This is a genomic window from Bradyrhizobium sp. CCGB01 (genome assembly GCF_024199795.1).
Taxonomy (GTDB): Bacteria; Pseudomonadota; Alphaproteobacteria; order Rhizobiales; family Xanthobacteraceae; genus Bradyrhizobium.
The window spans coordinates 4,777,611-4,835,094 of record NZ_JANADK010000001.1 but is presented as its reverse complement, the minus strand read 5'-3'; the positions used below and the strand labels follow the sequence as shown (position 1 = coordinate 4,835,094).

Sequence of the window (57,484 nt, the reverse complement as noted above, 5' to 3'; positions counted from 1 at the left end):
CTTCGACGTCGATTCATGGTCGCCCAAGCCGTGGCCGTGGCTCTATGGCGATGCCATGAACATCCCGCCGGCGCCGACGCCACGGCAATATGCTGCTCTGACCGATCTCCAATTGTCGATGCTGATGCAATGGGCGGGCGGCGATTTCGATGCGGATTTCGACCCGGCGCACCAGCCCCCGCAACGGATAGAAGACGCACCCTTGAAAGATCAGGGCGACTTGCTGACGCGCGGCGCGCTGGAGTTCTGCCTTGCCGATGCATTTCACCCGGGATGCGAGATGACGTGGCCGATGCGCAGCGCGACACTTTACATGGCTGCGTTCCGGATCGCGCACGCTCCGCCCGGCTGGATCGCGCCGGACCTCGGACCGATCCTCAATCTGGACGGCGCGCAAATTCCCCACGGGCCGCTGGCCGGACAACAGGCCGGGGACATCACCCGTTGGATGGCCGTTCCCTGGCAGACCGATACCGCCAGTTGCCGCAATGGCTACGACAAGACCTACGATCCCTATGCGCCGACCTTCTGGCCCGCACGCGTGCCGAATGAAGTGCTGACGGTCGAGAACTATGACATCGTGATGGACCCCAAACAGCCGATGGAAAGTCGCAAGGCGGCGTTCGCGGCCCGGGCCCGCTGGATCGCGCCGCTCGGCAGGACCAGCTACACCGACCAGATCAACAACATGATCGCGGGTTTCGACCACCTTGGCGTGGTCGAGGCGCGACCGGGGCCCAAGGATACGGATCAATTTCCGTCCGTGATCGAGGTCGAGGATCAGCACAAGCCGATTCCGGATGTCATCCCCGCGACCGGAGCGGTGCGCGCTCAGCTCGCCGCCGCCGGCCTGTCGCGCGCAGACGTCGACATTTCCGGCATCGAGAAGGTCCGCCGCTATCCCGGCGGACTCCCCGTTCACCTCAAATAGCGTGGACGCTGAGGCGATCATCATCGGTGCCGGTCCGGCGGGTGCGACCGTCGCGCTCAACCTCGCGCCGTTCCGGAAAGTCCTGCTGGTCGATCCGGCCCCTGCCCCTGAACAGCGCATCGGAGAATCCATTCCGGGCGCGGCGCGTCGCCTCCTTGCCGACATGGGTCTGCTGGACCAATTCCTGGCGGACAGTCACACACCGCGACACGCGCTTCGGAGTGCCTGGGGAGACCCGACGCCGGTGGTTCGCGACAGCATCGCCGATCCCGATGGGCACGGGTGGCAAATTGACCGGCGACTGTTCGAGGATCGTCTTCGCGCAGCCGCCCGCGCGCGCGGCGCGTCCGCAGTCACCGCGCGCGCCATCGCGGTGCGACGGGAGAGCGAAGGCTTCGCCGTCACGCTCGATCGGCCCAAGGGGGTGGACGTCAGGGCCCGCCTGATCATCGACGCATCGGGACGGCGCTCGCGTCTCGGGACGGCGACGCGAACGCGACGGGGGAAACTGAGCTGCGCTTGGCTGCGTGCGTCCGGCGTTACGCTGCCCGCCGGCGTCGTCCAGATCGAAGCCGAGGCTGAAGGCTGGTGGTATTGCTCGGCGTTGCCGGCTGGAGAGGGACTGCTTGCCTTTCATACCGACTCCGACCTGCCCGCAGCCAAAACCGCAGCGACGCCGCGCGCACTGCTTCGCAGGGCCCGCGCTCTGCCGATGCTGGGTGCTTTGCTCGGCGACGCGGCGTGGAACGCGCCGGAAACGGGCTATTGCGCCGCTCATTCAGCCTGGCCGGAGTCTCCGGTCCGCGAGGGCTGGATCGCAACAGGAGACGCTGCGCTTGCCTGCGACCCGCTGTCCGCCCAGGGGCTCTTCAACGCGCTCTATTTTGGCCTATCGGCCGCGGAGGCCGCCAACCGCTGGCTCGATGGCGAGGCAAGCGCACTCGACGATTACGCCCGTGACGTTGCCTCCGTGCGCAGCCATTTTCTGAGAGCCGAGAGCGCCTGGTACGCGCTCGAACGTCGGTGGGCGGACGCACCGTTCTGGAAACGCCGTCACACAGTCTGACCGATCCGTGAATAAATGCAGCTTCGCCGCTATCGCCGCGCGAGGTTGCAGCCGCTCGATAGCTGACGCGTCGATCCGGTCGAGCCGTCGTTCGACTGCGAGGGGAATTCGTCGAACGGCGAGTTCTGCTTGCCGGTGTTGAACTCGAAGATCTTGCGGAACAGACCCGGCGCCATCGCCGAGATCGGATTGACGCGCATCACGGGCGCGGCCGGCGTACCGACGACCTCGTAGGTCACGCCGATCAATCCTTCATTGTTGCCGCCGCCGAGGAAGATGCCGAACAGCGGGATCTGGCCGAAGATGTTGTTGACGCCATACATCGGCACGAAGGTGCCGCTCATGCACACCTGGTTGCCGGGATAGTCGATCGAGCCTTCGATGGTGGCGCCGATCATCGGGCCCTTCACGACGCCGTCGCGGATCGTCAGCGCGCCGTTCTGGCGCGTGAACTCGGCGCGCAGCGCGCTGAAGGAGACGCCGTTGCCGGTGCCGTTCGGCGCGCCGGCGGCAACGCGCTCGAGCTGCGCCTCGCCCTTCACGGTGAAATCGCGGACGTTGATGAGGCCCTCGCGCGAGGTGTTCGGCTCCGACGTCGGCGGCTCCATCGCCACTACCATCTGGCCGCCGACTGCCTTGGTGTAGGTGTCGGTGAAGCGCAGCAGCGCGCCGGCATCGTTGGTCTGGAGGTAGATCACCTCGCGGTTGCCCTGGGCGCGGCCGCCACGCAAATCGGCTGCCACCGGCGTGTCGCGGCCGATCTTGCCGTTCAGCGTAAAGGCTTTGACCGTGCCGTTCCGCCGCGACATTTTGGCATCGACGCTGCGCATCGCCTCGCCGTTGAAGCCAGCGACGGCACCGAGCTTCACGTCGATGTCGAAATCGACGTTCTTCATCTTGTTCTTGCCGTCGTCCTTGGAATTGCCCGAGATCGCCGACTTCAGGAAACCGCGGCCGTCGAACACGTCCCCGCGCATCGTTCCCCGCACCACGCCGTCCTGACCACGCTCCACCTTCAAGGTGGTCTTGTCGCCGTCGGACGGCGCATAGACCGGGAAGTTCGCGTTCATGAGATCGCCGCTCGGATCGACTTCCAGCGAGCCCTTGATCGAGGCGCCACCGCCTTCGATGACGATGTCCTCCAGACGCGTCGATTGTGCCGTCGGCACCACCTTGAAGCTGGCCTTGCCCGATTTGCCCGGCAGCTTGACCCAGCCGGGCAGGATGTTGTCGAGCTTGACCGAGGTCAGGTCGGCCTCGACACCGAGCTTGGTCGTCTGGTCGGGGCCGCTGGCGATCTTGCCCGACAGCTTGATCGGCAGCGATCCGCTGACAGCGGGGCTCAGATCGAAGCCGAGGCGCGCACGGCTCGCATCGTCCAGCGTCGCCTGCAATCTGACGTCAGCATCGCCCTCGGTGGGCTTGCGATAGTCGAGCGAGGCCGCCTGCCCATTGATCTTGACGTCGCCCTTGACCTGATAGCCCTGGTTGTTGGCGACGATCTTGAGGTTGTTGGCCTCGAGCTTCTGGTTCATCACCAGCTTGTCGGCGGCAAAGCCGTTGAGATCGGCGGTCACAGCGTAGGTGGTGTCGGCCTTGGTCAGCTCGCCCTTGACCGGCAGGCCGAGCTGGATGTTGGCCGTGAACGTCCCCTTGCTGGTGTTGGGATCGACGACGGTCGACGACAGGTCGCTCAGGCGATCATTGGAGAGCATTTCGGCCGCAGCCGGCACCGGACCGTCGACGCGGAACCTGGTTCGCGACGGCGAGGGCTTGGGCGCCATGTCCGGCACCTCGAAGACGAAGTCGGAGATCGTGACCTTGCGGCCCGCCGGCGTATCGGCAATGCCCTGCCCGATATTCACGGTCGCGGTGCGCCCGGTCACCCGCGCCCTCAAATCGGCATCGTGCACCACCGGCATGCCGTCCACGGGGCGAACCGCAACGCCGCTCGCCACGATGTTGACCGACAGGCCGTCGTCGGGAATCGGCGGGCCCTTGCGCGGAAGGTTCCTGGTCGGCGAATTGACACCGATCTCGATGCGCTGGAGCGTGCCGCGCTCGATCCGCTCGATCACCCATTCGCGCAACTCGGGCACGACAAGCGTCGGCCACATCCGCTTGAGCGCGGAGGCCGACATCGGCGTTCCCGCAAAGCCCAGCGTCAGCCGCGGCTCGCCCGAATAGTCGATGGCACCGGTGCCGGCGACGCCGATCTCGCCATTGCTGATATCGGCCTGCGTCAGCAGCATGCGCTTGTGGTCGGTGTCGAAGCGGAAGCCGATCGCGATCCGGTTGAAGACCAGCGGCGGTTCGTTGTCGATGCCGCCGAGCAGGATCGAGCCGCCACTGAAACCGAGCTGCCAGTCGTTGACGGTGCCGTTGGGCGGCTCGAGATGGGCCAGAAGGGTCAGCCGGTTCGCGCCCGAGAGGATCTTGAACGGAGCGACCAGCACGCGCCGATTGGCGTCCCACTCGATGTTGATCTCGGCGGAGTCGATCGCCATCGGATAGTCAGGCGTGTCGGTGTCGATGATGTTGCCCGAGCCGACTGCGATCTTGCCGCGGAAGAAGGTCGGCACGCCGTCGCGGCCGAGCTCGCCCTTGAGCTCGCCGGTCAGCGGCAGGTCGGCGGTATAGGTGAGGTCCTTGACCCGCAGCGCCAGCAGGATGTTGGCGGTTGAGACCTTGTCGGCGCGGATGTCGACCGAGCGCACGCCGTTCTCGGCAGGGCCGATCGTGGCACGCAGCGACCACGGGCGCGCGCCCTCCTCGCCGAGGCTGAGCGCGACGCCGCCGTGGCTCGGCCGGCGCAGGCTGAGCGTGATGTTCTCAAACGTCCATTTGCTGCCGCGCTGCTGATCGTCGACGATCAGATTGCCGTTCTTCAGACCGATCTCGTTGAGGTTCTGGCCGTCGAGGCCGGTCATGCTCAGGCTGTCGAGCCAGTCGAGGCCCTGAAGAATGCCGCTCTGCGCGGTTGCCGGCGGTGCGGCTTGCGACGCGGCTTGGGATGAGTCCTGGCCCGCAGGCGCCGTGGCAAAGGGCGGCGGCGGAACACCGTTGCGCGGGAATGTCGGTGGCAGGCCCGCGTCCTTCTTGGATGCGACACCGGTGGCCAGCGGCTTTGCGGTGTCGCCGGCCGACACGGTGACGGTGCCGTCCGGCGCGATCCGGATCGCGAGCTCGGCATCGACGAGGTTGAGGCTTTCCGCGCGCAAATGCCCCATCAGGAGACCTGCACCCGACAGCTTCACCTCGGCCTTCGGCGCGGTGGCGACGATGACGTGGTCGTGGTCGCGCACGATGATGTCTCGGATGCGCACGGCGATGCGGACTCGCCCGGCCCGCTCGATCTGGGTGCCGCCGACCTCCACGGTGTTGCCGTGGCCGATATTGTCCTCGATGGCGGCGGCGAGCCACGGCGTCGCGATGTCGAGATTGATGGGACCTGCGCCAAGCCGCCACCACAGCGCGCCGAAGCAGCCGACGAAGATGACGGCGAGAGCCCCGACCACGATGGCCAGCCGCTTCAGCCAGCGGCCGCCGCCCAGCCAGCGGCGCAACGCCCCAAACCCGTCACCGAAGCGATGGAAGCCTGAACTGGAACGCGACAACAGCCGGCGCGCCCGATGGCCCGCCGCCGCTTCCTGATCCGGATCCCAGTCGGCATCGTCCCATTCCTGCGGCTCTTGTTGGCCGCCGCGCCGATCGAAATCCCGATTGTAGTCCTGGGGCGACGTATTCCTTGCCATTGCCTCTCGATACAGGCGCCCGTCGTAGGATTGAGCGCCGCCGGGACCGCAGCCATCCACGGGAAGCGAAGCTCCCCGCGCCGGCATTGCCGCCATACCTCGAATATTCCTGCTGTTGGTCATTTCGCCCCGGAAGCGCGTTCAACGAGCAGTGGGGTGGTGCGTGTAATTCCTTGTAACCATACTCCGGCGTCGTCAGACTTGCCCAGCCGAGGGCGCGATTCCGGCACACCGGACGAGAGCTGCAATACCGCTTTGGTTGACCCGCCGAAAGCGTCGAAAGGAAGGCGTATGTCCAAGAAATCCCGAAAGAAATCGTCCAAAACGCCCTCCGGCATTGCAACGGCTAAAAAGAAGGCTCCGACCAAGCGGGCAACGACTCAAACAAAGTCCGCGAAAACACAGCGGACGCCGGCGAGCAAATCAACCGGGACCTTAGCAAAAGCAGGATCACATAAGGCCGCATCGAAACAGTTAAATTCCTCCAAATCAGCCGCCGCGCCCGGAGGCGCGAAGGCGGTCCTGATCGAGGGCCAGAAGGCGCCCGCCTTCCGCCTGCCCCGCGATGGCGGCGACGTGGTCACGCTGTCGGATTATGCCGGCCGGAAGCTCGTCCTGTTTTTCTATCCCCGTGCCGACACGCCCGGCTGCACCAGGGAGGCCATCGACTTCACCCGGCTGGCGGACGCTTTCGCCACGGCCGGCACGGCGGTGCTCGGCGTGTCCGCCGATCCGTTAAAGGCCCAGGAGAAGTTCCGCGACAAGCACGGTCTCGGCGTTCCCCTCATCTCGGATGAGAAGCACGAGATGCTGGAGGCGTTCGGGGCCTGGGGCGAAAAGTCCATGTATGGCAAGAGCTTCCTCGGAATTCTTCGCACCACGATACTGATCGGGACCGACGGCAAGGTGGCCAAGGTCTGGCGCAATGTCCGCGTCGACGGCCACGCCGACGCGGTGCTGGAAGCGGCAAGAAGCCTTTAACCAATCCCTTAAGTTCGAGCGGTTCCGTTTCCGGAAAATTAACCATGACCGGCCCAGATTGCTGCGGCAATTAGGCCGTACGGACTCATCCGACCGGCGCGGGAGTGCCGATGTCGAAAAGTTCTGCCCAATATTCGCAGTACCCCCAACATCATGCGCACGACCACGGACGGGCCTTCCAGCGCCGGCCCGCCGCCGCGGTGGCAGCCGCGATTCCCCTGCCCGCAACCGACGCCGATGACGCCTATACCATCGTCCATCATGGCAAGCAGGTTCGCCTGGGGCCTGTGGTGTTCTGGATCGTGGTCGGCACCGTCGTGCTGCTCGGGCTCTGGTCGGCCGCGACCGCCACCTATTTCGCCTTCCGCGACGACGTCCTGACCCGGCTGATCGCGCGCCAGGCCGAGATGCAGTACGCCTATGAGGACCGCATCGCCGAGCTGCGCGCCAAGGTCGACCGCACCACCAGCCGGCAGCTGCTCGACCAGGAGCAGTTCGACCAGAAGCTCGACCAGATCATGAAGCGCCAGACGGCGCTGGAGTCCCGGGCCACGGCGCTCGGGGCCATGCCTGACGTGACCGGATCAATTCCCCGCTCGGCCCCGCAGCGCGGCGATTCGAGCCAGGGCACCACGCAGGGTACGCCGAAGCCGTCGCCGATCAGCGACACCGTGATCTTCGTGGCACCCCCCGATCGCGAAGCGCGGCTCGAGTCGCGCGCCCCGGCCGTCGCGGCGCCGCCGACCAGCCAATTCGCCAAGAACCAGGGTTTCGACAACGTCCTGGTCCGGCTCACGACCTCGCTTGACCAGGTCGAGCGTCGCCAGATGGCGGCGCTCAGCGCCGTCGAGGAAAGCATGGATTCACGCATGCGCCGGATGCGCGGTGTCGTCAGCGATCTCGGCCTCAATCTCGCCAGCCTCGAAGCCGCCGTGCCGCGCTCCGCGATGGGCGGTCCTTTCGTGCCCGTCAAGCTGACGGCCAATGCAGGTCCGTTCGAGAAGCAGCTCAACCGCATCAACACCACGCGCGCCGAGATGGATCGTCTCAACCGCACGCTGGCGCTGGTGCCCTACCGCAAGCCCGTCATCGGCGAGGTCGAATTCACCTCCGGCTTCGGCGTGCGCAGCGATCCGTTCCTCGGTCGTCCCGCGATGCATACCGGGCTCGACTTCCGCGCCGCCACCGGCGATCCCGCACGCGTCACCGCCAACGGCAAGGTGGTCTCGGCCGGCTGGTCCGGTGGTTACGGCCGCATGGTCGAAGTCGATCACGGCAACGGGCTCTCCACCCGCTACGGCCATCTCTCCGAGATCAACGTCAAGGTCGGCGAGATCGTAAAGCTCGGTCAGGTCATCGGTCTCGTCGGTTCGACCGGCCGCTCCACCGGCCCGCATCTGCACTACGAGACCCGCATCGACGGCGAAGCGGTTGATCCGCAGAAATTCCTGCGCGCCGGCGTGCGGCTCAGCGCAGGCTAGGCCCGCGCTCGTTTCTTTTGAGCCTGTCCGGCCTCTAGCGCCGGCCGCCCATCCCGCCTCCGGGACCACCGAAGCCACCACCGCCCATCCCACCACCCATTCCGCCGCCGGGTCCCATGGGCCCGCCGGGCGAACCGAGTCCGCCGGGACCCGACGGGCCGGCGGGTCCTGACGGCGCCGAGCCGGGACCGCCAGCGGGGCTCGATCCCGGCGCGGGCGCACCTGGCGCACCCGGCTGATTGCCGCCCGGACTCGGCGTGCTGCGATTCGGATGCAGGATCGAACCGCCGGGCGAGCGATTGGGATTGCCGCCGCCGGACGGAGGCGCTCCCGGCCCCTGACCGATGGCCTGAGCCGAATCCACCTGGAAGCCGCGCGAGCGATCGAACGCGCCATTGACCACCATGCGGGCTTCACCGGCCGCGGGGCCAAATCGCGAGCTGTCATGCGCGACCAGCCCGGAGCCGAACTGGAGATTCGATCCCACCCGCTGCACATAGGCCTCGATCGACAGGCGGCTCGCGCCGACCAGATCCGAGAAATCGTCGATCCGCGTGCGCGCCGCCTGCATCGCGCCCTGGCTCGAACTGCCTTCGATCTGGACGCGCTGACCGACCAGCAGCGGATCGACGCCGCGCAGCTTCAGCCCGCCAATATGCAAGCCGTCCGGCCCGCGCTCGACCAGACCGGTAACACGCTCGGTTGCCTCGCGCCGCGGCTCGACCAGGCTGGCGACGATCACGCCGTCGGTCCGGCGCAGGCCGTAGACGGCCACCTGCGTTCCCGCGCGAAGCTTGCTCTCCTTGTCGGTTGCGACGATCTTCTGGCCGAGCACCGTCAGCTCGTTGCCCTTCACGGCTTCGATCGGACCGGCGACCTCGCTCGCGATCGTGATATTGCGCGTCACGAGCGTGCCGTCGGCCTGACGGGTTGCGACCACGCGTGCGAGCTGGCCGATGCGCAGAGCCCTCGGGCTCGCCGCCTCGCCGTCGATCCTGACCGGCACGTCGCTCGCGTAAGTGACGCGCTCGCCGTTGACGTAGATGCTGCCAAAACGCTGGATCACGCCGACGATGCCGGTACCGCCGATGCCGTGGTCGTCACCGCGTCTGATTCCGGTACCGCCGATGCCCTGATCGCTGCCGCGCTTGACCTGCGCATGGGCGATCGCCGTGCCGGCGAGCCAAAATCCTGTCAGCAGCAGACGGCGGGAGATCAGCGGCGGCCGGCTCATGAAGAACCACCCTCCTTGCCGACGTCCTTGCCGCTTTCCCTGGTCTCACCCTCATCGGCGTCTTCGCTGTAGATGTAGATGCCGAAATTCCAGCGGGCCTCACCGCCCTTGTCCTTGGCGAGCGCACGGTTGGCCTCGCGGTTGGCGGTCTTCAGCGCGTCCATCGCGAGCTCGCGCGAGCGCGCCTCGAGCCGCCGCGCCAGCTTCGGCGAGATGTTGTTGTAGTGCACCGCGCGTTCGAGGAAGCGCGGCGCTGCGCCTGAGACGTTCTGCGCGGCGGCCGCGATGTGGTCGTGCAGATTGCGGCCGAGATAGTGCCATTTGCCGTCGTCCTCGCCGCTCGGGACGAAGGCCGCCTCGACCAGCTCGATCTCGTCGGCGTCGTTGATGGTGACGAGCTTGCGGTCGACCCATTCGTCAAGCACCGCGCGCGGCCGCACGTCCTTGGTGACGGAGGCGACGAGCTGCTCGAACGACGGCGAATCGCCTTCGGCCGTGCGCGGCAGCGCCAGCGGCTCGCCCTTCGCATCGGTGAATTCGGGCGCGGCGAGCCAGCGTGCGATCACGGCGCTCGTCAGCGACACCGCGGCGGGCGCCTCGTGCACCGGCGCGCCCGCCCCACGCAACCGCGCCACCTCCTTGCGATGGATGCCGGTGAGCAGGCTGACCCGGCTGTCGGTCTGCTCTTTCCCCTCCAGCGCGAAATCGTGCTCGGCGACGTTGACGAAGAGCTCGCGAAGCAGTTGCGCCAGCGCCGGGAAGGTCATGCCGCTGCGGATGCAGAGCCGCACGAGCGGGCGCAGCAGCCGCGCCAGCGGCGCGTGCAGCTTCGCGGCGGCATTCGGCTGCGGAGCCGCTGCTTTGGACCCGGACTTGGCATTCATGTCTGGAGTGTAACGGCGCTCGGCGTGGGACACAATCCCACTTTTTCCCACTTGACGATTGACGTGGTAAATTTTCCCACATATACGAGACGCCACTGAGGGCGACGTAAAGGGATTCTCACCCATGGCTGACCGCTTGGTCCGCAATTCCAGCTCACTGCACGCCGTGCCGATTGCCTTGCAGGGTCACGGCCTCACGATCGAGCCGATGCTGCCGGCGCTGCTGCGCGGCGTGATCTTCATCTCGGTGCTGGCCGCACCGTTCGTCGCAGCTCTTCTCGCAGGCTGACGCCATCATGCATCACATCAGCGAAACCCCGCGCCGTCCGTCGGTGCTGCACATCTTCAAGATCTACTATCCCGACCTGTTCGGCGGCACGCTCACGGTGATCCGCGACATCTGCGCCAGCCTGAAGGACACGTTCGCCTCCGCCGTGCTGACCTGCTCCCAATCGGCCGAGCGCGAGATCATCGTCGATGACGTGCCGGTCGAGCGCGTCCGCTCGTTCGGCAATCTCTTGTCGCTTCCCGCCGCCCCCACCTATCCCTGGCGGCTGTGGCGCAAGATGGCCGAGCACGATCTGCTCGCGCTCCACGCCCCCTTCCCGCTCGCCGACCTCGTTTTCGCCTTCGGGTTTGGCGCCAAACGGCCGCTGGTGGTGCACTGGCACGCCGACATCGTCAGCCATGCCGGCCTGCGCTGGTTCATCGAGCCCTTGATGCGGCGGACGCTGCGCCGGGCGACGGCAATCATCGTCTCGGACCACGTGCTGGTCGAGAACACGCCGTTGCTGCGGGAATTCGAACACAAGTGCCACGTCGTACCGTTCGGCATCGATACTTCGGGCTACGACTGGCCGAAGATCGAGCCGCACCACGTCAACGATCGCGGCCGGCTCGTGCTCGCCTGCGGCCGGCTCGTGCCCTACAAGGGCTTCGACGTGCTGATCCGCGCGGCGGCCGCATACGATTTCGAGGTCTGGATCATCGGCGAAGGTACCGAGCGGCCGCGGCTCGAGCAGTTGATCCGCGAGCTCGGCCTCGGTGACCGCGTCCGCCTGCTCGGTTCGGTGAACGACAGCGAGCGCATCAAGCTGATGTGCCTGTCCGACGTCTTCGTGATGCCATCGGTGACCAATGCCGAGACCTTCGGCCTGGTCCAGCTCGAGGCCATGGCCGCCGGCCGACCCGTCGTGAACACGGCGCTCGATACGGCGGTGCCGCGCATCGCCCGTCACGGCATGGAGGCAATCACGGTGCCGCCCGGCGATGCCGAAAAGCTGGGCGAGGCCATCGACACCCTGATCCGCGATCCCGAGCGCCGCCGCCGCATGGGCCTTTCGGCCCGGACGCGTGCCCTCACCCGCTATTCCGCCACAGCCTTCAAGGAAGGCATGGAAACCGTCTATCGCGATGCTGTCACCGTGTCCTGCACCGCGTCGAGCAAGGAACCCGCAACCGCCGCTGAACCGCTGCAGGCGACCGGCTGGCTGGACAGCGTCCGGATCGCGGCGGCCCTGGCATGGTCCGACATGCGGCACCGTTACGTCCGCTCGCTGCTCGGCCCGTTCTGGATGTCGCTCCAGATGGCGATCGTGGTCGCGGTGCTGGGCTCCGTGATCGGCCACGTCTCGAACGCCGACATGCTATCGCGCCTGCCGATGCTGGCGCTGTCGATGACGGCCTGGACATTCCTCAACAGCGTCGTGCTCGATGCGACCACGGCGCTCCAGAATTCCGCAAGCCTGATCCGCGACCGGGCGCTGCCGCCGGTGATCTTCCTCCTGCAATGCACCTTCCGCCAGGCGCTGTTCGCGCTGCATAACGCCTGCGTGCCGCTGGTGCTCTGGCTGATCCTGTCGCCGCACGACCTCTCTCACGCGCTCGAGGCGCTGCCGGGCCTCCTGCTCTTCATCGCCTGCACCTTCGCCTTGAGTCTCGTCCTCGGCGCGACGGCAACGCGCTATCGCGACCTCAAGCCGATCATCGAATCCACGCTGATGCTCGCCTTCCTCGCCTCGCCCGTGATCTGGTCCGCCGAGATGATCAATCAGCGCTCGACGGTGATGCGGCTCAACCCGCTGACCCATCTGTTCGCGGTGTGGCGCGAGCCGCTCGCCGGCGGCCATATCGATCCCACCAGCATCGTCTACGTCCTCATCACGCTGGCGCTGCTGATCTTTGCGAGCGTGCTGACGCTGGTCCACCTGCGCAAAGCCGCATTCTGGATTTGACCCATGGTCTCGATCAGCCTGCGCAACGTCTGTCTCGACTACCCGCTCTACGGCGCCTACGACTTCTCGCTGAAGCGCCGGCTGCTCGGCCATCTCATCCGCGAGCCGGGCGAGATGCGGATCATTCGCGCCGTCGACAATGTCACGATCGAGGCCGAAGCCGGCGCCCGTATCGGGCTTGCCGGACCCAACGGCTCCGGCAAATCAACGCTGCTGCGCCTGATCGCCGGCGTCTATCCGCCGAGCAGCGGCCACGTCGCGATCAGGGGCAACGTCGTGCCTCTGCTCGGCCTGAACGCCGGGGTCAATCTGGACTTCGTGGCGGAGGACAACATCGCACTGCTGCTGCGGATCAGCGGCCGCAAGCCGACCCGCAGCGTGATCGACGAGATCTGGGCCTTCACCGAGCTCGAAGCTCGCATGCAGCGGCTGCCCTTGCGGATGTTCTCCTCGGGCATGCTGATGCGCGTGCTGTTCGCGACCGCCACCGCCTTCCCGGCCGACATCCTGCTGCTCGACGAATGGCTCAGCGTCGTCGACGATCATTTTGCGGAGAAGGCCGAGCGGCGGCTGCAACACCTGGTATCGCAGGCGGCGATCGTGATCATCGCCTCGCACGACCAACCGCTGCTGCGGCGCACCTGCTCCAGCATCATCAACCTCGATCACGGCCGCATCGCCTCGACCATCGCGGTCGAGCCGCCGGTCACGCACGCCTTCGAGTTCCGCGAGAAACGCGCATGAAACAGAACATCCTTTTCGTCTCCGAGTCGCTCGGACAACCCAATCACAAGCGCGGTATCTTCCACTTTACCCGGGAATTGGTACGTTCGCTCGCCGCGGAGGGCCATGAACTCACGCTACTCGTGGAGACCTCGAAGCGCTACCGCAAGCTGTGCCGGCGCGAGCGACGCACAAAGCTGTTTGCGGCACAGTCGCGCAATATCGAGCTGCTTGCTCTTTATCGCTTCCTGGACGAAGTCAACATGAGCGGGCCGGTAACGCTCAGCGGCACGCGCCGCAAGTTCGACTGGCTCCGCCACAGAGCCGGCATGATGCTGTCGCGTGACAACATCCTCTGCCTCCTGCGCGCCATCGGCCTGCGTGGCTTGCACGCGCGGATGATCGAGAACCGGACGGAAGCGCTCGAATACATTCCGCCGGATCTGAGTCATCTCGAACTGTTCGGCGACTTTCAGCTCGAGCCCGGATTCTTCAACTATCAGGACTCCTCGGCGTTCTTCCTGCTGCCGCCGCCGCGGATCGACGCGCGCGACTACGACGTCATCGTCGTGGACACCCCGACCCGGGTGGCGATCAAGCGCAGGCCCGACGCAAAGGTGATCTGCGTGGTCCACGACCTGTTGCCGCTCACCGACCTCAAGCTCAGCGACATCGCGACGCGGCAGTTCCTGGCGCGAATTCGCACCAGCCTGCAGCAGGCTGACGAGCTCGCCTTCGTTTCAAACTACAGCATGATGCGGTTCAGGGAACTGTTGCCGCAATTTGCGCACCTGCCGGCGCGGGTCGTGTATCCCCGCACCCGGTTCGACGCCCCGGATGTCCTGCACCTCCCAGCCCCGTCGGGGCGTCCGGGGCGGCCGAGCTTTGTCGTCATCGTCTCGAACGAACCGCGCAAGAACGTCGCCACCGTCATCCGCGCCTTCCGCGGCGTGCCACAGGCCGATCTCGTCGTGATTGGCTATGCCGGCGAGATCAGCCGGATGCGTAATCTGCCGTCAAACGTCCGCTTCGCCGGCTATGTCGACGAGCACGAGAAGGCGGCCCTGATCACCGAGGCGCACGGGCTGATCATGCCGAGCCTTGCGGAAGGTTTTGGCGTGCCGATCATCGAGGCGCTGGCGGCGAACACGCCGGTGCTGTGCTCTGACATCACGGTGTTTCGCGAGGTCGCGGGCGAGCTCGCCGACTATTTCGACCCGTTCTCGACCGACGCGATCGCAACCTCCGTTGCCCGCGTGCTGACGCGGCAGGAGGAGTGGCGCGGCAGGATCCGCGCGCGACGGCATGAGCTCGCCGAACGCTTCGGCTACGAGACCCAGGCGCGCGACTTCCTTGGGCGTGAGAGGCCCCGGGAACGCCTCGCCGCCGCGCAATAGGCATCGCTGCGCATGAGCGCTGAACCCGCGGTATGGCCCGGTCCGGCCGGACCACAAGCCTTGCGCGCCCGTTGGCAAGCCATGGGCAAATCGCCCGCGCTGATCCGGGCCGCCGACGTGCTGGCCGCCCTGATCGCGGCGTCGCTGCCCTGGTCGACCACGGCGCCTTCGATCCTGGTCGGGCTCTGGCTGCTCGTGGTGACGCCGACCATCGACTGGCGCGACTATTCGCGCCAGCTCGCACGGCCTGCCTTCGCCCTGCCCTTTGTCTTCCTGCTGCTTGCGCTGGTCGGCGTGCTGTGGTCGGACGGCGCGTGGGCGGACCGGCTGCATGCGATCAAGCCGGTCGCAAAGCTCGTGCTGATCCCGGCGCTACTCTATCATTTCAGCCGATCCGAGCACGGCTTCCGGGTTTGCCTCGCCTTTCTCGCCTCCTGCGCGATGCTGGCGGTCTACTCCTGGATCGTTCTGCTCGATCCCGCCTGGAAGATCACCGCGACGGCGTCGGCCGGCGTTCCCGTCAAGAACTACATCGACCAGAGCCAGGAATTCACGCTCTGCGCCTTTGCGCTTGCCCTGCCCGCGCTGACTTTCTGGCGCGGCGGACGCGTGGCCGCGACAGCGGTCTGCGCGGCACTGATCTTGCTGTTCGCCACCAACATGGTGTTCGTTGCCTCGGCCCGGACGGCGCTGCTCTGCATCGCGGTGCTGCTCGCCCTCTTCGCCTGGAGGCATTTGAGCGGGCGCGCGGCGCTGGTCCTGCTCGCGGGCACGATCGCCGCGAGCGCATTGGCCTGGACGGCATCGCCCTATCTACGCCAGCGCATCACCGACGTCGCCGTCGAATACCGTCATGGCCACGAGAACATCAGTCGCGCCTCGACCGCGCAGCGGCTGACCTATTGGCGCAAGGCGCTTCACGCTTTCACCGAGGCACCTCTGATCGGCCACGGCACCGGATCGATCAAACGCCAGTTCGAGCGCGCGGCCACCGGCGGGAGCAGCCTCGACGCCGAGATCGTCAGCAATCCGCACAATCAGACCCTCAATGTCGCCATGCAGTGGGGCCTGTTGGGCGTCATCCTGCTCTACGCAATGTGGATCGCCCATCTCCGCCTGTTCCTGGGCGAGGGTCTCGCGGCGTGGATCGGCCTTGCCGCCGTCGTCCAGAACATCGCGAGCTCGCTGCTGAACTCGCATTTGTTCGATTTCCACGAGGGCTGGATGTATGTGCTGGCCGTCGGCGTCGCCGGCGGCATGGCGCTGAAAGCCAAAAGAGGAGACACGGCCGGCAGCCGGCCCTGACTACTGGCTGCGCTCGTGGCCGACCTCACCGGTGATGACGTCGCCGAACAGCTCCCAGGCCTGTCCATTGAAGCGCATCAACTGCATCTGCTCGATCGGGAAGTAGTCGTCCGGCGAGGTGTTGACCATGATGCCGGGCAGCATGAGGTCGGTGTGGAAATCCTTCAGGCTGGTGGCCTGCTTCATCGCATTCTCTCGCGAGAGGTTGTCGCCGCACTGCTTCAGAACCTGCGCCATCGCCTCGGCTTGCACATAGCCATAGAGATTGTTGGCGTTGGCCTTGTCGCCGTCGGGGTAATATTTGTCCATGAACTCGCGCCATTTGATCACAGCCGGATCCTTGTCCCAGGTCGGATCGGTCGGGTCCTTCAGATACGCGGTCGAGATGATGTCCTTGGCATAGTCGAGGCCGGCGGGCTTCAACACCGACGCGATCGACGTTGCTGTGTTTGCAAGGAAGAATTTCGGCTTCCAGCCAAGCTCTCCCACTTTACGGATCGCCTGCGCCGAGCCCTTCGGCGCAGCCCAGGAGAAGAAGATGTCGGCGCCTGAATCGTGCAGCGCCACGATCTGCGAGTCGATCGAGGGATCGCTGACCTCGTAGGATTTGTCGGCGATGATCATGTTCGCCTTGTCGCCAAGCCCGTCCTTCAGGCCCTTGAACTGGTCCTTGCCGGCGTCGTCGTTCTGCCAGAGCACCGCAATCTTGCTGTTTGGAAACTTGTCGCGGATGTATTTTGCGTAGATGCGCCCCTCGCTCTGGTAGTTCGGCTGGAAGCCCATGGTCCACGGAAAATTCTTGGGATCGCCGAACTTGGTGCCGCCGGAGGCGACGAACAGCTGCGGCACCTTCTTGGCGTTCATGTATTTCATGATCGCCGAGTTGGAGGGCGTGCCGAGCGGCTGGAAGATCAGCAGCACCTCGTCGCTCTCGACCAGCTTGCGCGCCTGCTCGATCGCCTTCGGCGGCGAATAGGCGTCGTCATAGCTGATGAAGTTGATCTTGCGGCCGTTGATCCCGCCCTGGTCGTTGATCATCCTGAAATAGGCGGCCTCGGTCTTGCCGATCACGCCATAGGACGACGCCGGCCCGCTATAGGGCATGATGTTGCCGATCCTGACTTCGGTATCGGTGGCTCCGGGATCGTATTTCTTCTGCGCCAAAGCCGGTGTCGTGACGAGCACGCCGGCAGCAAGAATGGCGAGGGCAGCAAGGTTTTCGCGACGACCCGGCATCGTTCTCTCCCCTGTGTTTTGTAGTCTTGTTTTGTGGAGAGTGTCGCAAGGAGACTCGCGGCTGGCAAGCGCCACGATTTTCCGCACGGTGAAACGGCGAAGCTGGAACTTACGCGCCGCGCCGCAGCACATTTAGAACGCGCCCGTCGATCACGAGCAGCGCGCTGCCGATGACGACGGCGCCCGCGATCTCGCGCACGGAGATCGGCTCGCCCAGCACCAGCCATCCCAGAAGAATGGCGGTGACGGGGATGAGCAGCGTCACCAGCATCACATTGGTCGCGCCCGAGCGCCGTATGATCTGAAAGAAGACGATGTAGGCGAGCGCCGTCGACAGGCCGGCAAGGCCGAGCACGGCAAGCCAGGTCGCGAGGCCTGGTATTGGAAGACGCCACGGCTGCTCCACCGCACCGGCGACGACTGCCATCATCGCCGTGGATGCCATCAGTTGAAACGTGGCGGTGCCGAGCGGGGCCGAGTCCTTCAACAGCCGCCGCGCCGCGAGTGCTGCAAAGCCGTAGCTGAGCGCGCCGCCGAGGCAAAGCAGGATGCCGAGCCCCTGCCCGGTCCGCGTCTCGATCCCCCATCCGCGCAGGATGATCACACCGAGAAGGCCAAGCGCCACGCCGGCCACGCGCCGCATCTGCAGGGCCTCTTCTCTCGCGGCAGCCATCACCATCACCGTGAACAGCGGTGTGGTCGCATTCAGGATCGACGCCAGTCCACTCGGGATGAAAGTCTGCCCGATCACGATCAGCGAGAACGGGATGACGTTGTTGAGCAGCCCGATCGCGACGAACGGCTTCCAGCCGACCACCCCCCTGGGGAAGCCGATCCCCTGCACGCGCAGGAGCGGGAGGAGGATGACCGCGCCAAGCGCGACGCGAAGGAGCACCAGCGTCAGCGGCGGCAATTCCCGCAAAGCCGCGCCGTTGAAGAAGAACGAGCCGCCCCAGAGAACCGAGAGCACAGCGAGCAGCGACCAGTCTCGCGCGTCGATCCGGTTGTCGTTCGGGGGCATGGGTTTCATCTCGATGGCAGAACCTGCCGCCTAGGACAGTGCGGCCGATCTTGCCACCCGTTTTCCGATGAAGCAGAGGTTTACAAAACCGCTGCTCGGAATGAATGGAGCGAACGAGGCTGCCCCATGTGATGCGACCTGACTAAAGCGGCTTCTTCGGCCGCGACACCAGCTCGATCATCTTGCCTTCATCGTCATCAGGCATCGCGGCCTTGGCTTGGGCGTAGGACTCGACCGCGGCACGCGAGACCAGCGGCTTGTCGGCGAGCAGGCTCTCGGCCAGCTTCACGGCGTACGCGGCATCCTTGTGCCGCAGCGCCGCCGTGAACGTCGCGCCGCTGAAATCGCGAGCGACCATGCGCTTGGAGTGACGCTGCACCTGCGGGCTTGCGGCAACGCCCGCCTGGATCGATTCCAGCACGAGGTTCATGTCGAGCCCGGCCTGCTCGGCGATGGCGAGGCCCTCGGCGAGCCCGGCGATCTGGATCGCGCCCATCAGATTGTTGATGAGCTTGTAGACGGTACCGGAGCCGACCGCGCCGAAATGACGGATGGTCGAGCCGATCGGCGTGAGATAAGGACGCGCCCGTTCGAGATCGGCCGCGTCGGCGCCGGCGAGCAGCGTCAGCTTTCCGCTCGCTGCCGCATCCGGCAATCCCGTCACGGGGCAATCGATGTAGATGAGCCCGCGCGCATTGAGCTCGCGGCCCATCTCGCGCGCATGGTCATAGGAGACGGTGGAGCATTCGATCGCGATGGTGCCGGCCTTCGCTGTCTTGGCCGCGCCCTTGGGACCGAGCCAGACCGCGCGCGAAGCCTCGTCATCGGCAACCATGGTCACGACAGCGTCGGCGTCGATCGCGGCATCCTCTGGCGAAGTCGCCCAATGCGCGCCGCGCGCGATGAGGTCTTCGGCCTTCGCCTTGCTTCGATTCCACAGCGTCACCGTGAAGCCGGCATCGAGATAGCGGCCGGCCATGCCGTGACCCATCCGCCCCAATCCGATGAAGGCGACACGGGGCATGATCAGTCCACGTCCTCGATATCGGCGCCGGTGGTGCCGAAGGCGCGCTGCGCCAGCGTCGCGGCCATGAAGTCGTCGAGATCGCCGCCGAGCACGCCTGACGTGTCGGAGGTCTGCACGCCCGTGCGCAGGTCCTTGACCATCTGGTAGGGCTGGAGCACGTAGGAGCGGATCTGGTGGCCCCAGCCGATGTCGGTCTTGGCGGCCTGGTCGGCGGCAGCCTTCTCCTCGCGCTTCTTCAGCTCGATTTCATAAAGACGTGCGCGCAGCATGTCCCACGCCTGCGCGCGGTTCTTGTGCTGGGAGCGGCCGGCCTGGCAGACCACGGCAACGCCGGTCGGGATGTGCGTCAGGCGCACCGCGGATTCGGTCTTGTTGACGTGCTGGCCGCCGGCGCCGCCTGAGCGCATCGTATCGACGCGAACGTCGGATTCCTTGATGTCGATCTTGATGCTGTCGTCGATGACGGGGAACACCTGCACGCTCGAGAACGAGGTGTGGCGGCGCGCGTTGGAATCGAACGGCGAGATGCGCACCAAGCGGTGCACGCCGGCTTCCGTCTTCAGCCAGCCATAGGCATTGTGGCCGGAGACCTGGATCGTCGCCGACTTGATGCCGGCCTCTTCGCCCTCGGACTCTTCGAGATATTCGACCTTGAAGCCGTGCGTTTCGGCCCAGCGCGTGTACATGCGCAGCAGCATCTGCGCCCAGTCCTGGCTCTCGGTGCCGCCGGCGCCGGCATGGACTTCGAGATAGGAATCGAAGCGGTCGGCCTCGCCCGACAGCAGTGCCTCGAGCTCGCGCCGCGCCACCTCCTTCTTGAGGTTTTTCAGCGCAGCTTCGGCTTCAGCGACGACGCCGGCATCGCCCTCGGCCTCGCCGAGCTCGATCATGCCGATGTCGTCTTCGAGCTGCTGCTCGACCTTGCCGATGCCGGACAGCGAATCCTCGAGCGAGGTGCGCTCCTGCATCAGCTTCTGGGCTTTCTGGGGATCGTTCCAGAGGTTGGGATCTTCTGCGAGCTTGTTCAGCTCAGCGAGGCGCGCCGTCGATTTCTCGACGTCAAAGATGCCTCCTCAGCAGCCCGACTGACTGCTTGATCTCTTCTACCAACCGTTCGATTTCGGCGCGCATGTCGTTCTCTGGTCTCGCGGAATTGGTCCCGCAAACAACTGAAGTGGGGATGTAGCGGCGGCGGCTGCAAAGCGCAACCGCCGGAACCGCGATCGTCTGCCTTGTCCTAAGCCTTAGTACAGCCCGCCCGTGCCCGGCCGCATGAAGAAGCCGGAATCCGGTTGCTGCTGCTGCGAGGCCGGCATGCGGCCGTCGGCGTCGGCAACGCCGATGACCGAGTAGTTGTCCGGCGGCGCCGTGCCCGGCTTGAAGGCTTCGAGAATGGTTCCGCCGGTCTCGCCGGGGCCGGCGCGCATGCCGGTCTTGGCGACGACGCGCACAAGCTTGATGCCGGCCGGCACCTTGAACGGAACCGCGGGCTTGTCGGCGAGCGCGAGCTTGAGGAAATCGCGCGCGATGGGAGCAGCCAGATGGCCGCCGGTCGCGGCGTTGCCCTTACCGAGCGCGCGCGGCTTGTCGTAGCCCATATAGATGGCGACGGCGACGTCGGGCGAGAAGCCGACGAACCAGGCGTCCTTGGCCTCGTTGGTGGTGCCGGTCTTGCCGGCGATCGGCTTGCCGACCTCCTTGACCACGGTCGCGGTACCGGCCTGGACCACGCCTTCCATCAGCTCGGTGATCTGATAGGCGGTCATGGAGTCGAGCACCTGCTCGCGGCGGTCGATCAGCTGCGGCTCGGCCTGGTTCTTCCAGCCGCCGGGCGCGTCGCAGCCACGGCATTCGCGCTGGTCGTGCTTGAATATGGTGCGGCCGTAGCGGTCCTGGATACGGTCGATCAAGGTCGGCTTCACCCGGCGACCGCCATTGGCGAGCATCGAATAGGCCGTGACCATTCGCATCGCCGTGGTCTCGCCGGCGCCGAGCGCGTAGGAGAGATAGTTCGGCAGCTCGTCATAGACGCCGAAGCGACGGGCATATTCGCCGATCAGGGGCATGCCGATGTCCTGCGCGAGGCGCACGGTCACGGTGTTGAGCGACTGCCGCAGCGCGTTGCGCAGCGTCACCGGCCCCTGGAATTTGCCCGACGAGAAGTTTTCAGGCCGCCACACGCCGGCGCCCTGCCCCTGGTCGATCTCGATCGGCGCGTCGAGCACCACGGTCGACGGCGTATAGCCGTTGTCGAGCGCAGCCGAATAGACGATCGGCTTGAACGACGAACCGGGCTGCCGGTAGGCCTGCGTGGCGCGGTTGAACTGGCTCTGGTCGAACGAGAAGCCCCCGACCATCGCGAGCACGCGGCCGGTCCATGGGTCCATCGCCACCATCGCGCCGGAGACTTCGGGAATCTGGCGCAGCCGGTACTGGCCCTCGACGGGCTGGCCGTCCTTGTAGAGCGGATCGGCATAGATCACATCGCCGGGCTGAAGCACCTGCGACACCGCCGTCGGCGTCTTGCCTTTGGTGCCGCCCTGCGCGGCGCGCGCCCAGCGCACGCCGTCGACCGTGACGATGCCGGTCTCGCGCTGCTTGCTGACGGCGCCGCCGAGCTCGCGGCTCGGCTGGAAGCCGATGCGCGCGGACTGGTCGCTGGTCTCCAGCACCACCGCCATGCGCCATGGCGAGATGTCGGAGAGCGACTTGATCTCGGCGAGCTTGACGCCCCAATCGCCCGACGTATCGAGCTTGCTCATGGCGCCGCGATAGCCCTGCTGCTCGTCATAGTTCACGAGGCCTGAGACCATGGCCTTGCGCGCCATGACCTGGATCTTCGGATCGAGCGTGGTGCGGACGGAGAGACCGCCTTCGTAAAGCTTCTTCTCGCCGTAGCGCTCGAAGATGTCGCGGCGAACTTCCTCGGCAAAATATTCGCCGGCGAAGGTGTGGGCCCCGTTGGAACGGTTGGTGACGGCCAGCGGCTCCTTGCGGGCCTTGTCGGCGTCGGCCTGCTTGATCCAGCCGTTCTCCAGCAGACGATCGATGACGTAGTTGCGGCGCTCGATGGCGCGATCGCGGTTACGCACCGGATGCAGCGTCGCCGGCATCTTCGGCAGCGCCGCAAGATAGGACGCTTCCGCGACGGTCAGCTCGTTCACAGACTTGTCGAAATAGACCAGCGAGGCGGCCGCGATGCCGTAGGCACCCAAGCCCAGATAGATCTCGTTCAGATACAGCTCGAGGATCTTGTCCTTCGAGTAGGTCTTCTCGATGCGCATCGCCAGCAAGGCTTCCTTGATCTTGCGGGCGAAGGAGACCTCGTTGGTCAGAAGGAAGTTCTTGGCGACCTGCTGGGTGATGGTGGAGGCGCCCTGCGGACGGCGGTTGGAGCCGTAATTCTGGATATAGACCACGCCGGCGCGCGCCATGCCGGTGTAGTCGATGCCGCCATGCTCGTAGAAATTCTTGTCCTCGGCGGCGAGGAAGGCGTTGATCACGAGCTTCGGCACCGCCTGGATCGGCAGGTACAGCCGCCGCTCCTTGGCGTATTCGCCGAGCAGCGAGCCATCGACCGCGTGCACGCGGGTCATCACCGGCGGCTCGTAATCCTGAAGCTGAGAGTAGTCGGGCAAGTCCTTGGAGAAATGCCAGATCAGGCCTGCGATGGCACCGACACCAACAAGGAACAACACCGTTCCCGCGGCGAACAGGAAGCCCATGAACCGCACCAGCAAGCGCATTATGTGTTTATCCGTTCAAACTCTGGATCAGCCCAGTATCAGCCCCTTGGCACCAAAACAGGCGCCAGCCTCACGTCGCGAATTCACCGGCCTACTCAATACTATCCGTGCCGGACCCAAGACGCTTGCCGAGCGGGATTCTCGCCGATTCCGGAACCCCCTGCGGCATTTTTATAGAGCGCCCGCTGTGGCCAAACTAGGGCTTTTGCGGCGGGACGGAAAATCCCTCTCAATTCGACGGGCCGACGGTGGCCATTCGCTTGGTCAGGAACCCGTCGATCGCCTGCGCCATCGAGCCCACGGCTTTGGACCGCCAGCCCTCGGACACCAGATGTTCGAGGTCGCCCTTGTTGGAGACATAGCCGATCTCGACCAGCACCGACGGCACGTCGGGCGCCTTCAGGACCCGGAAGCCGGCCGATTTCAGGGGATGCTTGTGCATCCGCACGGTCGACTTCATTTCGCCCATCAAAAGCCGGGCAAAACGGCTTGAAAAGGTACGGGTTTCCCGCTGGGTGAGGTCGATCAGGATGTCAGCGACATCGGTCGGCTCCTCCGCGAGATTGAAGCCGGCGATCGCGTCCGCCCGGTTTTCCGCGTCAGCCAGCCGCTGCGCCTCGGCGTCGGAGGCCTTGTCGGACAGCGTGTAGATGGTCGCGCCCTGCGCATCACCCTCGGCGCGCGGCAGCGCGTCGGCATGGATCGAGACGAACAGCGCGGCTTTGAGGTTGCGCGCGACTTTGACCCGGTCGTTGAGCGGGATGAAGGTGTCGTCGTCCCGGGTCATCACCACGCGGTATTTGCCGGCCTTGTCCAGCCGGTCGCGCAGCGCCAGCCCAAAGGCCAGCACCAGGTTTTTCTCGCTCTCGCCGCTCGACTGCGTGCCATTGTCGATGCCGCCATGGCCGGGATCGATCACGACGATCGGACGGCCGTCGGCCTTCTGCTGCGGGGCATCCGGAGCTGCGGCGGCCGGAACCGTTGCGGGCGGCGCATCGGCGATTGCGGGCCGCAGTTCGGGACGTTTTTCCGGAGCGAGCGTCGACACGAAGGCGGTGCGGTCGACCTCCTCCAGTTCGAGCACGAGCCGGGCCGGCTGGCCGTTGGCCGCCTCCACCACATAGGAATTGGCGATCTTGGCCGGGCCTGTCAGGTCGAACACGATTCGCGAGCCGCCCGGCATGACCAGCCCATAGCGGAAGGCCTTGACCAGTCCCCGCCCTGCGATCCCGGTGCCCGCAGGCAGCTGAAAATTGACCTGGGGCACATCGACCACCACCCGGTACGGGTCGGCCAGGGTGATGGCGCGGAAGGTGACGGTCTGATCGATGTCGAGAATGAAGCGGGTCTGCTTGCCATCGCCGGCCAGCCGGGCCGCCGAGGCGATTGGAAAATTCGCTACCGCAACAGGGGGTTGCGGCTGGCTTTCCGCCGCGCTCAGGCGCCAGGAATCAGCCCACGCCAATGCTGCGGCGCACAGAACCACGCATCCCAGCAAAACCCTTTGATTTGTGCGGCTCGCCACCGATTCCGTGCCTCCGAGCAGCCCTTTTAACGCAATAGAACCACAGGGTTAATTGGTCCTTAATGCCAAGATGCACGAAACTCCCCGACTGTGACCGCCGTGCGACGCTCCCTTGCACGGTTGGCCCATTCCACGTATGTACGGAGTGCTGACGGCCGATATTTCCGGTTGTGTCGCATTCAGCCTCCCGGTGCAGCGCCGGAACTCTCAAGGTTTGGGAATTCCAGCGTTTTTCCGTTCCCCTCAAAGACCAGCGCGGTGCGCGGCAGCGAGGTGGAGCGGGTCAAGCCCCGGTGGCGGACGGTCCCCGGTTACCACCGCGTTTCCGGGACGGTTTAACAGCGACGCGACCCGTTACCCGGTCCCTTAATCCCAAGGGAGCGGTTCGTAATCCCCAAGGCGAGCGCGCTCGCGCCATGCCTGGCCAGCAGCAACTGATTGAGGGGCGGCCCCGCCGCCCAATGTTTCATACGGGCCGACGCTTGATGCGCCAGACTGTGCCGACGAATTCTGAAGGACCGTTCGCGACGCTGCGGAGTGACAATCCCGCGCGCCGCTTCGGTCCTGAAGCTTCCGATTCGGCAAGGCGCGAGAGACGGCGTTTCGGCCTTCCCCTCACCCCCGAATCAGGTGGACCGTCGCGTCACCCGGCAGCGCAGATCGCGCCCACGGTGAATCGCGCCCGCCGCCGCCAAGAGTTAAGACATGCCCAACAAGATGTTGATCGATGCCACCCACCCGGAGGAGACCCGGGTCGTCGTGGTCCGCGGCAATCGCGTCGAAGAGTTTGATTTCGAGACCGCGCAACGCAAGCAACTGCGCGGGAATATCTACCTCGCCAAAGTCACCCGGGTGGAGCCTTCGCTCCAGGCCGCCTTTGTCGAATATGGCGGCAACCGCCACGGCTTCCTTGCCTTCAGCGAAATCCATCCCGACTACTACCAGATCCCGGTCGCCGACCGGCAGGCACTGATCGAGGCCGAGGAACAGGCCCATCGCGAGGCCGAGGAAGAGAGCGAGAACCGCTCCCACGGCCGTCGCCGCTCGCGCCACCGCAACGCCCGCCGCCGCGGCCATGGCGATCGCGTCCGTAGCGACATCGTCGAGGGCCTCGAGGCCGGCGCCGATCCAGCGGCCCAGCCGGTCGAGGGCGAGACCCTGCAGGCGCACGCCGAGGGCGCTTCGCACGAGGGCGAGCACCTGCACGCCGACGCCGAGCATCACGATCATGATCATGGCGACCATGATCACCACGATCATGACCACGAAGGGCATGACCACGAAGGACATGGGCACGATGATCATCATCATGGCCATGATGACGATCACCATCACGCGCACGATCATGACCACGGTCACGACGGCGAGCACGATCGTCACGACCATGATCATGCCGACGAGACGCCCGCGCCTGTCGCTGCCGTCGGCGCCGAGCCCGTGGTGGCAACCGAGACCGCCGCCGAACCGCAGGAGGCCCACACCTTCGAGGCTCACGCTTCCGAAGCCCACGCCTCCGAAGCCCACGCCGAGGCTCTCGCCGAAGCCGTGACCGCTGCCGCTGAACCCGCCGACGCCGTCTACGGTGAGAGCACTGATGCGCCGCATGCCGAGGCCACGGAAGCAGCCGGCGAAGACGACGACGAGGACGAAGACGACGGCGAGGATGCCGAAGAGGAAGTCGTCGAATCCGTCGGCGGCGACGACGTGCTCGAGGAAGTGCCGGAGCGCACGTTCCGCCCGCGCCGCCAGTACAAGATCCAGGAAGTCATCAAGCGCCGCCAGGTGATGCTGGTGCAGGTCGTCAAGGAAGAGCGCGGCAACAAGGGCGCGGCGCTGACGACCTATCTCTCGCTCGCCGGCCGCTATGCCGTGTTGATGCCGAACACCGCGCGCGGCGGCGGCATCAGCCGCAAGATCACCAGCGCCCAGGACCGTTCGCGCCTGAAGGAAGTGGTGCAGGATCTGGACGTGCCCGAGGGCATGGGCATCATCCTGCGTACCGCCGGCGCCGCCCGCACCAAGCCCGAGATCAAGCGCGACTTCGAATATCTGATCCGGATGTGGGAGACGGTGCGCGATCTGACGCTGAAATCGCAGGCCCCGACCCTGGTCTACGAGGAAGGCTCGCTGATCAAGCGCTCGCTGCGCGACCTCTACAACAAGGAGATCGACGAGATCTCGGTCGCCGGTGAGTCCGGCTACCGCGAAGCGCGCGACTTCATGAAAATGCTGATGCCCGCCAATGTCAGCGCGGTACGGCAGTACCGGGACGGCCAGCCGCTGTTCTCACGCATGGGTGTCGAGAGCCAGCTGGACGCGATGTTCTCGCCGACCGTGCAGTTGCGCTCCGGCGGCTACATCGTGATCAACCAGACCGAGGCGCTGGTCTCGATCGACGTCAACTCCGGACGATCGACCCGCGAGCACCATATCGAGGACACCGCGCTCAAGACCAATCTGGAAGCGGCCGAAGAGGTCGCCCGCCAGCTCCGCCTGCGCGACCTCGCCGGCCTGATCGTCATCGACTTCATCGACATGGACGAGAAGCGCAACAACCGTTCGGTCGAGCGCAAGCTGTCCGATTGCCTCAGGCAGGATCGCGCGCGCATCCAGGTCGGCCGCATCTCGCATTTCGGCCTGCTCGAGATGTCGCGCCAGCGCATCCGCGCCAGCGTGCTGGAATCCTCGACCGATCCCTGCCCGCATTGCGGCGGCACCGGCCACGTCCGCTCGGTCTCCTCGGTTGCGCTCCAGTTGCTGCGCGGCCTCGAAGAGATCCTGATGAAGGGCGCGACCCACAACCTCGTGGTCCGCACCCGCACCGACGTCGCGCTCTATGTGCTGAACCACAAGCGCGGCCATCTGCGCGACCTCGAGAACGGCTTCAAGGTTACGCTGGCCGTCATCGCCGACCCCAGCGTCAGCGGACCGCAGGCCTATCTCATCGACCGCGGCGAGCAGGTGCATACGCTGGAAGCCGCCAAGGCGCTGCTGGCGGCACAGGCCGCGGCAAGCCCGCCGCCGCTGGCCGAAGAGGCCTATGACGACGAGGAATTTGATCCGGAGCTGGAATCCGAGGTCGAGACCGAGGAGACCGAAGGTCTCACCGAGGAGCAGGCTGGCGGCGAAGCGGCCTCCGAGCAGGACGGCCAGCGCCGCAAGCGCCGCCGTCGCCGGCGCGGCCGCGGTGGCCAGCGCGACGGCGAGGTGCGCGAGGATGGCGCTCCGACGTCTTCCGAGGCGGCCGTTGCGGCCGGCGAAGGTGAAGAGGACGCCGAGTCCGAGCAGGACGGCGAGGAAGGTGAGGACCAGGCAGCCCGCGGCGAGCAGCAGGGCAGCGGCGATCGCCGCCGCCGGCGGGGTCGTCGCGGTGGACGCCGCCGTCGTGGGGGCAACGAGGAAGGTCTCGCCGGCTCGATCGGCGACGAGCTCGCAGCCAGTGCGCCGCCGGAAGCGACCAATGCCGTTGCCGATTTCGACGGCTTTGGCGGCGAGGCTGCGCCCTCGATCGCTCAGGCCGAACACACCGTCGAGCCGCAAGTCACTGAACCCGTCAGCCAGCCCGAGCCGCGTGCCGAGGTGCAGATCGAGGCGCCGGCCCAGCCCGAGCCCGCTCCTGCCGCTGCGGAAGAAGAGCCCGCCGACGACAAGGCTGCGCGTCGCCGCTCCACGGTCCGGGAAAAGGTGAGCTTCCTGTCGAGCAGCCAGAGCGAGCCGGCAGCGCCGGTTGCGCAGGCAGCCGAACCGGTCGCCGCGCCGACCCCGGCGCCTGAGCCCGCGCCGGAAGCGGCAAGCGAGACGCCGGCTGCACCGCGTCGCGCCGGCTGGTGGTCGCGCCGGTTCGGCGGCGGCGAGTAAGCCGGACATTCAATGCAAAACGCCCGGCACAGCCGGGCGTTTTTGTTTCGACACTCGCCTCGCTCGCTACGGCGGCGGCAGTTCGTCGTGACCCGGTGGCACGGCGTCGCGCGCAGCGATCTGGCGGAGCTGGTCGTAGAGATCAGGTGCTTCGCTGGTGCAGAGACAGACGCCCAGCGCCGGCGTTGAGATAGGCGTGGCCCATGGTGCTGTCGAGATAGATACCATCGCCCTCGCCAAGGATCGCCGGTGTGTAGAACATGGCGCAGCAGCGGTCCGAATTCCTCCAGCGAGCGTGCGCAGACCTTGGCCAGGATCGGCCATGCGTTTGCCGATCAGCTTGGTGCATTGATATGTGCTAGATCGTTTTCGCAGTTTGAGAGGGATTGGCATTTGTCAGAGCTTTGCAACTCCAGCGCCGTTGAGCTGCGCCGCCTGCTGGCCGCCCGGGCGATCTCGCCTGTCGAGCTGCTGGAGTCCTGCCTGTCGCGGGTCGCGACCATCAATCCCGCCGTCAACGCCGTCGTGACGCTGGACGTATCAGGCGCGCGCATTGCGGCCAAGGAAGCCGAGGCCGCGATCCTGCGCGGCGAGGATCGTGGCGCGCTGCACGGGCTTCCCGTTCTCATCAAGGACACCCAGGACACTGCCGGGCTGCGCACCACCTATGGCAGCCCGTTGCTGAGCGACAACGTCCCGATCGCCGACCAGGGCTCGGTCGCGCGGCTGCGCGCGGCGGGTGCGATCATCTTCGGCAAGACCAACACGCCGGAATGGGCGGCCGGCGGCAACACCCGCAACCCCGTGTTCGGCGCGACCGGCAATCCCTTCGATCCCTCACGCTCGGCGGCCGGCTCCTCCGGCGGCTCGGCGGTGGCGCTCGCCTGCGGCATGGCCCCGCTCGCCTCGGGCTCGGATACCGGCGGCTCCCTGCGCAATCCGGCCGGCTTTGCCGGCATCGTCGGGATGCGGCCATCCTACGGGCTTGTGGCGAGCGAGAAGCGCGCGTTCGGCTGGTCCAATTTGTCGACCGACGGGCCGATGGCGCGCAATGTCGCCGACACAGCGTTGATGCTGTCGGTGATGGCGAGCGACGATGCCCGCGATCCACTCGCCTATACGCTGCCCGGCGAACCCTTGCGCGCTCGCGCCGAGCGCTGGGCCGCGCCGCGCCCTGCGGAGCTCGGCAAGCTGCGTCTCGCCTTCACGGAGGATTTCGGCTTCGCACCGACCGAGCAGGCGATCCGCCGCGTGTTCCGTCACCGCGTCGGCAAGCTCGCAACCCTCTTCGCCGAATGCCGCGAAGCGACGCCGGATTGCTCCGGCGCCGACGACGCCTTTGCGGTGCTGCGCGCGGGCCTGTTCCTGGCCATGCACGGCAAGAACTACAAAGAGCGTCCCGAGATGCTCGGCCCCAATGTCCGCGCCAATGTCGAGGAAGGCCTCGCCTACACGCTCGAGGATCACGGCCGCGCTGCGACGACGCAGACTCGGATCTATCGCGCCTGGCAGAGCTTCTTCGAAAGCTGCGACGTGCTGATCAGCCCGACCATCACGCTGAGCCCGCGGCTGTGGTCGGAGCTTTATCCGGCCGAGATCGACGGCGTGCGGACGAAATCCTACTTCCACTGGCTCGCGCTCGCCTATGCCGTGACGCTTCCCGGTCATCCCGCGATCAGCATTCCCCTCGGTCTCGACGAAGCCGGATTGCCTTTCGGCCTCCAGATCGTCGGTCCGCGTGGCGGCGATGCCATCGTGCTTTCGGTTGCGGCAAGCATCGAAGCGGCGTTGGCTGATGATGCGCAATTGTGCCGGCCGGTCCCCGATCTGGCACGGCTTGCCGCGGCGCCGCCGCTGTCGGCCGCCCCCGGCTTCCTCGCCTGGGAATGACCGACCTCGTCCCACAACCGGTCTGACAGGAGAATTCTGCCCATGCAAAACGCGATCGTTCTCGGCGGCGGCATGATCGGCGTGAGCGCGGCGCTGCATCTGCGGCAGCGCGGCTGGGCCGTCACGCTCGTCGACCGCAGGGAGCCGGGCCGCGAGACCAGCTACGGCAATGCCGGAATGATCCAGGCGGAAGCGGTCCGCCCCTATCCGATGCCGCGCGACCTTGCCACACTCCTGAAGATCGCGACCGGCCGCACCAACGACGTGCGCTACAGCCTGTCGTCACTCCATCTCCATATCGAGCCCCTGCTCCGCTACTGGTGGCATTCGGCGCCGAAGCGGCATCGCGAGGCGATCGACGCCTGGGCGCGGCTGATCGCCTACGCGACGGCGGAGCACGACATCCTCATTCGTGAAGCCCATGCCGACAATCTCATCCGCCGCGCGGGATACCGGCATCTGCATCGCGACGCAGCTTCCTTCGATCTCGCCGTCAAGTCGGCGGAAGAAGACGAGCGCGAATTCGGCGTGAGGTTTCGTGCGCTCTCCGGGGCCGAGCTCGCCAAGGCCGAACCGATCCTGCGCGACGACCTGCCCGGCGCGATCCACTGGCTCGACACCTGGACCGTGTCCGATCCCGGCGCGCTGGTCACGGCCTATGCCGAGCTGTTCGAGCGCCTCGGCGGCGCGATCGTGCTCGGCGACGCCCAGAGTTTGCAGCAGACCGCGACCGGCTGGTCGGTCGATACGGACAACGGTCGCATCGACGCAACCCACGCCGTCGTGACACTCGGGCCGTGGTCGCCCGATCTCCTGCACAAATTCGGCTACCGCATTCCGCTGGTGCGCAAGCGCGGCTACCACATGCATTACAGCGGCGGCGCGTCGCTCGATCTGCCGCTGGTCGACAAGGCCGGCGGCTATGCCATGGGTCCGATGGCGAAAGGAATCCGCATCACCACCGGGGCGGAATTGACCGGCATGGATGCACTTGCCACCCCGGTGCAGCTCGCCAGCGCCGAGGCGTCCGCGCGCGAGCTGATCGACCTCGGCAGGCGCGTCGAGCCGGATCCGTGGTTCGGCACCCGCCCCTGCACGCCCGACATGCTGCCGGTGCTCGGCCCCGCGCCGCGCCATCCCGGCCTCTGGATGAATTTTGGCCACGGCCACCAGGGCTTTACTCTGGGACCCGCGACGGGACGCCTGCTCGCCGAGATGATGAGCGGCGAGACGCCGGCGATCGATCCGACGCCATACCGGCCGGAGCGGTTCTAGGCCGACGCGTCGAGGCAGCCTATCGCGCGCAACCCTTGCCAGGCCGGCGCCGCCACGTGCGGCCCCCGCGGAAGGCACATCAGCTCAGCGCGCCGTCTTCCTGGCCGCTGCCACAAGGCCATTCAGCCAGTCTTGATGGCCGTTGATCATGGGATTGGGCTTGGCATTCGCCAGATCGATCGCCGGCTTCCCTTTCTGGGTTTCCTGCGTGAGGATGCGGACCCGGCCTTCGGACAGATCTTCGACGAGCCAGGCGTGATGCACGTCTAATCGTGTATCGCCCTCCCCGGCCCAGCCGTGCCATGCAACGCGGCCGGGGTCGCCACCGACCGGAGCGACGTATTCGACAACCTGGGCTTCGACGGGAAAACCAAAAGTCTCGAAATAGAACCGCGCGTCCTTGGCCAGCTCGGGACCTTTGCCGTCATGAAAGCGCACATTCGCGGAGTTGTCGTAGTAGGTCGGCCAGAGCGTCGCCCGGCTCAAGAGCGGCCAGATATCGGAGGCACTGAGACCCGCAACGATGACTTCGTTTGAGCAAAAATTCTCGGTGAGGCCGGGGATGTAGCCCTCCGGCCAGATGATTTCATGCATGGTGGGATCTCCGCTGATGCGGAGTCACCCTGCTGCCCGCTCAGATATTAGTCCAATCGCGAGTTCTGATCTAATATATCGCCATGGCTGATATCAGAACCGTGGACCTGAACCTGCTCAAGGCCCTTGATGCGCTGCTCGACGAGCGAAGCGTCACTCGGGCGGGAGAACGTCTGGCACTGAGCCAACCCGCCGTCAGCGGCATGTTGACCAGGCTGAGAGATGTTTTCGGCGACCCCCTGTTTGTCCGAGCCCAGCGCGGTGTCGTGCCGACGGCCCGCGCCGCTGGAACTTGCCGCCCCTGTAAAGCGGTTGCTCGGCGAGTTCGAGGCATTGTTGCAACCTCCGCTTTTTGATCCAGCGCACGCGAGCTTTACCCTGAGCATCGCTGCGACGGATTACGCACTTCGTGCGGTTGTTGTCCCGTTTCTCGAAGCGCTGCGCCCCCGAGCGCCCGGTATCCGGGTTGCCGTGCGCCCGATCGAAGACGGTCAGGTGTATGGTCAATTGGAGCGTGGCGAGACCGACCTGGCCTTGCTCACGCCGGAAACGACACCACCCGATCTGCACATGCGCAGGCTGTTCGACGAGCAATATGTCTGCGCACTTCGTCAGGATCATCCCGATGCCGCAAGCGGCGAACTCACGCTCGACCGCTTCTGCGCCCTCGACCACGCCCTCATGTCATATGCGGGCGAGACCTTTCGCGGCGTCACGGACGTTGCACTTGCCAAGATCGGCCGCGAACGGCGCATCACACTGTCTGTCGCGAGCTTTCTGGTGCTGCCGGAAATCTTGCGAACGAGCGATCTGATCGCAGTCGTTCCGCGACGGCTTATTCGCGGCAACGAAGGACTGGCCCTGTTTGCCCCTCCGATCCCGATTGAGGGGTTCACGAAGTCGGCGGCCTGGCATGCCCGGACGCACCACGACGCCGGACAGCGTTGGGCTCGCGCATTGATGTTCGAGACCTGCCTGCACGAGACGGAGGGGAGCGACGGCACAGGTTGAATGCGGGACGGCTTCCCAAGGATGTCAGCGTACCGCGTGTTGGACCAGCGCCTTCATTTAGCCTTCGGCGCTCGCCGCAAGCACGGCGAGCGCCGCCGACACACGCAGCAGCGGGTCGTCCCATTCGCGCGGGGCGCGCTGACGGAACAGCCGCATGGTCGGATACCAGGGACTATCCTCGCGCTCGCGCAGCCAGCGCCAGTCGAGCGCGTAAGGTGTCAGCATCCACACCGGACGTCCCAGCGCACCGGCGAGATGGGCAACCGATGTGTCGACGGCGATGACGAGATCGAGCGCCGCGACCGCCGCGGCGGTATCGGCGAAATCGCCGAGCGCCGGCGCAAGATCGATGACATCGTCCCCCAGCGCCGCCAGCACCGGAGCATCTTCGGGACGCGGCTCCTTTTGCAGGCTGTAGAGCTGCACGCCGGGCATCACGAGACGCGGCAGCACGGCCGCAGCCGACAGCGAGCGCTGCCGGTCGCCCTTGTGCCTGGCGTTGCCGGCCCAGACCACGCCGACCTTCAACGCCATCACCTCCGCGAGCGCCGCACGCCAACGCGACTGTTTTGCGGGATCGGGATGCAGATACGGCACATCGGCCGGGATGGTGTCGAGCGTCGTGCCAAAAATCCGCGGCAAGCTCATCAGCGGCAGTTGCAGGTCGAACGGCGGCAGCGCTTCACCGCGCGCGAACACCGTGACATCGGGGAGCTGCCGCAGCAGTGAGGCGAGCGCGGGCTGAACCTGCAGGATGATCTTGCCGCCGCTTGCTGTCACCATCGGCAGGTAGCGCACGAAATGCAGGGCATCGCCGAGACCGTATTCGGCGAACAGCAGCAGCGTTCGGCCGTTCAGGGGCTCGCCCTGCCATTCCGGCTCGATGAACGAGGGATCGCCGTCCGACAGCGTCTTGCATTTACGCCGCCATTGATAGGCCTCGAACCCGTTCACGAAGTCGCCGTTCATCAGCAGGAAATGCGCGTGGTTGTACTGGGCGAGCGGCTGCTCCGGGTCGAGCGCGATCGCGCGGTGCGAGACCGCCAGCGCCGCGTCGATCTCCCCGGCATTGCGCAGCGCGACCGCGAGATTGGCATGGCCCTTGGCATAGGCTGGATCGGCCACGACCGCGCAGCGATGCGCGGCGACCGCGTCGTCCGCACGCTCCTGCTTTTCGAAGACGATGCCGAGATTGGTCCAGGCCGGCGCGTGATCCGGCTTGAGCAGCAGCGCGTGCTCGCAGGCGGCAATCGCCTCGTCCCATGCGCCGAGCTCGGACAGACAGGCACCGAGATTGCTGGCGATGACATGGTCCGACGCATCAAGCGCAAAGGTCCGCCGGTAGATCTCCGCAGCCTCGTGCAAATGGCCGGCCTCGTGCAGGACGAGACCAAGCAGACGCAGCGCCGGGGCATTGTCCGCTGCGAGCGCGATGACGCGGCGGTACTGGACGATGGCGTCTTCGAGCAATCCTTGACGATAGAGCACGGCGCCGAGATTGCCGAGCAGCCCGGGATCGTCAGGATCGGCATCGAGGGCGCGGCGATAGGCAGCCTCGGCGTCGCCGAGCCTCGCCTGGTCCATGAGGAGATTGCCGAGATTGAGCCAGACGCCGCGATAACCAGGCTCCCGCGCGATCACGGCGCGATACGCCTCCTCCGCTTCAGTCAGCCGCCCTTGCTCCGCGAGCACGCCGGCGAGGTTGAAGCAGGCCCGCGTGAGATGTGCGTCGAGCTCGAGCGCGCGGCGGTAGGCGGCTTCGGCCTCGTCGAAGCGGGCGAGCTCGCCGAGCGCCACGCCGAGCTTGTTGTGCAGGCCGGCATCATCTGGACGCCGGACCAGCGCGCGCCGGAACGCCGCCACGGCGCCCTCCTGCTCACCCTTCACGGCAAGCGCATCGCCGAGCGTGACGAGTGCCGGTGCGTACTCCGTGTCGATCTTGAACACGCGGCCGAGCAGCGCGGCGCCGTCGGCCGCGCGATCGGTGACGAAGGCGGCCACGGCCGCCAGATGCAGCGCGGGCACATGATCCGGCTCTGCCCTCAGCACTTCCGCGCAGAGTGCATCCGCCCGGTCCGCGTGCCCGGCCGCAAAATGCTCTGCCGCCCGCAAAACAATCCGATTCACAGCCGCCTCGCCCACCATGCCGCCCGCCCCTTCGAAGTCCGATGCGGGTTAAACGGACGAGGTGACGAATTCCGTCAGTCGGCGCGGTCGGCCAGCAGCTTCCTGATACGGTCGGCATCTTCAGGCGTCGCCGGATTGTAGACGATCATGCTGAGATCGGAGCGACCCTCGACATTGAAGCTCGAATATTCGAACGACATGGTGCCGTGAACGGGGTGCCGCAGCCGCTTGGTGCCGTCGCCATGATGGCGCACGTCATTGTCGCGCCAGAGTGCCGCGAATTCCGGACTGGTCCGGCAAAGCTCGTCGACGAAATCGGCGACATGCGAGACGGCGCCTGCGCGCGCGGCATCGGCCCGGAACGCCGCCACCACGAAGCGCGCCACGCTGTCCCAGTCATATTGCGCGGCGCGCACGCGCGGATCGCAGAAGATGAAGCGCAGGATATTGCGCTGTCCCGGCGGGATCGCGCCGTAGTCGGTCAACACGGCGCTGGCGGCGCGATTCCAGGCGACGACGTCCCAGGTCGCGGTGCGCACCAAGGCCGGGCTGAATTCGAGCGCATCGAGCACGCGTTGCAGTCGTGGCGAGACGCCCTCTGTCGCCTGGTAACGCACCTCAGGCGGACGGCCGAGGCCGATCAGGAACAGATGCTCGCGCTCGACATCGGTCAGCATCAGTGCGCGGGCGATGCGGTCGAGCACGTCGGCCGACGGCGCGCCGCCGCGGCCCTGCTCCAGCCACGTGTACCAGGTCGGGCTGATGTTGGCGCGCTGGGCCACCTCCTCGCGGCGCAGTCCGGGCGTGCGCCTGCGGCTGCCACTGAGGCCGAACGCGGCGGCGTCGAGCCGGGTGCGGCGGTCCTTCAGATAGGTACCGAGCAGGTTTTCGACCGAGGCGATCTCGCTCATGCTGTTAGCTATTATACCCTGATACGATCACTACTTTACCCGGATAATCCTAGCGCAGATGGTCGTCTCCACCAACCCCCTCCGCCAATCCCTGGAGATTGCTCATGCGTGTATTCGTCACTGGCGCCACCGGCTTCGTCGGCTCCGCCGTCGTTCGCGACCTGGTCGCCGCCGGCCATCACGTGCTCGGCCTCGCCCGCTCCGACGCAGGCGCTGCAGCGCTCATTGCAATGGGGGCCGCGGTCCATCGTGGATCGCTCGAAGATCATGCGTCATTGCGCAGCGGCGCGGCCGCCTCCGACGGCGTGCTTCACCTCGGCTTCAACCACGATTTCTCGAAATTCCTGGACAATTGCGAGCTCGACCGGCGGGCGATCCTCGCCATGGGCGAGGAGCTCGCAGGCTCCGACCGCCCCTTGATCGTCACCTCCGGTGTGGCGCTGCTCGCTCCGGGACGGCTCGCGACCGAGGACGATGTCGCTTCGCACCACTTTCCCCGTGTTTCGGAATCGACCGCGCTGTCGTTGATCGAACGCGGCGTGCGCGCTGCCGCGGTTCGGCTTCCGCCGTCCACCCATGGCGAAGGCGATCACGGCTTCGTTCCGATCCTCATCAATCTTGCGCGCGCGAAAGGCGTGGCGGCCTATGTCGGCGACGGCATGAACCGCTGGCCGGCCGCGCACCGCACCGACGCCGCACGCGTCTACCGACTCGCCTTGGAGCAAGGCGCCACCGCAAAGCACTATCACGCGATCGCCGAGGAAGGCGTTCCGTTCAGGGCGATTGCCGAGGTGATCGGCAAAAGGCTCGGCGTGCCCGTGGTCTCGAAATCCACGGATGAAGCCGAGGAGCATTTCGGCTGGTTCGCGCGATTTGCCGCCATCGACGTCCCGACCTCGAGCACGAAGACGCGCGCTTTGCTCGGCTGGGAGCCCAAAGAAAAAGGGCTGATCGAGGACCTCGACCAGCCCTACTATTTCAAAGCCTGACGGCGCGTTGCGCCGCCGGTCGCAGCTTGCAGATCAGTCCGTCGTGACAGCGGTTTCCATGTCCGTCGGATCGATCTGCCTGGCGAGGTTGGCGTTGAGCTTATCGCGGTCGAGCTCGCCTTCCCACCAGGCGACGATCACGCAAGCAACGCCGTTGCCGCACAGATTGGTCAGCGCACGGCACTCGCTCATGAACTTGTCGATGCCGAGCACGATCGCCATGCCCGGCACGAGGCGCGGATCGACCACCGCGAGCGTCGCCGCCAGCGTGATGAAGCCCGCGCCGGTGATGCCGGAGGCGCCCTTCGAGGTCAGCATCGCCACCACCAGAATGGTGAGCTGCTGGCCGAAGGAGAGATCGAAGCCCAGCGCCTGCGCGATGAACAGCGTCGCCAGCGTCATGTAGATGTTGGTGCCGTCGAGATTGAACGAATAACCCGTGGGCACCACGAGGCCGACCACCGACTTCGAGCAGCCGAGGCGCTCGAGCTTCTCCATCAGGGAGGGCAGCGCGCTTTCCGAGGACGAGGTGCCGAGCACGATCAGCAGCTCGTCCTTGATGTAGGCGAGGAACTTGAAGATGGAGAACCCCGCCATGCGCGCGATGATGCCGAGCACGACGAACACGAACAGCGCTGCGGTGACGTAGAACGTCGCGATCAGGCCGACCAGGTTGAGGATCGCCCCGGTGCCGAACTTGCCGATGGTGTAGGCCATCGCGCCGAAGGCGCCGATCGGCGCCGCGCGCATCACGATGGAGATGACGCCGAACACCGCATGCGCGGCGTCGTCGATGAAGCTGCGGATGGTGTGGCCGCGCTCGCCGAGCCCCATGAGGGCGAAGCCGAACAGCACCGAGAACAGCAGCACCTGCAGGATCTCGCCTTGCGCGAAGGCGCCGACGACGGTGTCCGGAATGATGTGCAGCACGAAGTCGACCGACCTCTGGCCTTCGGCCTGCTTGGCGTAGTTGGCGACCGCCTGTGCGTTGGCGGCGGCGCTGCCGAAGCCCGCGCCCGGCTTCACCAGATTGCCGATCAGGAGTCCGATCACCAGCGCGAAGGTCGAGACGACCTCGAAATAGACCAGCGCCTTGACGCCGATACGGCCGACCTTCTTGGCATCCTGGATATGGGCGATACCCGAGACGACGGTGCAGAAGATGATCGGGGCGATCACCATCTTGATCAGCTTGATGAAGCCGTCGCCGAGCGCCTTGATCCATTCGTTGGTCGCGAGCGTCGGCCAGAGCCAGCCGACGATGGCGCCGAGCACGATGGCGATCAGCACCTGGACGTAGAGAACCTTGTACCACGGCTTTGCTGCGGGCTGCGCGACCGGCGCCCCCGCCATCGTTGTGGTCGTCATTGTTTCACTCCCCCTCAAACTCAGAGCCAGCCAAGATCAACTTGGCCGGCTCTGTCAATTGGAACTGCTCGTTGTTGCGCGCTTTACCCGCGGCGATCGACGATCCGGCGGGCCGCCGGCATCAGCGTCGCGCCAAGCGCGTTCTTCACCAGCGACGCCGCGATGAACGGCATCAGGCCGACCTGCCACGCCTTGGACATGCCGAGGCCAAGGCCGAAGGCGAGCCAGCCGAAGCCGGCGGCCAGAATGACGACATGACCAACGGCCATTGCCGCAAACAGCAGCACCACGCTGCGATCCCAGCCGCGTTCGGCAAGCCACCCGGTGACGAAGGCGGCGCCAATGAAGCCGAACAGATAGCCCGCGGTCGGGCCGACCAGCGGTGCAATTCCACCGACCGGGCCGGCGAATACCGGCAGGCCCATCGCGCCTTCGGCGAGGTAGGCGATCATGGTTGCGCTGCCAAGGCGCCAGCCATAGGCGGCGCCGATCATCAGCACGACCAGCGTCTGCAACGTCATGGGCACGTAAGGCAGCGGCAGGTTCACCTTGGCTGATAGCGCCATCAACGCGGTGCCGAGCGCGATCAGCACGACGGCGCGAAGGCTGCCTACGGTTTCGCCGGAACGGGTCGGCCACATCAATGCGGCGAGAGGATAATGCTGCGTGGCGGCGGACGTAAGGGAACGGTCAGACAAGTTGCACTCCGGAAGGCTGTCGAAAACTGGCGGCTATTTAAGCCAGTGAGCGATCCGGTCAACTGCCTCCCGCATCTCCTCTGCCGAGCGAGCATAGGAGAGCCGTATGAACGAACGGCCATGGATGGGATCGAAATCGAGGCCGGGCGTCGCCGCAACGTGGGCCTGCTCCAGCATCTGTTTGGCGAACTCGAAACTGTCGGAGGTGAAGTCCGACACGTCAGCATAGAGATAAAATGCGCCGTCGGCCGGCAGGAACTTGCTGAGGCCCGCCTTGGGCAATCCCTCGATCAGGATGCGCCGGTTTTCCTGATAGCCGTGCTTGATCTCCTCCATCTCGGCCGCGCCGTCGAAGGCGGCTTCGGCTGCGATCTGCGACAGCGAAGGCACCGAGATCGACAGGTTCTGCTGCAGCCGCTCGATCGGCCGCACCAGGATGTCAGGCACGACCATCCAGCCGACGCGCCAGCCCGTCATGCAAAAATATTTCGAGAACGAGTTGATCACGAGTGCGTGCTCGGAGAGCGAGGCCGCCGTCACCGCCGGAAAGGCGTAGTCGAGCCCGTGATAGATCTCGTCCGAGATGAAGCGAATGCCGGCGTCTTCCGCCGCCGCGATCAACCCGGCGAGCGCCTCGCGGGACATCATCGTTCCCGTCGGATTGGCGGGGCTCCCGACCAGCGCACCCTTCAGCGGCGCCTTGCGATGCGCCGCCAGCAACGCCTCGCCGGTCAGCGCATGGCGCGTCTCGTTCGTGGTCTCGATCAGCACCGGCTCGCAGCCGAGCGCGGTGAGGATATGACGGTATGGCGGATAGCCAGGCACGGTCACGGCGACGCGGTCGCCGGGCTCGAACATCGACAGGAAGGCCAGGATGAAGCCGCCGGAGGAGCCCGTCGTCACCACGATCCGCTCGGGGCTGACATCACAGCCATAGGCATCGCGATAATGGCGCGCGATGCGTTCGCGCAATGAGGGGATGCCGAGCGCGGAGGTGTAGTCGATCCGCCCGGCCTCGAGCGCCGCATGGGCGGCCGCAATCGCGGTCTTCGGGGCGCCGGTTGCGGGCTGTCCGACCTCCATGTGGATGACGTGGCCGCCTGCCGCCTCGATTCGGGCCGCGGCGGCCATCACGTCCATCACCATGAACGGGGGAACATCGCTGCGGCGGGAGGGCTCGAGCCACTGCCCTAACCGGTTCCTCAATGTCGCATCGTGCATCGATTTCTGCTATTTCGCTGGCGAACCGGTCGATCCGGTCCGGGAAACGGGGCTCTTGCGCCCCAGACTGGCCGCATTGTACGGCTCATAAGGGGTATGGCTTACAAGGGCATATCGCGTATCCGGTCCGCCGCCAATCGCCAAAAACCAATCACGAAACTGCTTGCCCAAGACCGTTGCCCAAGACCGTTTGTCGAGACCATTTGACCCAGACCGCCTGATGTTGCTCCAGATCGCATTGCGCAAGAAGGCCTCCGCCCTCACCGCCCTCGTCACGGCCGCGGCGATCGCGCTGTTGCCGATGCCGGCCGCGCATGCGCAGGCCAAGGGGCCGCCGGTGCTGCGCGACACCGAGACCGAGCAGCTGCTGCGCGAATATACCCGCCCGATCCTGCGCGTCGCCGGTCTGGAGAAGCAGAACATCCAGATGGTGATCATCAACGACGGCTCGTTCAACGCGTTCGTCGCGGACGGCCGCCGCATCTTCGTCAATTACGGCGCGATCCTCCAGTCGGACACGCCCAACCAGATCATCGGAGTGCTCGCGCACGAGACCGGGCATCTGGCCGGCGGCCATCTGTCCAAGCTGCGCGAACAGCTCGCCAACGCCCAGACCCAGATGATCATCGCCATGCTGCTCGGCGCCGGCGCGATGGTCGCGGGCACCACGCGCGGCAGCAACAGCGCCGGCAACAACGGACTCGCCAATGCAGGCGCGGCCGCGATCGCCGGCCCGCAGGAGATGATCCGGCGTACGCTATTGTCCTACCAGCGCCAGCAGGAGGAGAATGCCGACCGCGCCGGCGTGAAATTCCTGACCGCGACCCAGCAATCGCCGAAAGGCATGTACGAGACCTTCAAGCGCTTCACCAGCGAGAGCCTGTTCGCTGCCCGCGGCGCCGATCCCTATCTCCAGTCGCACCCGATGCCCGCCGAGCGCGTCGCCTCGCTTCAGGAGTTCGCCAGTTCCAGTCCCTATTGGGACAAGAAGGACGATCCCGCGCTCCAACTCCGCCACGACATGGTGCGCGCCAAGATTTCCGCGTTCATGGAGCGGCCGGAGACGGTCTACCGCCGCTACCCCCAGACCAACGACAGCCTGCCGGCGCGCTACGCCCGCGCCATCAGCACCTATCTGCACGGCGATTTGCGCAGCGCGCTGGCCCAGATCGACGCCTTGATCCAGGTCCAGCCGAACAACCCGTATTTTTACGAGGTGCGCGGCCAGGCCCTGCTGGAGGGCGGCAAGCCGGCCGAGGCGATTCCTGCCCTGCGCAAGGCTGTCGCGCTTTCGAACAGCGCGCCCCTCATCGAGATGTTACTTGGGCAGGCACTGGTTGGATCGGATAATAAGGCCTACACGGACGATGCCGTTCGGATTCTCCGGGCCGCGGTGGCACGGGAACCGGAGGCTTCGCTCGGCTACATGCAGCTCGCGATGGCCTATGGCCGGAAGGGCGACTATGCCGAAGCGGATCTGGCGTCGGCGCAGGCCGCTTATCTGCGCGGCGACAACAAGACCGCCCGCGAGCTCGCCACGCGCGCGAAAACCCGTTTCGCCGTCGGCACGCCCGGATGGGTCAAAGCCGACGACATCGTGGCGGCCAAGCCGCCGCGTAACTAGATCGACCACGCAACGAACGCGACAAGACGACGCCTGACACCACGACGTCACGACACCGAGCTTTAAGTCCGCCGGGACGTTTTCCGAAACCAGCTTTCGACAAGAGGATTTGCCTATGCCTTCGCTGCGCCTGCTTGCTCCCGCGCTGTTCGCGCTCGCCCTGTTCGGCGCAGCCGCGCCCGCGTCGGCCGACAGCTTCTCCGATGCCCAGCGCACCGACATCGAGGCGATCATCAAGAACTATCTCGTCACCCATCCCGAGGTGCTCGAGGAAGCGATGACCGAGCTCACCAAGCGCCAGGCCGCGGCCGAAACGCAGAAGCACGAAGCCAGCATCGCACAGAACTCCGATGCGATCTTCAACTCGCCGCGCCAGGTCGTGCTCGGCAACAAGGACGGCGACGTCACCTTCGTCGAGTTCTTCGATTACAATTGCGGCTACTGCAAGCGCGCGATGGACGACATGCTCAACCTGATGAAGGGCGATCCGAAGCTGAAGGTCGTGCTGAAGGAATTTCCGGTGCTGAGCCAGGGCTCGGTCGAAGCCGCCCAGGTCGCGGTGGCCGTGCGCATGCAGGATCCCTCCGGCAAGAAATATCTCGACTTCCACCAGAAGCTGCTCAGCGGCCGCGGCGCCGCCGACAAGGCGCGCGCGATGCAGGCGGCCAAGGAAGCCGGCCTCGACACCACCAAGATCGAGAAGGACATCGCCAGCCCCGAGGTGCGCGCCACCATCGAGGAGAACTTCAAGCTCGCCGAGGCGATGGGCATGAACGGCACGCCGAGCTACGTGATCGGCAAGCAGATCGTCGTCGGCGCCGTCGGCCTCGAAGCCCTCAAGGAAAAGATCGGCGTTGCCCGTTGTGGCAAGGCGACCTGCTGATCATCTCGCAACTCACGCACGCGAAGAGGCCGGCTGAAAAGCCGGCCTTTTTCGTTTGCCGAATATCGGCGCGAATCCGGCGCGTGCGTTCATCTCGCGTTTAAGAAACAAATGCCCCGGAACCCCCGATGTTCCGGAACAACTCAAATCTCCTTTCGTTGTCGGCGCGGGCAATGACGCAAATAAACACGTGAGGAGAACCTAGATGTCTAACCGCTTTATGATCTCGGTTGCCGCAGTCGCGCTTCTGGCGGGTACCGGTCTGGCGAACGCACAAGGCAACATGGGCCGCGACAGCGGCGGCAGCGCCGGTGGCGCGCAGATGCAGCACTCGCAGCCGTCAGGCGGCGCGGCTGAGCGCGGCGGTTCGATGGGCCGCGAATCCGCGGCTCCCGAGAAGGGCACCGTCGGCCAGGCTGGCGGCGCGATGGAGAAATCCGGCGCCGCTGAGAAGTCCGGTGCGATGGAGAAGTCCGGCGGGATGGAGAAGTCCGGCTCCGGCACGATGAACAAGAACGCGACTGACGAGAAGGCCGGCGCGAAGGGCGAACGCGCCCAGGGTGCCCAAGACAAGTCGAAGAGCATGAGCTCGGACTCGACCAAGTCTGACTCCACCAAGTCCGGCACCAAGGACATGAAGGCCGAGGACAACAAGGCCGGCGGCGCTGCCAAGAGCAACAACGCCGAGAACCGTCCGGCCACCACCGACACGAAGTCGCAGACCACGACCGGCAACGCTTCGGCCACCGCAGCCGCACCGCCCGCCGAGAAGCGGACTGAAATCTCGACCGCGATCAAGTCGACCAAGATCGAGGAGACCACCAACGTCAACTTCAACATCGCGGTCGGCACCGCGATCCCGGCGTCCGTCCACTTCCACCCGCTGCCGCCCCGGATCGTCGAGATCTACCCGCAGTGGCGTGGATATGAAGTGATCTTCGTCCGCGGCCAGTATGTGATCGTCCGTCCGCAGACGCGCGAGATCGTCTACATCATCGAGGGGTAAGCGGCTTCGCTGACCTACCGTCTCACGTGAGCCCCTGCCGAGAGATCGGCGGGGGCTTTCGGCCGACCGGGGGACCGTGCCCTCCGCCTCTGCGGCAGCCATGCTTTGGACTGGTTAACAAGCAATTTCCGTAGCTTCCGCACAGGTTTTTGCACCCCGGATGAGGTGCTTGAAGCGGCCCGGGAGGCCCTTCAAGGCTTCCCCTCACGCGCTTTGTTACCTATAACCCCCGCCACGCCGAAGCACCTCTTGCGGGATTGGAATGGCCGAACCAGCAACCGACACGATCCTCGTCCTCAACGGGCCGAACCTCAACATGTTGGGGACGCGCGAGCCCGAGAAGTATGGTCACGCGACCCTGGCCGACGTCGAGGCGCTGTGCCGGGAGGCGGCGGCGGCGTACGGCCTCAAGGCCGACTGCCGGCAGTCCAACCGCGAAGGCGAGCTGATCGACTTCATCCACGAGGCGCACGCCCGCAAGATGAAGGGCATCATCATCAATGCCGGCGGCTATTCGCACACCTCGATCGCGCTGCACGACGCGCTGCTCGCGGTGCAGATCCCGACGGTCGAAGTGCACGTGACCAACATCCACGCCCGCGAGAGTTTCCGTCACCATTCCTACACCGCGCGCGCGGCGTTCGCCTCGCTCTGCGGTTTCGGCATCGAGGGCTACCGCCTCGCCATCCAGGGCCTTGCCGCCAAGCTCGGCATCAAGCCCAAAGCCTGACGCTCCCTCATCACCCAGAACATTCGGATCAAAGAACATGGCGCGCCAGCCAGACGACAAAGCAGCCGCAAAGTTTTCCAGCGAGGATTCCGCGCTCGTCCGCGAGCTCGCCCTGCTGCTCGATGAGACCAGCCTCACCGAGATCGAGATCGAACGTGCCGGCCTGCGCCTGCGCGTCGCCCGCAACATCAGTGTCGCTGCGACTATGCCGATGCAGATGGCGGCCGCCCCCGCCGTCCTGCCGGCGGCAGCAGCTGCCGCCGCGCCTGCCGCTGCCGCGGCCGACCTGTCGAAGCATCCCGGCGCGGTGACCTCGCCGATGGTCGGCACCGCCTATTGGGCGCCGGAGCCCGGCGCCAAGCCGTTCATCGAGGTCGGCAGCAAGGTCTCGGTCGGCCAGACGCTCCTGATCATCGAAGCGATGAAGACCATGAACCAGATCCCCTCGCCGCGCGCCGGCACGGTGACGCAGATCCTGGTCGAGGACGGCCAGCCGGTCGAGTACGGCGAGCCGCTGGTGATCATTGAGTGAGGGAGTGGCGAATAGCGAGTAGCGAATAGTTACTCCTCCCGATTCGCCGCTCGCTATTCCCTATTCGCCCCGAGGCACCATGTTCGACAAGATCCTCATAGCCAATCGCGGCGAGATCGCCCTCCGCATCCTGCGCGCCTGCAAGGAGCTCGGGATCGCCACCGTCGCCGTGCACTCCACGGCAGACGCCGACGCCATGCATGTGCGCCTGTCGGACGAGAGCGTTTGCATCGGCCCGCCGCCGTCCAAGGACAGCTATCTCAACGTGCCCGCCCTGCTCGCGGCCTGCGAGATCACCGGCGCGGATGCCGTGCATCCCGGCTACGGCTTCCTCTCGGAGAACGCGCGTTTCGCCGAAATCCTCTCCGAGCACAATCTGCATTTCATCGGCCCCAAGGCCGAGCACATCCGCCTGATGGGCGACAAGATCGAGGCCAAGAAGACGGCGAAGAAGCTCGGCATTCCCGTGGTGCCCGGCTCCGACGGCGCGGTCGGCCCCGAGGACGACGCGATGGCGATCGCGAAGAAGATCGGCTTCCCCGTGCTGGTGAAGGCAGCGGCCGGCGGTGGCGGCCGCGGCATGAAGGTCGCGCACAGCGAGGCCGATCTCCAGGTGGCGCTGTCGACGGCGGCCAACGAAGCCAAATCCGCCTTCGGTGACGCGTCCGTCTATCTCGAAAAATACCTGCAGAAGCCGCGCCACATCGAGATCCAGATCCTCGGCGACGGCCGCGGCGGCGCGATCCATCTCGGCGAGCGCGACTGCTCGCTGCAACGCCGACACCAGAAGGTCTGGGAGGAAGGTCCCTCGCCCGTCCTCTCCGCGGCTGCACGCGCCAAGATCGGCGAAACCTGCGCCAAGGCGATGCGCGAGATGAAATATCTCGGCGTCGGCACCATCGAATTCCTGTTCGAGGACGGCGAGTTCTACTTCATCGAGATGAACACCCGCATCCAGGTCGAGCATCCCGTCACCGAGAGCATCACCGACATCGACCTCGTGCTGGAGCAGATCCGCATCGCCGCCGGCGGCGAATTGCCGGCGAAGCAGAGCGAGGTGCAGATCATCGGCCACGCCATCGAGTGCCGGATCAACGCCGAGAACCCGCAGACTTTCCGCCCCTCGCCCGGCCGCATCACGCAATATCACCCGCCCGGCGGCCTCGGTGTCCGCATCGATTCTGCGGTCTATCAGGGCTACACCATCCCGCCCTATTACGACTCCCTGGTCGGCAAGCTGATCGTGCACGGCAAGACCCGCAGCGAATGCCTGATGCGGCTGCGCCGGGCGCTGGACGAAATGGTGGTCGAGGGCATCGAGACCACGCTGCCGCTGTTCCGCGACCTGGTGCGCCAACCCTCGATCATCGACGGCGACTATCACATCCACTGGCTGGAACAGTACCTCGCCGGCAAGGAACCGGCCCAGGGATAATCCTCCATTCCCGTGGAACCCTTTGGGCCCCATCGCGTTCTGGACGGCGGGGTCAGTTCCGAGGGGGCGTTTTGGGATCCTTTGACGTGACGAAGCGAGACCGTCGTGACGGCTAAGGCGCAACGACGGCGCGTATTCTGGCAGATCCTGCTGCTCTCGGCGGGCCTTCTGGTGTTGACCGTGATCAGCGCCGGTTCCGTCTACCTCGTCAACGAGGCGCGCAAAGACAGCAAAAGTGTGCTCCACACCATCGAGGTGGAGAACCAGATCAACTCCCTCCTGCTCGAAGTCCGGCGCGCCGAGAGCAGCGCCCGCGGCTTTCTCCTGACGCGGGGGCCGGATTTGCAGTCGGACTACGAGAAGGCCGTCGCAGCGATTGTTCCGGCGCTCGACAAGCTGACGCGCCAGATCAGCGACAATCCCGCGCAACGCGACAACATTGAGAAGTTGAGCTCGGCGATCGAGACCCGGCTCGACCAGTTCTCGCGTGAGATGAATTTCGTGAAGCAGGGGCAGGTCGACAATGCCACGGCGCTGATCCGCGAGGCCGCCGCCGGCAACATCACGACCACGATCAGCAACCTGGCCAACGCGATGATCCGCGAAGAGGAACGCCTGTTCCGGATCCGCACCGCCAACTCCGACCAGAGCCAGACGCTGGCCGCATCAATGACCGGCATCGGCTCCGGCCTTGTCGTGCTGCTGGCCCTGATCTCGATCTGGCTGGTGCGGCGCTCGGCGCAGGCGCGCGACGAGGCCGAGGGGCGCCTGCGCGACGCCTACGCCAACCTCGAGTCCGTCGTCGACGAACGCACGGCAGACCTGCGCGAAGCCAACAACGAGATCCAGCGCTTTGCCTATATCGTCAGCCACGATCTGCGCTCGCCGCTCGTCAACATCATGGGCTTCACCAGCGAACTCGAGGAGCTTGGCGGCGACATTTTCCGCCGTATCGGCGGCCTTACCCATGTCCCGGCCGACGGGCCGCCGCCGGCGACCGGTGAGATCGCGCTCGAAGGTCCGGACAAGCAGCTTTCAGCGGATTTTGCCGAAGCGCTCGGCTTCATCAAATCGTCGATCGGCAAGATGGACCGCCTGATCTCGGCGATCCTCAACCTCACCCGCGAGGGCCGGCGCGAATTCGTGCCCGTGAAGATCGACACAAGGGAGCTGATCGAAGCCATTGTGTCGACGCTGGCGCATCAGGCCGCCGAGGCGCAGGCCGAGATCCATGTCGCGCCCCTGCCGGACCTCGTCAGCGACCGCCTGGCGCTGGAGCAGATCTTCTCCAATCTGATCGACAACGCCATCAAATATCTCAAGCCCGGCGTTCCCGGCGAGATCAGAATCCGCGGGCGCACCAAGCTCGGCTACGCTATCTTCGAGATCAGCGACAACGGGCGCGGGATCGATCCGAAAGATCACCAGCGGATATTCGACCTGTTTCGCCGGGCGGGAACCCAGGACAAGCCCGGCCAGGGCATCGGTCTTGCGCATGTGCGTGCACTTGTGCGTCGCCTCGGCGGCACCATGTCGGTATCATCGGAATTGAATACGGGCAGCACCTTCACCATCACGCTGCCCATCACCTGGAACGCAAGCAACCGGAACGCCGACCAATGACTCAACCCGTCACCATCATCATGATCGAGGACGACGAGGGACACGCCCGGCTGATCGAGCGCAACATCCGCCGATCCGGCGTCAACAACGAGATCGTCTCCTTCGCCAACGGCACGGACGCGGTGAAGCACCTGTTCGGCGCCGACGGCAGCGGGCTCGTGCAGAAGGGCAATGCGCTCCTGATCCTGCTCGATCTCAACCTCCCCGACATGACCGGGATCGACATCCTGAAGCAGATCAAGGAGAACAAATATCTGAAGGCTTCGCCCGTGGTGGTGCTGACCACCACCGACGACTCCCAGGAAATCAAGCGCTGCTACGAGCTCGGCTGCAACGTCTACATCACCAAGCCCGTGAACTACGAGAATTTCGCCAATGCCATCCGGCAGCTCGGCCTGTTCTTCTCGGTCATCCAGGTCCCGCCCGCCGCCTCATGAACCAGCACACGCCGACACTTCTCTACATCGATGACGACGCGGCGCTGGCACGCCTGGTCGAGCGCGGCCTGACGCGGCGCGGCTACAAGGTCATTCATGCCGCCAGCGGCGAGGAAGGCCTGGAGCGGATCCGCCGCGCGCAGACGGAGGGCTGCATCGACGTCGTGGCGCTCGACCAGTACATGCCCGGCCTCGACGGGCTGGAGACGCTCGAGCAGATCATGGCGATACCGGGGGCGCCGCCCGTGGTGTTCGTCACGGCGTCGCAGGATTCCAGCATCGCGGTGACGGCGCTGAAGGCGGGCGCGGCCGATTATCTCGTCAAGGACGTCAAGGGCGAATTCATCCCGCTGCTCCACGTCGCCGCCGACGGCGCGCTGCGCCAGGCCGAATTGCAGAAGGCACGCGAGGAAGCCGAAGCCGAGATCCACGCCTCGCGCGACCGCTATGCCGCGCTCGCCGCCGAGCGCGAGCTGCTGCTGCGCGAGGTCAATCACCGCGTCGGCAACTCGCTCCAGATCATCGCCTCGCTGCTGCATCTTCAGGCGAACTCCGCAGGCCAGGAAGAGGTCAAGGCGGCGCTGACCAATGCGATGGGCCGCGTTGCCGCGGTCGCGCAGGTGCACCGCCGCCTCTACACCTCGCAGGACCTGAAGAGCGTGGTGCTGAACCAGTACCTGGACTCGCTGCTCGAGGACCTCCGCCGCTCGGCCGAAGGCAACCGGATGTCGCGCCTGACGGTGAAGGCGGAAGCCATCGAGATCGATCCGGACCGCGCCGTCGCCGTCGGCATCATCGTCAACGAGCTGGTGATGAACGCGGTGAAATACGCCTATCCCGACGGCGCCGGCCCGATCCATGTCGAGCTGACCTCGCAAGGCGAGGACCTGCTGCTGTCGATCACCGACGACGGCGTCGGCGACAAGGTCAAGGCCGATCCGCGCTCGACCGGCATGGGCCAGCGCATCGTCGCGGCGATGGCCACCAAGCTCGATGCCACCGTCGAGCGCGACCCCGCCCACGCCGGAACTCGCGTCATGCTGAGGTTCCGCCGCGTCCCTGCGGTCCCCGGCGCAAGCAACAGCGCCGCCGCGAGCTGACCGCGGTCCCCATCGCAACCGCACCACGATCCTGCTATTATTGCGCCATGACTTCGCGCGACTCCGCCTCGTCTGAGATCACACCGGCCGTGCTGTTGCGCGCCTATGCCTGCGGCATCTTTCCGATGGCCGAGAGCGCCGACGATCCGACCCTGTTCTGGGTCGAGCCGGAATTGCGCGGCGTCATCCCGCTCCAGGGATTTCGCGTGGCTTCACGGCTCGCGCGCACCGTGCGTTCGGATATATTTCGCGTCTCCGTCAACACCGCGTTCAAGGCAACGATCGCGGGCTGCGCCGCCCCGCAGGTCGGGCGCGAGGACACCTGGATCAACAAGCGGATCCGCGATCTCTATGGCGGCCTCTACGAGCTCGGCCATTGCCACAGCGTCGAGGCCTGGCAGGGCGACGACCTCGTCGGCGGGCTTTACGGCGTGAGCCTGGGACGCGCCTTCTTCGGCGAGAGCATGTTTCATACCGCGCGCGATGCCTCGAAGGTCGCACTGGTGCACCTGGTCGCGCGGCTGATCCATGGCGGGTTCGAACTGCTCGACACGCAATATGTCACCGAGCATTTGAAGAGCTTCGGCGCGGTCGAGATTTCGCGTCGGCGCTACACCGCCCTGCTCGACAACGCCCTCGCCGGCGACCCCGGCGACTTTCTGAGGCTGTCGGAAGGCGACGCGATCCCCGGCGCACGCGCGCTCGAGATCATCGCCTCAAAGCAATAGTCAGAGAAATTACCGGCCGAACCCTGGGGATTTGGTCTAGCGCCCAAACCCCGGGGATTTGGTCTAGCGCCCAAACCCCGGGATGCCGAAGAGGCCCGGCTGCTGCTGAGGCGGCGGCGGTGGCGGAGCCGGCTGTTGCTGCTGCTGGATCGGCGGCAAGGGCTGCGGCGGACGCTGCTGCACGGCCTGCTTGGGCGCGGCCTTCCTCTGCGCGGGCGGCGGCGGCGCAGCCGGCTTGCTCGCGGGATCAGGCGCTGCGGTCGCAATGGTCTGCTGCGGCTCTTTGCAGTCGGTGAGCCAGATATCGTAGATCGGGTGCTCGACGCCGTGCAGGCCGGGGCTCGCGGCATACATCCAGCCCGAGAAGATGCGTTTCACCTCGCCCTGCAAGGTGATCTCGTCGACCTCGACGAAGGCGTCGGTATTGGTGGCTTCCGTCGCCGGCCGCGTATAGCAGGCGTCGGTTTTGACGCGCAGCGCGCCGAACTGAACGGTCTCGCCGATATCCTCGTCGAAATTGATGATGCGCCCCGTGATCTTGTCGAGGCCGGAGAAGGTCGCCTTCTTGTTGACGATCTTCTGGGCCGGCGGCTCGGTCACGACCTCGTCGCCCGGCTGCAGGCTCGCCGGCGTCTGCGGCACGGCACCGCCCGGCCCGCCCTTCTGCTGCGGCTGGCGCTGACCGGGCGCACCCGGCTGATTGGGCGGTACGGCCGCGACGGGCGGCGGCTGGTTCGGCGGAGCCGCGGCGGAACCCGGCGGCGGCGCCAGCGGCTGGGTCTCGACCGGCCCCGGCATCACATTACCTTGCCGGCCCGGAGGCGGCGGCATCGGGCGTGAGGGCAGCACGCGGCCCTGCGGCGGCAGCGCGGGGACTTCCTCGTCGTCGTCATCGGGGATCGGCGGCTGCGGCTGGCCACGCGGAATCGCACCCGGCGGCCGCGGCGGCGGATCGGAGAAGATCGTGCCGATCTGCGCCTGCGCGGGCGTCGCAACCGTCAGCGCGGTGGCGGCCAGCAGCGCCGCAAGGCCTGTCAGGGTAAAGGTTTTAAACATCTCGCGCGGCTTCAACAGCGAATCGGGCTCGTTGGACATTCTACAGGGGATACCGCCGCTCGCAGGCCACCCGGTTAACACGGCGAATACGGCGGGGGAAGGGCGGCATCCCTGCCCTGCCCGCCGCCGGCTGGCCAGACCCGCCCCCGGATGGGATAGTCGGAACGCTCCTCCCCGGGGCCGAGGCGGGCATCGCCCGGATAGCCGACGTCCAACCACAAGCAGAAACCGCAGAGGTCGCCCCCCATGCCCGTTGTGCTCGATCCCGATGCCGCCGCCGTCTACAAGGCTTTCCAGGAGGCCGGCCGGCCCGCCTACGAGACGCTGACCGCTCCCGAGGCGCGCGCCTATTACGCCCAGGCGCGCTTCGCCACCAACCCCGAGCCGCCGGAACTGGCCCGCGTCGCTCCGCTGTCGATCCCGGCGCCGCACGGCGCAATCCCCGCCCGCATTTACGTCCCGAAGGAGGCGCGGCAACAGGATGGCTTGTCGCCGGCGCTGGTGTTCTTCCATGGCGGCGGCTGGGTGATCGGAGATCTCGAGTCCCATGACGTCGTCTGCCGCCAGCTTGCCGACGCAGGCGCGCTGATCGTGATCTCGGTCGACTACCGCCTCGCGCCAGAGCACAAGTTTCCCGCCGCCACCGATGATGCGATCGCCGCGACCAGATGGATTGCCGCGAACGCCCGCGAGCTTGGCATCGACGCCTCGCGTCTGTCGATCGGCGGCGACAGCGCCGGCGGCAATCTCGCGGCGGTGGTCGCGCTTGCCGCGCGCGACGGAAATGGCCCCGCGATCGCTGGCCAGGTGCTGATCTACCCGGCAACCGATTTCGCCGTGACGCACGGCTCGCACAGCGAGCCCGAGACCAGCGTGCTGCTGACGCATTCGGTGATCCGCTGGTTTCGCGACCATTATCTCGGCGGCGCCGACATCAACGACTGGCGTGCCTCGCCGGCGCGCGCGAAAAACCTTGCCGGCCTGCCGCCGGCCTATGTGCTCACCGCCGGCGCCGATCCCCTGCGCGACGAAGGCGACGAATATGCCGCGCGCCTGAAGCAGGCCGGCGTGCCCGTCGCGTACAAACACTATCCCGGCCAATTCCACGGCTTCTTCACGATGGGCAAACTGCTGAAGCAGGCCAATGTCGCCGTCAGCGAGATCGGCGCGTGGCTGAAGGGATTGGGTTAGTCCCGTAGCCCGGATGAGCGCAGCGACATCCGGGTCTGCTCCCACCTGTCGAAATATTTGTCCCGGATATCGCTTCGCTCATCCGGGCTACGACTGACGACTGAGATGCCATCCGTTCTTCAAGACCTCTTCGCCCTCCCCCTGCGCGCACTGACGTGGCTCGGCAGCCAGGGCACGCGCGCGGTGGCCGCCGTCGTGTTCATCGCAGCCGCGGTGCCGCCGCTCGGGGCGTTGTTGCGGCCCTACGTCACCGAGGCGATCTTCGTTCTGCTCTGCATCTCCTTCATGCGGGTCGATCTGGCTGCGCTTTACGGCCATTTGCGCCGGCCGGCGCTGGTCGCGACCGCAACCGCCTGGACCACGATCGGCGTGCCGCTGATCATCGGACTGATCGTCCATGCAACCGGGCTCACCGCGCGTTCGCCCGGCCTGTCCCTGGCCTTGATGCTCCAGAGCATGGCCTCGCCGATGATGGCCTCGCCGGCGCTGGCGGCGCTGATGGGCCTCGATGCCACGCTCGTGCTGGTCACGCTGGTGACCTCGACCGCGCTGGTGCCGTTCACGGCCTCGCTGTTCGCAAGCCTCTTCCTTGACGGCATGCTCAGCGTCACGCCAGCGACGCTCGGCCTGAAACTGCTCGGCATCCTCGCGGCATCGCTGCTGGCAGCAACCTTCATCCGATGGGTGTTCGGCGCGGCCGCGATCCAGCGCCACAAGCAGCCGATCGACGGCTTCAACATCATCATCCTCCTGATCTTCGCGGCCGCGATCATGGGCGATGTCGTCAGCGACCTCATCGCGCAGCCGGTGTTCACGATCGGCTTCGCGGCTCTGTCCTTCGCGATCTATTTCACGCTGCTCGCGGTCACCACGCTGCTGTTCCGCCGCATCGGCTATGAGCACGCGCTGGCGCTCGGGCTGATGGTGTCACAGCGCAATCTGGGCCTGATGCTGGCGGCGACCGCCGGCGCACTGCCGCCCGCCACTTGGCTCTATTTCGCGATGACGCAGTTTCCGATCCACCTTGCGCCGTACATGCTGACGCCGATCGCACGGCGCCTGACAGCGCGCGCGGATACGTCGAGCGCGGCGGCTGCAAACAGCATCACCTAAGGCATGGACTCATAAATCCGGAATGTCCGCTGTCGACGATAAAGCGGACGCGCGATCTCGCCCCTGCCTATGACTGCGCCCGATCGTAGGCCTGCAGGATCCGGACAAAATCAGCCATGCTGGATCGATCCAGGTTTTCCGGCATCGCCGCAACCTGAGTATCGGATGCCGGCTGGCTTCCCTGCCAGAACCGCATCAGGAGATCGGCGATGTTTCTCATGGCGTACTCTCTGCATCAACCGTGGCAGTAAGCATCCGCTGAGCGGTAAAGCGTCGCTGGATCGGGAGAAGCGCCGCCGGGCGCTACGCCGCCGGCCTTGTCCCGCAACTGCCGGCTCGCAGAGCCGGTTCCGCTGCTTTTCACGCTGGATATATCGGTAACACCAGCACCTGATCGGTGCCATCGCGCGCAGGTATGGCGTGGCCATACTTAGGTAGGCCTGGGTCAAGCGGACATTCGCCAACGCGAGCCTGGTTATCCCGCCCGCGCCGCACGCCGCAGCGCCTGCGGCGGCTGGCCGAAGGCGCGGATGAAGGCGCGCCGCATTCGCTCAGGATCGCCAAATCCGGTCGCCTCCGCGACGAGCTCGATCGCCTCGCGCGAGGACTGCACGCGCTCGCGTGCGACCTCGATCCGCAGACGCTCGATGGCCTTCGACGGCGTCGTGCCGGTCTCCGCGGCAAAGGCGCGGGCAAAATGCCGTGCGCTCATGCCGGCACGATCGGCGAGATCTTCGACCGTCAATCGCTCGTCGAGATTTTCGCGAGCCCAGGACAATAGCGTGCCGAACCGGCCGTTCGGCGTCTTCAATTCCAGCAGCGACGAGAATTGCGACTGGCCGCCGCTGCGGCGATGATACAGCACGAGCTGCCGCGCGGCTTGTTGCGCGATCTCCTCACCATGGTCCTCGGTCACCATCGCGAGCGCGAGATCGATGCCGGCGGTGATGCCCGCCGACGTCCACACATTGCCGTCATGCGTGAAGATCTGGTCCGGCTCGAACTTCACCTTGGGATAGCGCGCGACGAAATCCCGCGTCCGGCCCCAATGCGTGGTGGCGCGACGCCCGTCGAGCAGGCCCGCCTCGGCCAGCACATAGGCGCCCGAGCAGACGCTCGCGACCCGCACGCCTCGCTTCGCCAGCCGCTGCACGAAGGCGCGCGTGACCTCGCAACGCGCGGCATCCGTCACGCCCGCGCCGCCGGCAATGACCAGCGTCGTGATCGCATTCGCCGCCTTCAAATCGCGCGCGACCATCTCCACACCGGACGAGCTGCGTACAGGCCCCGCCTTCGCCGCCAGCACCTTGATTCCGGTCGTCGTCTTGCCCGCGCAGCGCGCAGCGACCTCAAACACCGAGATCGGGCCGGCCGCATCGAGCAACTGGAAATCCGGGAAGATCAGGATGCCGATCATGGTCATGTCCGAAAGTGAGGGAAATACGCCATTTTGGACGGAAGGGCATCATGAGAGGCTGCGTTCGTCAAGCTCATCTTTGGAGGACCTGCCCATGAACGATCTGCCCAAGTCGTCGCCGCTCCAGATCGGTCTTTTGGTGTTTCCGCGCGTCACCCAGCTCGACTTCACCGGCCCCTTGCAGGTTTTCGCCATGCTTCCCGGCGCAAAGCTGCATCTGATCTGGAAGCGGATCGAACCGGTGCCGAGCGACTCCGTGATGACGCTGACGCCCACCACGACCTTTGCGGACTGCCCGCAGCTCGACGTGATCTGCGTGCCCGGCGGCGGCGGCACCAACGATTTGCTCAACGACGAGGAGGTGCTGGATTTCCTGCGCAAGCAGGCCGAAGGCGCCAAATATGTCACCTCGGTCTGCACGGGGTCGCTGGCGCTCGGCGCTGCCGGTCTGTTGAAGGGCTATCGCGCCGCCACCCATTGGAGCGCGATGGAGATGCTCGGCCAGTTCGGCGCGACGCCGACCAAGACGCGCGTCTGCGTCGACCGCAATCGCATCACGGGCGGCGGCGTCACGGCCGGGATCGATTTCGCTCTGACGCTGGTGTCGATCATGGTCGATCGCACCACCGCGGAGGCGATCCAGCTCCAGATGGAATACAACCCCGCCCCGCCGTTCAACTCCGGCTCGCCCGACACCGCGCCCGCCGAGGTACTGGCTCTGCTCCGGGAGCGCGGCGCGCAAAACCAGGCGCGGCGGCTGGAAGCGGTGAAGCGGGCCGCCGAGCGGGTGATGTGACTTCGCGCTCGTGTCCCGGACGCAGCAATCCTTCAACGCTGCCCTCTGCTGACACGACGCTGTCAGCAGCCTGTCGCGACAATCCGGATCGCGGCTGACACCCACGGATGCTTGCCGGTCGCCTGCGCACGGGAGGACCTGACCAATGGCGCGATACCGGCTGCACTGCGTCGGAGCTTCGGGCAATTCGTTCAAGGTCGCGCTCTTCCTCAACTGCGCCGGCCTCGACTGGGAGCCGGTCGGCGTCGACTTCGCCGGCGGTGAAGTCCGCACCGCCGACTGGCGCGCGACGACCAACGTCATGGGCGAAGTCCCCGTCCTCGAGGTCGATGGCCGGCATATGAGCCAGTCGGGTGCGATCCTGATGTGGCTCACCGAGACCCACGGCGTGTTCGGCCCAACGCGCGAGGAGACATTCGAGGCGACGCGCTGGCTGCTGTTCGACAACCACAAATTCACGTCGAGCTTTGCGCAGCACCGGTTTCAGCGCTGCTTCATGCCGGAGCCCTGTCATCCCTCCGTGCTCGCCTACTTGCGAGCGCGGACCGAAAGCGCGTTCTCGATCGTCGACAGACACCTCTCCGACCGCCACTTCATGCTGGGCAGCCGGCCGACGATCGTCGATTTCTCGCTGTTGGGCTATTTGTACTATCCGACCGAGGAGACGGGTCTCGATCTTGCCACGGCTTTCCCGGCCATCGATTCCTGGCGCCAGCGTGTTGCCGAGCTACCGGGCTGGAAGCCGCCCTATGAGATGATGCCGGTCGGCAACTCACCGCCGCTCCATCTCCATCCCTGAGAAAGCGAGCCCAAAGCAGCGCAACAGATCAAAGAAAAAGGCCGCCCGGTTTCCCGAGCGGCCCTTCCTGTCTTACGGCGGCTGCACATTTCATCGGGCGATTTCGGACTTCCAGACCGGGGGCCTATCTCCCGATCGAGTCCTGGTCGGCGGCCGCTGCATCTCGGGGCAGTCGCGAACTGTTGCCCGAACCGAACGCGATGGTCTCCCATCTCCGTAAGATGGGACCATTGAGCCGCATCGCTCGCGTGGCTGCAACGCCCGCGCAGGCGCCATCCCCGCTGTTCCCGTTGTCCACAGCAAGGCCGGGCGAATGCCGGTGCATCCACCCCATGGCAAGGAATCGGACGAAGATCGGAAGCCTAGCCAGGCGTCCAGGGCTGATAGTCGCCGGTCGCCTTCGGCCGCCGGCCGCTCGCGAGCGTCGAGCCCGAGGGACGGTAGGCATTGGCCGTGCCGGTGAGATTCGGCTGGTGCGGCTTTTCCCACTCGCGCGGCTGGTAATTGGCTTCGGTCGGCGGGGTGT

The 57,484-nt window shown here is 66.0% G+C and carries 48 protein-coding genes and 1 pseudogene (2 of these 49 only partly in view); 29 read left to right on the top strand and 20 right to left on the bottom strand.

Annotated features, from left to right (window positions below; genetic code table 11):
• On the top strand, positions 1–931 hold the 3' portion of the coding sequence (locus NLM25_RS22195; protein WP_254138390.1) for a LodA/GoxA family CTQ-dependent oxidase. Its footprint begins 962 nt before the window's first position; the window shows 931 of its 1,893 coding nt (coding positions 963–1,893); its start codon lies beyond the left edge, outside the window; the stop codon is at positions 929–931.
• A 1-nt stretch (position 932) separates the two neighbouring features.
• A complete protein-coding gene (locus NLM25_RS22190) occupies positions 933–1,997 on the top strand; it encodes an NAD(P)/FAD-dependent oxidoreductase (protein WP_254138389.1) in 1,065 nt (354 codons plus the stop codon).
• 29 nt (positions 1,998–2,026) lie between these two features.
• Here the strand turns inward: NLM25_RS22190 and NLM25_RS22185 are convergent, their stop codons facing one another.
• Positions 2,027–5,839: an AsmA-like C-terminal region-containing protein gene (locus NLM25_RS22185; RefSeq protein ID WP_254141239.1), complete on the bottom strand. Its 3,813-nt coding sequence runs from the start codon at positions 5,837–5,839 to the stop codon at positions 2,027–2,029.
• Between the two features lie 204 nt (positions 5,840–6,043).
• Here NLM25_RS22185 and NLM25_RS22180 point away from each other — a divergent pair, with 204 nt between their 5' ends.
• Complete coding sequence (locus NLM25_RS22180; RefSeq protein ID WP_254138388.1) at positions 6,044–6,733, top strand: peroxiredoxin; 690 nt, start codon at positions 6,044–6,046, stop codon at positions 6,731–6,733.
• 110 nt (positions 6,734–6,843) lie between these two features.
• Positions 6,844–8,214: a M23 family metallopeptidase gene (locus NLM25_RS22175; protein ID WP_254119035.1), complete on the top strand. Its 1,371-nt coding sequence runs from the start codon at positions 6,844–6,846 to the stop codon at positions 8,212–8,214.
• A 34-nt stretch (positions 8,215–8,248) separates the two neighbouring features.
• On the opposite strand, the gene NLM25_RS22170 is transcribed toward NLM25_RS22175, so the two are convergent.
• Positions 8,249–9,448: a DUF5666 domain-containing protein gene (locus NLM25_RS22170; RefSeq protein ID WP_254138387.1), complete on the bottom strand. Its 1,200-nt coding sequence runs from the start codon at positions 9,446–9,448 to the stop codon at positions 8,249–8,251.
• Complete coding sequence (locus tag NLM25_RS22165; RefSeq protein ID WP_254138386.1) at positions 9,445–10,332, bottom strand: DUF6502 family protein; 888 nt, start codon at positions 10,330–10,332, stop codon at positions 9,445–9,447. The genes NLM25_RS22170 and NLM25_RS22165 overlap by 4 nt, the downstream gene beginning before the upstream one ends.
• Positions 10,333–10,456: 124 nt before the next feature.
• Between NLM25_RS22165 and NLM25_RS22160 the strand changes: the two genes are divergently transcribed.
• Genes NLM25_RS22160 through NLM25_RS22140 form a run of 5 tightly spaced genes read left to right on the top strand, consistent with a single transcriptional unit; the run spans position 10,457 to position 15,991 of the window.
• Entirely contained in the window at positions 10,457–10,621 is a 165-nt protein-coding gene (locus NLM25_RS22160; protein ID WP_254119029.1) for a hypothetical protein, read from the top strand.
• A 7-nt stretch (positions 10,622–10,628) separates the two neighbouring features.
• Entirely contained in the window at positions 10,629–12,566 is a 1,938-nt protein-coding gene (locus NLM25_RS22155; RefSeq protein ID WP_254138385.1) for a glycosyltransferase, read from the top strand.
• Positions 12,567–12,569: 3 nt separating this feature from the next.
• Complete coding sequence (locus NLM25_RS22150; protein ID WP_254138384.1) at positions 12,570–13,310, top strand: ABC transporter ATP-binding protein; 741 nt, start codon at positions 12,570–12,572, stop codon at positions 13,308–13,310.
• Positions 13,307–14,686: a glycosyltransferase family 1 protein gene (locus NLM25_RS22145; protein ID WP_254138383.1), complete on the top strand. Its 1,380-nt coding sequence runs from the start codon at positions 13,307–13,309 to the stop codon at positions 14,684–14,686. The genes NLM25_RS22150 and NLM25_RS22145 overlap by 4 nt, the downstream gene beginning before the upstream one ends.
• Positions 14,687–14,698: 12 nt before the next feature.
• Positions 14,699–15,991 (top strand): O-antigen ligase, encoded by a 1,293-nt coding sequence (locus tag NLM25_RS22140; RefSeq protein WP_254138382.1) that lies wholly within the window; start codon positions 14,699–14,701, stop codon positions 15,989–15,991.
• Here the strand turns inward: NLM25_RS22140 and NLM25_RS22135 are convergent, their stop codons facing one another.
• From NLM25_RS22135 to NLM25_RS22110, 6 genes are all read right to left on the bottom strand, one after another.
• Complete coding sequence (locus tag NLM25_RS22135; protein WP_254138381.1) at positions 15,992–17,227, bottom strand: ABC transporter substrate-binding protein; 1,236 nt, start codon at positions 17,225–17,227, stop codon at positions 15,992–15,994.
• Positions 17,228–17,336: 109 nt separating this feature from the next.
• Complete coding sequence (locus tag NLM25_RS22130; protein WP_254138380.1) at positions 17,337–18,248, bottom strand: DMT family transporter; 912 nt, start codon at positions 18,246–18,248, stop codon at positions 17,337–17,339.
• Positions 18,249–18,390: 142 nt separating this feature from the next.
• Positions 18,391–19,272 (bottom strand): NAD(P)-dependent oxidoreductase, encoded by an 882-nt coding sequence (locus NLM25_RS22125; RefSeq protein WP_254138379.1) that lies wholly within the window; start codon positions 19,270–19,272, stop codon positions 18,391–18,393.
• A 2-nt stretch (positions 19,273–19,274) separates the two neighbouring features.
• Positions 19,275–20,406, bottom strand: a protein-coding gene (prfB, locus tag NLM25_RS22120; protein WP_254119011.1) for a peptide chain release factor 2 whose coding sequence is annotated in 2 segments (ribosomal slippage) — positions 19,275–20,336 and positions 20,338–20,406 — 1,131 coding nt in all. Because the reading frame shifts where the segments join, the coding sequence is not laid out codon by codon here.
• 113 nt (positions 20,407–20,519) lie between these two features.
• On the bottom strand, positions 20,520–23,021 hold the full coding sequence (locus NLM25_RS22115; protein WP_254119009.1) for a penicillin-binding protein 1A: 2,502 nt from the start codon (positions 23,019–23,021) through the stop codon (positions 20,520–20,522).
• A 229-nt stretch (positions 23,022–23,250) separates the two neighbouring features.
• Positions 23,251–24,546, bottom strand: a complete 1,296-nt coding sequence (locus tag NLM25_RS22110) for an N-acetylmuramoyl-L-alanine amidase (protein ID WP_254138378.1) — start codon at positions 24,544–24,546, stop codon at positions 23,251–23,253.
• A gap of 705 nt (positions 24,547–25,251) precedes the next feature.
• On the opposite strand from NLM25_RS22110, the gene NLM25_RS22105 reads away from it, so the two are divergent.
• Positions 25,252–28,404 (top strand): ribonuclease E/G, encoded by a 3,153-nt coding sequence (locus NLM25_RS22105; RefSeq protein ID WP_254138377.1) that lies wholly within the window; start codon positions 25,252–25,254, stop codon positions 28,402–28,404.
• Positions 28,405–28,470: 66 nt separating this feature from the next.
• Here NLM25_RS22105 and NLM25_RS22100 read toward each other — a convergent pair.
• A pseudogene (locus NLM25_RS22100) lies at positions 28,471–28,761 on the bottom strand (transcriptional regulator); the annotation flags it as partial.
• 36 nt (positions 28,762–28,797) lie between these two features.
• On the opposite strand from NLM25_RS22100, the gene NLM25_RS22095 reads away from it, so the two are divergent.
• Together NLM25_RS22095 and NLM25_RS22090 are read left to right on the top strand one after the other, a co-directional pair.
• Positions 28,798–30,294: an amidase gene (locus tag NLM25_RS22095; protein ID WP_254138376.1), complete on the top strand. Its 1,497-nt coding sequence runs from the start codon at positions 28,798–28,800 to the stop codon at positions 30,292–30,294.
• 42 nt (positions 30,295–30,336) lie between these two features.
• Positions 30,337–31,569 carry an FAD-binding oxidoreductase gene (locus NLM25_RS22090; RefSeq protein ID WP_254138375.1) on the top strand — a complete coding sequence of 411 codons (1,233 nt, stop codon included), beginning with the start codon at positions 30,337–30,339 and terminating at the stop codon, positions 31,567–31,569.
• Between the two features lie 84 nt (positions 31,570–31,653).
• Here the strand turns inward: NLM25_RS22090 and NLM25_RS22085 are convergent, their stop codons facing one another.
• Positions 31,654–32,163, bottom strand: a complete 510-nt coding sequence (locus NLM25_RS22085; protein WP_254138374.1) for an SRPBCC domain-containing protein — start codon at positions 32,161–32,163, stop codon at positions 31,654–31,656.
• Between the two features lie 83 nt (positions 32,164–32,246).
• Between NLM25_RS22085 and NLM25_RS22080 the strand changes: the two genes are divergently transcribed.
• Complete coding sequence (locus NLM25_RS22080; protein WP_254138373.1) at positions 32,247–32,519, top strand: LysR family transcriptional regulator; 273 nt, start codon at positions 32,247–32,249, stop codon at positions 32,517–32,519.
• Positions 32,425–33,174 carry a LysR substrate-binding domain-containing protein gene (locus NLM25_RS22075; protein ID WP_254141238.1) on the top strand — a complete coding sequence of 250 codons (750 nt, stop codon included), beginning with the start codon at positions 32,425–32,427 and terminating at the stop codon, positions 33,172–33,174. Before NLM25_RS22080 ends, NLM25_RS22075 begins: the two co-directional genes overlap by 95 nt.
• 57 nt (positions 33,175–33,231) lie before the next feature.
• On the opposite strand, the gene NLM25_RS22070 is transcribed toward NLM25_RS22075, so the two are convergent.
• Both NLM25_RS22070 and NLM25_RS22065 read right to left on the bottom strand, forming a co-directional pair.
• The gene (locus NLM25_RS22070; protein ID WP_254138372.1) at positions 33,232–35,319 is read right to left on the bottom strand and encodes a tetratricopeptide repeat protein; all 2,088 of its coding nucleotides are present in this window, start codon (positions 35,317–35,319) and stop codon (positions 33,232–33,234) included.
• Between the two features lie 56 nt (positions 35,320–35,375).
• Positions 35,376–36,212, bottom strand: a complete 837-nt coding sequence (locus tag NLM25_RS22065; protein ID WP_254138371.1) for a helix-turn-helix transcriptional regulator — start codon at positions 36,210–36,212, stop codon at positions 35,376–35,378.
• A 104-nt stretch (positions 36,213–36,316) separates the two neighbouring features.
• Between NLM25_RS22065 and NLM25_RS22060 the strand changes: the two genes are divergently transcribed.
• Complete coding sequence (locus NLM25_RS22060; protein ID WP_254138370.1) at positions 36,317–37,201, top strand: SDR family oxidoreductase; 885 nt, start codon at positions 36,317–36,319, stop codon at positions 37,199–37,201.
• A 33-nt stretch (positions 37,202–37,234) separates the two neighbouring features.
• Here the strand turns inward: NLM25_RS22060 and NLM25_RS22055 are convergent, their stop codons facing one another.
• The 3 genes from NLM25_RS22055 to NLM25_RS22045 form a co-directional block, all read right to left on the bottom strand.
• Complete coding sequence (locus tag NLM25_RS22055; RefSeq protein WP_254118993.1) at positions 37,235–38,569, bottom strand: dicarboxylate/amino acid:cation symporter; 1,335 nt, start codon at positions 38,567–38,569, stop codon at positions 37,235–37,237.
• Between the two features lie 83 nt (positions 38,570–38,652).
• Positions 38,653–39,210, bottom strand: a complete 558-nt coding sequence (locus NLM25_RS22050) for a biotin transporter BioY (protein ID WP_254141237.1) — start codon at positions 39,208–39,210, stop codon at positions 38,653–38,655.
• Positions 39,211–39,300: 90 nt separating this feature from the next.
• Positions 39,301–40,488, bottom strand: coding sequence for a pyridoxal phosphate-dependent aminotransferase (locus NLM25_RS22045; RefSeq protein ID WP_254138369.1), 1,188 nt, complete (start codon positions 40,486–40,488; stop codon positions 39,301–39,303).
• A 220-nt stretch (positions 40,489–40,708) separates the two neighbouring features.
• Between NLM25_RS22045 and NLM25_RS22040 the strand changes: the two genes are divergently transcribed.
• The 10 genes from NLM25_RS22040 to aat all read left to right on the top strand — a co-directional run bounded on the left by NLM25_RS22040 (position 40,709) and on the right by aat (position 50,586).
• Entirely contained in the window at positions 40,709–42,112 is a 1,404-nt protein-coding gene (locus NLM25_RS22040) for a M48 family metalloprotease (RefSeq protein WP_254138368.1), read from the top strand.
• Positions 42,113–42,227: 115 nt separating this feature from the next.
• Positions 42,228–42,995 (top strand): DsbA family protein, encoded by a 768-nt coding sequence (locus NLM25_RS22035; RefSeq protein ID WP_254138367.1) that lies wholly within the window; start codon positions 42,228–42,230, stop codon positions 42,993–42,995.
• Positions 42,996–43,200: 205 nt separating this feature from the next.
• Positions 43,201–44,001, top strand: a complete 801-nt coding sequence (locus NLM25_RS22030; RefSeq protein ID WP_254138366.1) for a DUF1236 domain-containing protein — start codon at positions 43,201–43,203, stop codon at positions 43,999–44,001.
• 262 nt (positions 44,002–44,263) lie between these two features.
• On the top strand, positions 44,264–44,731 hold the full coding sequence (gene aroQ, locus NLM25_RS22025) for a type II 3-dehydroquinate dehydratase (protein ID WP_254138365.1): 468 nt from the start codon (positions 44,264–44,266) through the stop codon (positions 44,729–44,731).
• Positions 44,732–44,768: 37 nt separating this feature from the next.
• On the top strand, positions 44,769–45,263 hold the full coding sequence (accB, locus tag NLM25_RS22020; protein WP_254118983.1) for an acetyl-CoA carboxylase biotin carboxyl carrier protein: 495 nt from the start codon (positions 44,769–44,771) through the stop codon (positions 45,261–45,263).
• Positions 45,264–45,342: 79 nt separating this feature from the next.
• Positions 45,343–46,698: an acetyl-CoA carboxylase biotin carboxylase subunit gene (gene accC / locus NLM25_RS22015; protein WP_254118981.1), complete on the top strand. Its 1,356-nt coding sequence runs from the start codon at positions 45,343–45,345 to the stop codon at positions 46,696–46,698.
• A 105-nt stretch (positions 46,699–46,803) separates the two neighbouring features.
• Positions 46,804–48,321 carry a CHASE3 domain-containing protein gene (locus NLM25_RS22010; RefSeq protein WP_254138364.1) on the top strand — a complete coding sequence of 506 codons (1,518 nt, stop codon included), beginning with the start codon at positions 46,804–46,806 and terminating at the stop codon, positions 48,319–48,321.
• Positions 48,318–48,758, top strand: a complete 441-nt coding sequence (locus NLM25_RS22005) for a response regulator (protein ID WP_254118977.1) — start codon at positions 48,318–48,320, stop codon at positions 48,756–48,758. The genes NLM25_RS22010 and NLM25_RS22005 overlap by 4 nt, the downstream gene beginning before the upstream one ends.
• The gene (locus NLM25_RS22000) at positions 48,755–49,858 is read left to right on the top strand and encodes a sensor histidine kinase (protein ID WP_254138363.1); all 1,104 of its coding nucleotides are present in this window, start codon (positions 48,755–48,757) and stop codon (positions 49,856–49,858) included. Before NLM25_RS22005 ends, NLM25_RS22000 begins: the two co-directional genes overlap by 4 nt.
• A 47-nt stretch (positions 49,859–49,905) precedes the next feature.
• Positions 49,906–50,586 carry a leucyl/phenylalanyl-tRNA--protein transferase gene (aat, locus tag NLM25_RS21995; RefSeq protein ID WP_254118974.1) on the top strand — a complete coding sequence of 227 codons (681 nt, stop codon included), beginning with the start codon at positions 49,906–49,908 and terminating at the stop codon, positions 50,584–50,586.
• Between the two features lie 63 nt (positions 50,587–50,649).
• Here aat and NLM25_RS21990 read toward each other — a convergent pair whose 3' ends face one another.
• Positions 50,650–51,681, bottom strand: coding sequence for a DUF2155 domain-containing protein (locus NLM25_RS21990; RefSeq protein ID WP_254138362.1), 1,032 nt, complete (start codon positions 51,679–51,681; stop codon positions 50,650–50,652).
• Positions 51,682–51,888: 207 nt separating this feature from the next.
• Between NLM25_RS21990 and NLM25_RS21985 the strand changes: the two genes are divergently transcribed.
• Positions 51,889–52,833, top strand: a complete 945-nt coding sequence (locus tag NLM25_RS21985) for an alpha/beta hydrolase (RefSeq protein WP_254138361.1) — start codon at positions 51,889–51,891, stop codon at positions 52,831–52,833.
• Positions 52,834–52,938: 105 nt separating this feature from the next.
• Positions 52,939–53,946 carry a Na+-dependent transporter gene (locus NLM25_RS21980; RefSeq protein WP_254138360.1) on the top strand — a complete coding sequence of 336 codons (1,008 nt, stop codon included), beginning with the start codon at positions 52,939–52,941 and terminating at the stop codon, positions 53,944–53,946.
• A gap of 67 nt (positions 53,947–54,013) precedes the next feature.
• On the opposite strand, the gene NLM25_RS21975 is transcribed toward NLM25_RS21980, so the two are convergent.
• Together NLM25_RS21975 and NLM25_RS21970 are read right to left on the bottom strand one after the other, a co-directional pair.
• Complete coding sequence (locus tag NLM25_RS21975; protein WP_254138359.1) at positions 54,014–54,166, bottom strand: hypothetical protein; 153 nt, start codon at positions 54,164–54,166, stop codon at positions 54,014–54,016.
• 255 nt (positions 54,167–54,421) lie between these two features.
• Positions 54,422–55,363: a GlxA family transcriptional regulator gene (locus tag NLM25_RS21970; RefSeq protein WP_254138358.1), complete on the bottom strand. Its 942-nt coding sequence runs from the start codon at positions 55,361–55,363 to the stop codon at positions 54,422–54,424.
• A gap of 94 nt (positions 55,364–55,457) precedes the next feature.
• Here NLM25_RS21970 and NLM25_RS21965 point away from each other — a divergent pair, with 94 nt between their 5' ends.
• Both NLM25_RS21965 and NLM25_RS21960 read left to right on the top strand, forming a co-directional pair.
• Positions 55,458–56,159, top strand: a complete 702-nt coding sequence (locus NLM25_RS21965) for a DJ-1/PfpI family protein (RefSeq protein ID WP_254118963.1) — start codon at positions 55,458–55,460, stop codon at positions 56,157–56,159.
• Between the two features lie 145 nt (positions 56,160–56,304).
• On the top strand, positions 56,305–56,958 hold the full coding sequence (locus NLM25_RS21960; RefSeq protein WP_254138357.1) for a glutathione S-transferase family protein: 654 nt from the start codon (positions 56,305–56,307) through the stop codon (positions 56,956–56,958).
• 362 nt (positions 56,959–57,320) lie between these two features.
• Here NLM25_RS21960 and NLM25_RS21955 read toward each other — a convergent pair whose 3' ends face one another.
• Positions 57,321–57,484: the 3' portion of an NADH:ubiquinone oxidoreductase subunit NDUFA12 gene (locus NLM25_RS21955; RefSeq protein ID WP_254118959.1), read on the bottom strand. It continues 244 nt past the right edge of the window; 164 of the gene's 408 nt are visible here — the last part of the coding sequence; its start codon lies off the right edge, out of view; it ends in the stop codon at positions 57,321–57,323.

Excerpts from the sequence above, each read along its gene's own strand:
- NLM25_RS22155 (WP_254138385.1), top strand. The coding sequence starts at position 10,629 with ATGCATCACATCAGCGAAACCCCGCGCCGTCCGTCGGTGCTGCACATC.
- NLM25_RS22185 (WP_254141239.1), bottom strand. The coding sequence starts at position 5,839 with ATGCCGGCGCGGGGAGCTTCGCTTCCCGTGGATGGCTGCGGTCCCGGC.
- NLM25_RS22050 (WP_254141237.1), bottom strand. The coding sequence starts at position 39,210 with ATGTGGCCGACCCGTTCCGGCGAAACCGTAGGCAGCCTTCGCGCCGTC.
- NLM25_RS22070 (WP_254138372.1), bottom strand. The coding sequence starts at position 35,319 with ATGGTGGGCGAGGCGGCTGTGAATCGGATTGTTTTGCGGGCGGCAGAG.
- NLM25_RS21980 (WP_254138360.1), top strand. The coding sequence starts at position 52,939 with ATGCCATCCGTTCTTCAAGACCTCTTCGCCCTCCCCCTGCGCGCACTG.
- NLM25_RS22180 (WP_254138388.1), top strand. The coding sequence starts at position 6,044 with ATGTCCAAGAAATCCCGAAAGAAATCGTCCAAAACGCCCTCCGGCATT.
- NLM25_RS22115 (WP_254119009.1), bottom strand. The coding sequence starts at position 23,021 with ATGCGCTTGCTGGTGCGGTTCATGGGCTTCCTGTTCGCCGCGGGAACG.
- NLM25_RS22145 (WP_254138383.1), top strand. The coding sequence starts at position 13,307 with ATGAAACAGAACATCCTTTTCGTCTCCGAGTCGCTCGGACAACCCAAT.
- NLM25_RS22000 (WP_254138363.1), top strand. The coding sequence starts at position 48,755 with ATGAACCAGCACACGCCGACACTTCTCTACATCGATGACGACGCGGCG.
- NLM25_RS22045 (WP_254138369.1), bottom strand. The coding sequence starts at position 40,488 with ATGCACGATGCGACATTGAGGAACCGGTTAGGGCAGTGGCTCGAGCCC.
- NLM25_RS22125 (WP_254138379.1), bottom strand. The coding sequence starts at position 19,272 with ATGCCCCGTGTCGCCTTCATCGGATTGGGGCGGATGGGTCACGGCATG.
- NLM25_RS22130 (WP_254138380.1), bottom strand. The coding sequence starts at position 18,248 with ATGCCCCCGAACGACAACCGGATCGACGCGCGAGACTGGTCGCTGCTC.
- NLM25_RS22175 (WP_254119035.1), top strand. The coding sequence starts at position 6,844 with ATGTCGAAAAGTTCTGCCCAATATTCGCAGTACCCCCAACATCATGCG.
- aat (WP_254118974.1), top strand. The coding sequence starts at position 49,906 with ATGACTTCGCGCGACTCCGCCTCGTCTGAGATCACACCGGCCGTGCTG.
- NLM25_RS22030 (WP_254138366.1), top strand. The coding sequence starts at position 43,201 with ATGTCTAACCGCTTTATGATCTCGGTTGCCGCAGTCGCGCTTCTGGCG.
- NLM25_RS22105 (WP_254138377.1), top strand. The coding sequence starts at position 25,252 with ATGCCCAACAAGATGTTGATCGATGCCACCCACCCGGAGGAGACCCGG.
- NLM25_RS22160 (WP_254119029.1), top strand. The coding sequence starts at position 10,457 with ATGGCTGACCGCTTGGTCCGCAATTCCAGCTCACTGCACGCCGTGCCG.
- NLM25_RS21975 (WP_254138359.1), bottom strand. The coding sequence starts at position 54,166 with ATGAGAAACATCGCCGATCTCCTGATGCGGTTCTGGCAGGGAAGCCAG.
- NLM25_RS22170 (WP_254138387.1), bottom strand. The coding sequence starts at position 9,448 with ATGAGCCGGCCGCCGCTGATCTCCCGCCGTCTGCTGCTGACAGGATTT.
- NLM25_RS21965 (WP_254118963.1), top strand. The coding sequence starts at position 55,458 with ATGAACGATCTGCCCAAGTCGTCGCCGCTCCAGATCGGTCTTTTGGTG.
- NLM25_RS22140 (WP_254138382.1), top strand. The coding sequence starts at position 14,699 with ATGAGCGCTGAACCCGCGGTATGGCCCGGTCCGGCCGGACCACAAGCC.
- NLM25_RS22040 (WP_254138368.1), top strand. The coding sequence starts at position 40,709 with ATGTTGCTCCAGATCGCATTGCGCAAGAAGGCCTCCGCCCTCACCGCC.
- NLM25_RS22035 (WP_254138367.1), top strand. The coding sequence starts at position 42,228 with ATGCCTTCGCTGCGCCTGCTTGCTCCCGCGCTGTTCGCGCTCGCCCTG.
- NLM25_RS22060 (WP_254138370.1), top strand. The coding sequence starts at position 36,317 with ATGCGTGTATTCGTCACTGGCGCCACCGGCTTCGTCGGCTCCGCCGTC.
- accB (WP_254118983.1), top strand. The coding sequence starts at position 44,769 with ATGGCGCGCCAGCCAGACGACAAAGCAGCCGCAAAGTTTTCCAGCGAG.
- NLM25_RS22080 (WP_254138373.1), top strand. The coding sequence starts at position 32,247 with ATGGCTGATATCAGAACCGTGGACCTGAACCTGCTCAAGGCCCTTGAT.
- NLM25_RS21970 (WP_254138358.1), bottom strand. The coding sequence starts at position 55,363 with ATGATCGGCATCCTGATCTTCCCGGATTTCCAGTTGCTCGATGCGGCC.
- NLM25_RS22005 (WP_254118977.1), top strand. The coding sequence starts at position 48,318 with ATGACTCAACCCGTCACCATCATCATGATCGAGGACGACGAGGGACAC.
- NLM25_RS22085 (WP_254138374.1), bottom strand. The coding sequence starts at position 32,163 with ATGCATGAAATCATCTGGCCGGAGGGCTACATCCCCGGCCTCACCGAG.
- accC (WP_254118981.1), top strand. The coding sequence starts at position 45,343 with ATGTTCGACAAGATCCTCATAGCCAATCGCGGCGAGATCGCCCTCCGC.
- NLM25_RS22165 (WP_254138386.1), bottom strand. The coding sequence starts at position 10,332 with ATGAATGCCAAGTCCGGGTCCAAAGCAGCGGCTCCGCAGCCGAATGCC.
- aroQ (WP_254138365.1), top strand. The coding sequence starts at position 44,264 with ATGGCCGAACCAGCAACCGACACGATCCTCGTCCTCAACGGGCCGAAC.
- NLM25_RS22135 (WP_254138381.1), bottom strand. The coding sequence starts at position 17,227 with ATGCCGGGTCGTCGCGAAAACCTTGCTGCCCTCGCCATTCTTGCTGCC.
- NLM25_RS22065 (WP_254138371.1), bottom strand. The coding sequence starts at position 36,212 with ATGAGCGAGATCGCCTCGGTCGAAAACCTGCTCGGTACCTATCTGAAG.
- NLM25_RS22090 (WP_254138375.1), top strand. The coding sequence starts at position 30,337 with ATGCAAAACGCGATCGTTCTCGGCGGCGGCATGATCGGCGTGAGCGCG.
- NLM25_RS22150 (WP_254138384.1), top strand. The coding sequence starts at position 12,570 with ATGGTCTCGATCAGCCTGCGCAACGTCTGTCTCGACTACCCGCTCTAC.
- NLM25_RS21960 (WP_254138357.1), top strand. The coding sequence starts at position 56,305 with ATGGCGCGATACCGGCTGCACTGCGTCGGAGCTTCGGGCAATTCGTTC.
- NLM25_RS22055 (WP_254118993.1), bottom strand. The coding sequence starts at position 38,569 with ATGACGACCACAACGATGGCGGGGGCGCCGGTCGCGCAGCCCGCAGCA.
- NLM25_RS21985 (WP_254138361.1), top strand. The coding sequence starts at position 51,889 with ATGCCCGTTGTGCTCGATCCCGATGCCGCCGCCGTCTACAAGGCTTTC.
- NLM25_RS21990 (WP_254138362.1), bottom strand. The coding sequence starts at position 51,681 with ATGTCCAACGAGCCCGATTCGCTGTTGAAGCCGCGCGAGATGTTTAAA.